The organism is Rhodococcus sp. 06-462-5, assembly GCF_002258315.1.
Lineage (GTDB): Bacteria > Actinomycetota > Actinomycetes > Mycobacteriales > Mycobacteriaceae > Rhodococcoides.
The window spans coordinates 126,981-183,584 of record NZ_NOYD01000046.1 but is presented as its reverse complement, the minus strand read 5'-3'; the positions used below and the strand labels follow the sequence as shown (position 1 = coordinate 183,584).

General features: G+C 64.1%; 58 protein-coding genes and 3 tRNA genes (2 of these 61 running past the window's edge). 31 read left to right on the top strand and 30 right to left on the bottom strand.

Annotated elements, in window-relative coordinates; all coding sequences use genetic code 11:
- The 4 genes from CH251_RS20800 to CH251_RS20785 all read left to right on the top strand — a co-directional run.
- Nucleotides 1-836 carry the 3' portion of an MFS transporter gene (locus tag CH251_RS20800; protein ID WP_094614828.1) on the top strand. It extends 523 nt beyond the left edge of the window, so only the last 836 of its 1,359 coding nucleotides appear in the window; its start codon lies off the left edge, out of view; its stop codon occupies nt 834-836.
- Nucleotides 827-1,738, top strand: coding sequence for a transketolase (locus CH251_RS20795; protein WP_094614940.1), 912 nt, complete (start codon nt 827-829; stop codon nt 1,736-1,738). The genes CH251_RS20800 and CH251_RS20795 overlap by 10 nt, the downstream gene beginning before the upstream one ends.
- Nucleotides 1,735-2,724, top strand: coding sequence for a transketolase family protein (locus tag CH251_RS20790; RefSeq protein WP_094614827.1), 990 nt, complete (start codon nt 1,735-1,737; stop codon nt 2,722-2,724). Before CH251_RS20795 ends, CH251_RS20790 begins: the two co-directional genes overlap by 4 nt.
- A 112-nt stretch (nt 2,725-2,836) precedes the next feature.
- Entirely contained in the window at nt 2,837-3,496 is a 660-nt protein-coding gene (locus CH251_RS20785) for a GntR family transcriptional regulator (RefSeq protein WP_094614826.1), read from the top strand.
- 12 nt (nt 3,497-3,508) lie between these two features.
- Here the strand turns inward: CH251_RS20785 and CH251_RS20780 are convergent, their stop codons facing one another.
- On the bottom strand, nt 3,509-4,432 hold the full coding sequence (locus tag CH251_RS20780) for an alpha/beta hydrolase (protein WP_094614825.1): 924 nt from the start codon (nt 4,430-4,432) through the stop codon (nt 3,509-3,511).
- Between the two features lie 104 nt (nt 4,433-4,536).
- On the opposite strand from CH251_RS20780, the gene CH251_RS20775 reads away from it, so the two are divergent.
- Nucleotides 4,537-4,989, top strand: a complete 453-nt coding sequence (locus CH251_RS20775) for a MarR family winged helix-turn-helix transcriptional regulator (RefSeq protein WP_094614824.1) — start codon at nt 4,537-4,539, stop codon at nt 4,987-4,989.
- Nucleotides 4,990-4,992: 3 nt separating this feature from the next.
- Here CH251_RS20775 and bla read toward each other — a convergent pair whose 3' ends face one another.
- Nucleotides 4,993-5,922, bottom strand: coding sequence for a class A beta-lactamase (gene bla / locus CH251_RS20770; protein ID WP_094614823.1), 930 nt, complete (start codon nt 5,920-5,922; stop codon nt 4,993-4,995).
- A 103-nt stretch (nt 5,923-6,025) separates the two neighbouring features.
- Between bla and CH251_RS20765 the strand changes: the two genes are divergently transcribed.
- Nucleotides 6,026-6,880, top strand: coding sequence for a LysR family transcriptional regulator (locus tag CH251_RS20765; protein WP_094614822.1), 855 nt, complete (start codon nt 6,026-6,028; stop codon nt 6,878-6,880).
- Nucleotides 6,877-7,755 (top strand): serine hydrolase, encoded by an 879-nt coding sequence (locus CH251_RS20760; protein WP_094614821.1) that lies wholly within the window; start codon nt 6,877-6,879, stop codon nt 7,753-7,755. Before CH251_RS20765 ends, CH251_RS20760 begins: the two co-directional genes overlap by 4 nt.
- Before the next feature lie 189 nt (nt 7,756-7,944).
- Here CH251_RS20760 and CH251_RS20755 read toward each other — a convergent pair whose 3' ends face one another.
- The 4 genes from CH251_RS20755 to CH251_RS20740 are packed head-to-tail and all read right to left on the bottom strand — an operon-like array spanning nt 7,945 to nt 13,099.
- On the bottom strand, nt 7,945-9,051 hold the full coding sequence (locus CH251_RS20755; RefSeq protein ID WP_094614820.1) for an ABC transporter substrate-binding protein: 1,107 nt from the start codon (nt 9,049-9,051) through the stop codon (nt 7,945-7,947).
- On the bottom strand, nt 9,051-10,811 hold the full coding sequence (locus CH251_RS20750) for an iron ABC transporter permease (RefSeq protein WP_094614819.1): 1,761 nt from the start codon (nt 10,809-10,811) through the stop codon (nt 9,051-9,053). The genes CH251_RS20755 and CH251_RS20750 overlap by 1 nt, the downstream gene beginning before the upstream one ends.
- A complete protein-coding gene (locus tag CH251_RS20745; protein WP_094614818.1) occupies nt 10,808-11,923 on the bottom strand; it encodes an ABC transporter ATP-binding protein in 1,116 nt (371 codons plus the stop codon). Before CH251_RS20745 ends, CH251_RS20750 begins: the two co-directional genes overlap by 4 nt.
- Before the next feature lie 45 nt (nt 11,924-11,968).
- On the bottom strand, nt 11,969-13,099 hold the full coding sequence (locus CH251_RS20740) for a PrpF domain-containing protein (protein ID WP_094614817.1): 1,131 nt from the start codon (nt 13,097-13,099) through the stop codon (nt 11,969-11,971).
- Nucleotides 13,100-13,281: 182 nt separating this feature from the next.
- Between CH251_RS20740 and CH251_RS20735 the strand changes: the two genes are divergently transcribed.
- Nucleotides 13,282-14,178 carry a LysR family transcriptional regulator gene (locus tag CH251_RS20735; protein ID WP_094614816.1) on the top strand — a complete coding sequence of 299 codons (897 nt, stop codon included), beginning with the start codon at nt 13,282-13,284 and terminating at the stop codon, nt 14,176-14,178.
- 18 nt (nt 14,179-14,196) lie between these two features.
- On the opposite strand, the gene CH251_RS20730 is transcribed toward CH251_RS20735, so the two are convergent.
- Together CH251_RS20730 and CH251_RS20725 are read right to left on the bottom strand one after the other, a co-directional pair.
- Nucleotides 14,197-15,327, bottom strand: coding sequence for a PrpF domain-containing protein (locus tag CH251_RS20730; protein ID WP_094614939.1), 1,131 nt, complete (start codon nt 15,325-15,327; stop codon nt 14,197-14,199).
- A gap of 114 nt (nt 15,328-15,441) precedes the next feature.
- Nucleotides 15,442-16,836: an SLC13 family permease gene (locus CH251_RS20725; protein ID WP_094614815.1), complete on the bottom strand. Its 1,395-nt coding sequence runs from the start codon at nt 16,834-16,836 to the stop codon at nt 15,442-15,444.
- Nucleotides 16,837-16,974: 138 nt separating this feature from the next.
- Here CH251_RS20725 and CH251_RS20720 point away from each other — a divergent pair, with 138 nt between their 5' ends.
- Nucleotides 16,975-17,967: a LysR family transcriptional regulator gene (locus CH251_RS20720; RefSeq protein WP_094614938.1), complete on the top strand. Its 993-nt coding sequence runs from the start codon at nt 16,975-16,977 to the stop codon at nt 17,965-17,967.
- Here the strand turns inward: CH251_RS20720 and CH251_RS20715 are convergent.
- The gene (locus CH251_RS20715) at nt 17,937-18,734 is read right to left on the bottom strand and encodes an endonuclease/exonuclease/phosphatase family protein (protein WP_094614814.1); all 798 of its coding nucleotides are present in this window, start codon (nt 18,732-18,734) and stop codon (nt 17,937-17,939) included. The genes CH251_RS20720 and CH251_RS20715 overlap by 31 nt on opposite strands.
- 144 nt (nt 18,735-18,878) lie before the next feature.
- On the opposite strand from CH251_RS20715, the gene CH251_RS20710 reads away from it, so the two are divergent.
- Complete coding sequence (locus CH251_RS20710; protein WP_230596775.1) at nt 18,879-19,637, top strand: GAF and ANTAR domain-containing protein; 759 nt, start codon at nt 18,879-18,881, stop codon at nt 19,635-19,637.
- Nucleotides 19,637-20,395: a GAF and ANTAR domain-containing protein gene (locus CH251_RS20705; RefSeq protein WP_032395499.1), complete on the top strand. Its 759-nt coding sequence runs from the start codon at nt 19,637-19,639 to the stop codon at nt 20,393-20,395. Before CH251_RS20710 ends, CH251_RS20705 begins: the two co-directional genes overlap by 1 nt.
- A gap of 12 nt (nt 20,396-20,407) precedes the next feature.
- Here the strand turns inward: CH251_RS20705 and CH251_RS27595 are convergent, their stop codons facing one another.
- Entirely contained in the window at nt 20,408-20,974 is a 567-nt protein-coding gene (locus tag CH251_RS27595; RefSeq protein WP_179273480.1) for a hypothetical protein, read from the bottom strand.
- 390 nt (nt 20,975-21,364) lie between these two features.
- Between CH251_RS27595 and CH251_RS27590 the strand changes: the two genes are divergently transcribed.
- A complete protein-coding gene (locus tag CH251_RS27590; RefSeq protein WP_179273481.1) occupies nt 21,365-22,018 on the top strand; it encodes an ANTAR domain-containing protein in 654 nt (217 codons plus the stop codon).
- A gap of 14 nt (nt 22,019-22,032) precedes the next feature.
- The gene (locus CH251_RS20690) at nt 22,033-24,135 is read left to right on the top strand and encodes an EAL domain-containing protein (RefSeq protein WP_094614811.1); all 2,103 of its coding nucleotides are present in this window, start codon (nt 22,033-22,035) and stop codon (nt 24,133-24,135) included.
- Between the two features lie 20 nt (nt 24,136-24,155).
- Here the strand turns inward: CH251_RS20690 and CH251_RS20685 are convergent, their stop codons facing one another.
- On the bottom strand, nt 24,156-24,923 hold the full coding sequence (locus CH251_RS20685; RefSeq protein WP_094614810.1) for a GAF and ANTAR domain-containing protein: 768 nt from the start codon (nt 24,921-24,923) through the stop codon (nt 24,156-24,158).
- Nucleotides 24,924-25,268: 345 nt separating this feature from the next.
- On the opposite strand from CH251_RS20685, the gene CH251_RS20680 reads away from it, so the two are divergent.
- Nucleotides 25,269-25,508: a hypothetical protein gene (locus tag CH251_RS20680; RefSeq protein WP_094614809.1), complete on the top strand. Its 240-nt coding sequence runs from the start codon at nt 25,269-25,271 to the stop codon at nt 25,506-25,508.
- A 152-nt stretch (nt 25,509-25,660) separates the two neighbouring features.
- Entirely contained in the window at nt 25,661-26,224 is a 564-nt protein-coding gene (locus tag CH251_RS20675; RefSeq protein WP_094614808.1) for a hypothetical protein, read from the top strand.
- A 40-nt stretch (nt 26,225-26,264) separates the two neighbouring features.
- Here CH251_RS20675 and CH251_RS20670 read toward each other — a convergent pair whose 3' ends face one another.
- Entirely contained in the window at nt 26,265-27,164 is a 900-nt protein-coding gene (locus CH251_RS20670) for an alpha/beta fold hydrolase (RefSeq protein ID WP_256979204.1), read from the bottom strand.
- A 290-nt stretch (nt 27,165-27,454) separates the two neighbouring features.
- Here CH251_RS20670 and CH251_RS20665 point away from each other — a divergent pair, with 290 nt between their 5' ends.
- Entirely contained in the window at nt 27,455-28,105 is a 651-nt protein-coding gene (locus tag CH251_RS20665; protein WP_179273483.1) for a LysE family translocator, read from the top strand.
- Nucleotides 28,106-28,374: 269 nt separating this feature from the next.
- On the opposite strand, the gene CH251_RS20655 is transcribed toward CH251_RS20665, so the two are convergent.
- The 5 genes from CH251_RS20655 to CH251_RS20640 form a co-directional block, all read right to left on the bottom strand.
- Entirely contained in the window at nt 28,375-28,728 is a 354-nt protein-coding gene (locus CH251_RS20655; RefSeq protein WP_143537858.1) for a hypothetical protein, read from the bottom strand.
- A gap of 40 nt (nt 28,729-28,768) precedes the next feature.
- Complete coding sequence (locus CH251_RS27265) at nt 28,769-29,044, bottom strand: hypothetical protein (RefSeq protein WP_143537859.1); 276 nt, start codon at nt 29,042-29,044, stop codon at nt 28,769-28,771.
- 139 nt (nt 29,045-29,183) lie between these two features.
- Nucleotides 29,184-29,256: transfer RNA gene (locus tag CH251_RS20650), tRNA-Arg, on the bottom strand.
- 50 nt (nt 29,257-29,306) lie between these two features.
- A tRNA-Ser gene (locus tag CH251_RS20645) sits at nt 29,307-29,396 on the bottom strand.
- A 123-nt stretch (nt 29,397-29,519) separates the two neighbouring features.
- Entirely contained in the window at nt 29,520-30,284 is a 765-nt protein-coding gene (locus tag CH251_RS20640) for a dienelactone hydrolase family protein (protein WP_094614803.1), read from the bottom strand.
- 93 nt (nt 30,285-30,377) lie between these two features.
- On the opposite strand from CH251_RS20640, the gene hisC reads away from it, so the two are divergent.
- The gene (gene hisC / locus CH251_RS20635) at nt 30,378-31,430 is read left to right on the top strand and encodes a histidinol-phosphate transaminase (RefSeq protein ID WP_094614936.1); all 1,053 of its coding nucleotides are present in this window, start codon (nt 30,378-30,380) and stop codon (nt 31,428-31,430) included.
- On the opposite strand, the gene CH251_RS20630 is transcribed toward hisC, so the two are convergent.
- Nucleotides 31,419-32,465: an alpha/beta hydrolase family protein gene (locus CH251_RS20630; protein ID WP_094614937.1), complete on the bottom strand. Its 1,047-nt coding sequence runs from the start codon at nt 32,463-32,465 to the stop codon at nt 31,419-31,421. The two genes, hisC and CH251_RS20630, sit on opposite strands and share 12 nt — an antisense overlap.
- A gap of 292 nt (nt 32,466-32,757) precedes the next feature.
- Entirely contained in the window at nt 32,758-32,961 is a 204-nt protein-coding gene (locus tag CH251_RS20625) for a DUF3072 domain-containing protein (RefSeq protein ID WP_032395510.1), read from the bottom strand.
- A 142-nt stretch (nt 32,962-33,103) separates the two neighbouring features.
- On the opposite strand from CH251_RS20625, the gene CH251_RS20620 reads away from it, so the two are divergent.
- Both CH251_RS20620 and CH251_RS20615 read left to right on the top strand, forming a co-directional pair.
- Nucleotides 33,104-33,463: an excalibur calcium-binding domain-containing protein gene (locus tag CH251_RS20620; protein WP_094614802.1), complete on the top strand. Its 360-nt coding sequence runs from the start codon at nt 33,104-33,106 to the stop codon at nt 33,461-33,463.
- A gap of 78 nt (nt 33,464-33,541) precedes the next feature.
- Entirely contained in the window at nt 33,542-34,465 is a 924-nt protein-coding gene (locus CH251_RS20615) for a pseudouridine synthase (protein WP_179273484.1), read from the top strand.
- Between the two features lie 8 nt (nt 34,466-34,473).
- Here the strand turns inward: CH251_RS20615 and CH251_RS20610 are convergent, their stop codons facing one another.
- The 3 genes from CH251_RS20610 to CH251_RS20600 form a co-directional block, all read right to left on the bottom strand.
- Nucleotides 34,474-35,286, bottom strand: coding sequence for a formate/nitrite transporter family protein (locus CH251_RS20610; RefSeq protein WP_094614800.1), 813 nt, complete (start codon nt 35,284-35,286; stop codon nt 34,474-34,476).
- A gap of 122 nt (nt 35,287-35,408) precedes the next feature.
- A tRNA-Ser gene (locus CH251_RS20605) sits at nt 35,409-35,498 on the bottom strand.
- Between the two features lie 59 nt (nt 35,499-35,557).
- Nucleotides 35,558-36,070, bottom strand: a complete 513-nt coding sequence (locus tag CH251_RS20600) for a MarR family winged helix-turn-helix transcriptional regulator (protein ID WP_373454974.1) — start codon at nt 36,068-36,070, stop codon at nt 35,558-35,560.
- A 77-nt stretch (nt 36,071-36,147) separates the two neighbouring features.
- On the opposite strand from CH251_RS20600, the gene mgrA reads away from it, so the two are divergent.
- On the top strand, nt 36,148-37,182 hold the full coding sequence (gene mgrA, locus CH251_RS20595; protein WP_094614798.1) for an L-glyceraldehyde 3-phosphate reductase: 1,035 nt from the start codon (nt 36,148-36,150) through the stop codon (nt 37,180-37,182).
- Between the two features lie 113 nt (nt 37,183-37,295).
- Complete coding sequence (locus CH251_RS20590) at nt 37,296-38,285, top strand: NAD(P)H-quinone oxidoreductase (RefSeq protein WP_094614797.1); 990 nt, start codon at nt 37,296-37,298, stop codon at nt 38,283-38,285.
- Nucleotides 38,286-38,360: 75 nt separating this feature from the next.
- Here the strand turns inward: CH251_RS20590 and CH251_RS20585 are convergent, their stop codons facing one another.
- Nucleotides 38,361-39,566, bottom strand: coding sequence for a cysteine desulfurase-like protein (locus CH251_RS20585; protein WP_094614935.1), 1,206 nt, complete (start codon nt 39,564-39,566; stop codon nt 38,361-38,363).
- A gap of 176 nt (nt 39,567-39,742) precedes the next feature.
- Here CH251_RS20585 and CH251_RS20580 point away from each other — a divergent pair, with 176 nt between their 5' ends.
- The 5 genes from CH251_RS20580 to CH251_RS20560 all read left to right on the top strand — a co-directional run bounded on the left by CH251_RS20580 (nt 39,743) and on the right by CH251_RS20560 (nt 43,873).
- Nucleotides 39,743-40,327, top strand: a complete 585-nt coding sequence (locus CH251_RS20580) for a bacterial proteasome activator family protein (RefSeq protein ID WP_094614796.1) — start codon at nt 39,743-39,745, stop codon at nt 40,325-40,327.
- An 81-nt stretch (nt 40,328-40,408) separates the two neighbouring features.
- Nucleotides 40,409-41,245 (top strand): ABC transporter permease, encoded by an 837-nt coding sequence (locus CH251_RS20575; RefSeq protein WP_179273498.1) that lies wholly within the window; start codon nt 40,409-40,411, stop codon nt 41,243-41,245.
- Between the two features lie 11 nt (nt 41,246-41,256).
- Complete coding sequence (locus CH251_RS20570; RefSeq protein ID WP_094614795.1) at nt 41,257-42,063, top strand: ABC transporter ATP-binding protein; 807 nt, start codon at nt 41,257-41,259, stop codon at nt 42,061-42,063.
- Complete coding sequence (locus CH251_RS20565) at nt 42,056-42,958, top strand: glycosyltransferase (RefSeq protein ID WP_094614794.1); 903 nt, start codon at nt 42,056-42,058, stop codon at nt 42,956-42,958. Before CH251_RS20570 ends, CH251_RS20565 begins: the two co-directional genes overlap by 8 nt.
- Before the next feature lie 51 nt (nt 42,959-43,009).
- Nucleotides 43,010-43,873 (top strand): TylF/MycF/NovP-related O-methyltransferase, encoded by an 864-nt coding sequence (locus CH251_RS20560; RefSeq protein WP_094614793.1) that lies wholly within the window; start codon nt 43,010-43,012, stop codon nt 43,871-43,873.
- On the opposite strand, the gene CH251_RS20555 is transcribed toward CH251_RS20560, so the two are convergent.
- The 4 genes from CH251_RS20555 to CH251_RS20540 all read right to left on the bottom strand — a co-directional run bounded on the left by CH251_RS20555 (nt 43,874) and on the right by CH251_RS20540 (nt 49,112).
- On the bottom strand, nt 43,874-45,766 hold the full coding sequence (locus CH251_RS20555; protein ID WP_094614792.1) for a glycosyltransferase: 1,893 nt from the start codon (nt 45,764-45,766) through the stop codon (nt 43,874-43,876).
- A 111-nt stretch (nt 45,767-45,877) separates the two neighbouring features.
- Nucleotides 45,878-46,711, bottom strand: coding sequence for an alpha/beta fold hydrolase (locus CH251_RS20550; RefSeq protein ID WP_094614791.1), 834 nt, complete (start codon nt 46,709-46,711; stop codon nt 45,878-45,880).
- Entirely contained in the window at nt 46,708-47,313 is a 606-nt protein-coding gene (locus CH251_RS20545) for a TetR/AcrR family transcriptional regulator (protein ID WP_094614790.1), read from the bottom strand. Before CH251_RS20545 ends, CH251_RS20550 begins: the two co-directional genes overlap by 4 nt.
- Entirely contained in the window at nt 47,310-49,112 is a 1,803-nt protein-coding gene (locus CH251_RS20540; protein WP_094614789.1) for an amidohydrolase family protein, read from the bottom strand. Before CH251_RS20540 ends, CH251_RS20545 begins: the two co-directional genes overlap by 4 nt.
- A gap of 149 nt (nt 49,113-49,261) precedes the next feature.
- Here CH251_RS20540 and CH251_RS20535 point away from each other — a divergent pair, with 149 nt between their 5' ends.
- From CH251_RS20535 to CH251_RS20515, 5 genes are read left to right on the top strand one after another with little or no spacing between them, the layout of a single operon-like run.
- Nucleotides 49,262-51,514, top strand: coding sequence for a hypothetical protein (locus CH251_RS20535; RefSeq protein WP_094614788.1), 2,253 nt, complete (start codon nt 49,262-49,264; stop codon nt 51,512-51,514).
- Nucleotides 51,515-51,528: 14 nt separating this feature from the next.
- Nucleotides 51,529-52,557 (top strand): glycosyltransferase, encoded by a 1,029-nt coding sequence (locus CH251_RS20530; RefSeq protein WP_179273499.1) that lies wholly within the window; start codon nt 51,529-51,531, stop codon nt 52,555-52,557.
- Complete coding sequence (locus CH251_RS20525; protein WP_094614787.1) at nt 52,554-53,495, top strand: NAD(P)-dependent oxidoreductase; 942 nt, start codon at nt 52,554-52,556, stop codon at nt 53,493-53,495. Before CH251_RS20530 ends, CH251_RS20525 begins: the two co-directional genes overlap by 4 nt.
- On the top strand, nt 53,492-53,959 hold the full coding sequence (locus tag CH251_RS20520; protein WP_037187241.1) for a GtrA family protein: 468 nt from the start codon (nt 53,492-53,494) through the stop codon (nt 53,957-53,959). The genes CH251_RS20525 and CH251_RS20520 overlap by 4 nt, the downstream gene beginning before the upstream one ends.
- The gene (locus CH251_RS20515) at nt 53,956-54,792 is read left to right on the top strand and encodes a glycosyltransferase family A protein (RefSeq protein ID WP_094614786.1); all 837 of its coding nucleotides are present in this window, start codon (nt 53,956-53,958) and stop codon (nt 54,790-54,792) included. Before CH251_RS20520 ends, CH251_RS20515 begins: the two co-directional genes overlap by 4 nt.
- Here the strand turns inward: CH251_RS20515 and CH251_RS20510 are convergent.
- The 3 genes in view from CH251_RS20510 to CH251_RS20500 are tightly spaced (each overlapping or abutting the next) and all read right to left on the bottom strand, a layout consistent with a single transcriptional unit that may run on beyond the window.
- Nucleotides 54,789-55,481 (bottom strand): hypothetical protein, encoded by a 693-nt coding sequence (locus tag CH251_RS20510; protein WP_094614785.1) that lies wholly within the window; start codon nt 55,479-55,481, stop codon nt 54,789-54,791. The genes CH251_RS20515 and CH251_RS20510 overlap by 4 nt on opposite strands.
- Nucleotides 55,478-56,248: an ABC transporter ATP-binding protein gene (locus CH251_RS20505; protein ID WP_256979214.1), complete on the bottom strand. Its 771-nt coding sequence runs from the start codon at nt 56,246-56,248 to the stop codon at nt 55,478-55,480. The genes CH251_RS20510 and CH251_RS20505 overlap by 4 nt, the downstream gene beginning before the upstream one ends.
- Nucleotides 56,245-56,604: the 3' portion of an iron ABC transporter permease gene (locus CH251_RS20500; RefSeq protein ID WP_094614783.1), read on the bottom strand. The gene runs 723 nt beyond the window's last position; 360 of the gene's 1,083 nt are visible here — the last part of the coding sequence; the start codon falls outside the window, past its right edge — the gene reads right to left on this strand; its stop codon occupies nt 56,245-56,247. Before CH251_RS20500 ends, CH251_RS20505 begins: the two co-directional genes overlap by 4 nt.

Below are 56,604 nucleotides of genomic sequence, written 5' to 3'. Positions count from 1 at the left end.
CCAACCTCGTCTTCCTCGGAAGCGTGCACCTCGGCGGCGACTGGGCCTGGCGAGTGCCCTTCTTGTTCAGCATCGTCCTGGTCGCAGTCGGCCTGATCATCCGCTCGAAGGTTCCCGAGTCGCCGGTGTTCGACGACGTCAAAGAAGCAGGCGTCTCCAAGTCTCCGATCAAAGAGGCCATCAAGCACGACTGGCGAAACATTCTGCGCGGCATCGGTCTTCGTATCGCCGAGACTGCGGGATACGCAGTGTCCGTCACCTACATGATCTCCTACCTGCACACGCAGGAGCTGGCGACCACGTCCGAGACCATCACCGCACTGTGTATTGCTTCGTTCATCGGTATCTTCGCCACAACCGGTTGGGCCGCCCTCACCGACCGGATCGGACGACGCCCCCTGTACATCGCGGTGTGCAGCTTCGCCGCACTGTTCGGAATACCGATGTTCCTTCTGGTGAACACGGGCCTGTTCATGTTCGTCATCGCGACCATCGTTCTCGCCTACGCCGTCTGCCAGAACGCCCTCGCCGGCTCTCAGGGTGCCTGGTTCCCCGAGCTGTTCGATGCCTCTCGCCGTGCATCGGGAGCTTCACTGGCGTACCAGATCTCGGCCATGGTCTCCGGCTTCACTCCGTTCATCACGACGCTGCTGTTCGTCTGGCTCGGGTGGCTCGGACCGGCCTTGCTGTTCATTGCATACGCCCTGATCGGCCTCGGCTCCGCCATCGTCACCAAAGAAACCTGGGGCCCGACCGAGAGACGCCTCGCGGCACAGGCAGAACTCGACACCCCAGCGAATTTTCCGGCCACCACACGCGCAAAGGAATTACTGTGAGCACGATAACCGAAGCAGCACAGCATGACTCGAAGACCAGGATCGAACACGCAGCCGAGTTCGCGTACGCCATGCGCCACCACGTCATCGATATGGGCGAAGCTCAGGGACAGGGCTACGTAGGGCAGGCCCTCGGCGCTGCGGACATCTTCGCTGCCGTGTACGCCGACAGGTTGAACTACCGGCCCGAGGATCCCGAATGGGCCGAACGCGACCGCTTTCTGCTCTCCACCGGCCACTACGCCATCGGCCTCTACGCCGCCCTGGCCGCGGCGGGCATCGTCCCCGTCGCCGAACTCGAGACCTACGGCTCGGATGAGTCCCGCCTCCCGATGTCCGGAATGGCAACCTACACACCGGGTATGGAAATCTCTGGCGGTTCGCTGGGCCACGGACTGACCGTCGCAGTGGGGATGGCACTCGGACTCCGCCATCAGAGTTCCGCGTCGCGGGTATTCAACTTTCTCTCCGACGGCGAACTGGACGAAGGTTCCACCTGGGAGGCCGCGATGGGTGCCCATCACCACCGACTCGGCAACCTCATCGCCATGGTCGACATGAACGCGCTCCAGGCGGACGGCCCCACAGCAGGTGTGCTCGGAATCGAGCCCGTTCACGAGAAATGGGCTGCAATGGGGTGGAACGTCTACCGCGTGAACGGGAACGATCCCGCGGCCCTGTCTGCCGCATTCGACTCTGCCTGCGCCGCAGCCGAGCCCGTCGGAACACCCTCGATCGTCATCTGCGACACCAAGATCGGCTACGGAGTCCCCTTGCTCGAAAACCGGGAGAAGGCGCACTTCATGCGCATCGACGAGAGCGAGTGGAGCATCTGCCGCGACCAGTTGACCGAGCGTTTCACCGACCCGACCTACCTGCAGGAAAACGAGGTTCAGGCATGACCACCACCACTCCCCCCAAACTCAAGACATCGGCGATGATTGCATCGTTCGTCGATCCAGGCCAGCGCACCGCCGACGCACCGTTCGGTCACGCTCTCGTCGAAGCCGCGCAGAACAACGACAAGATCGTCGGCCTCAGCGCCGACCTCGCCAAGTACACCGACATGCATATCTTCGCCCAGGCGTTTCCCGATCGCTTCTTCCAGATGGGCATGGCCGAGCAGCTACTCCTCGGAGCCTCCGCCGGCATGGCCGAGACCGGACTGATCCCGTTCGCGTCGACGTACTCGGTGTTCGCGGCCCGTCGGGCATACGACTTCCTGTGCCTCGATATCGCCGAACCCAATCTGAACGTCAACATCATCGGCGGCCTTCCCGGCCTCACCACGGGATACGGACCGAGCCACCAGGCCACCGAGGACATCGCCATCTTTCGCGGGATGCCGAACCTGACGATCGTCGATCCGTGCGATTCGGTCGACATCAGCCAGGCAGTCCCCCAACTCGCCGCCTCCGACGGGCCGACCTACCTGCGCTTGCTTCGCGGCAAGGTGGCAACCGTGCTCGACGAGTACGACTACACCTTCGAGCTCGGAAAAGCCAAGGTCATCCGACCCGGCAACGATGTGGTGCTGGTATCGAGCGGCCTGATGACGATGCGCGCGTTGCAGGCAGCGAAGAATCTCGAGAAACACAACATCGACGTCGCGGTGGTGCACACTCCGACGATCAAGCCGTTCGACGCCGATACTGTTCTGGCTGAGCTGGATACACCTCGGTTGGCCTTCACCTGCGAGAACCACACCAAGATCGGCGGTCTGTTCGAGACCGTCGCCTCGGCGATCGTCGAGCGCGGACTCGGCAAGAAGGTCGGTGCGATCTCTTTGCCCGACGAGTTCCTTGCCGCGGGTGCCCTACCCACATTGCACGATCGCTACGGCCTCTCGACGTCCAGTATGGAAGCCCGCATCATGGCAGGACTCTGACACGATGCGGCTTTGCAGTCCGAGGGTCGTCGACGCCGGACGTACACTTACTGTCAACAGCTGTCAGTCGACTGTTTGCAGTGAGACGTCATCGACGAAAGGAGCCCCCGCCATGGGGCAACCCGGCGCACTTCTCGGACTGCAGAAGACCAACCTGCGTCAGCAGGCGGTCACCGCTCTGCGATCTGCCATCACCAGCGGTGAGCTTCGTCCCCGCAGCGCCCTGGTCGAGACCGAACTGTCCGAGCGCTTGCAGATCAGTCGAGGCACTCTGCGCGAGGCCCTACGGCAATTGCAGCAGGAAGGCCTTGTCGTCACCGGTGCGCGCGGGCGTCTGCACGTACGCCACCTCGACACCAAGGAGATTCACGACATCTTCTCGGTGCGGGGCGCATTGGAGGGCTTGGCTGCAGCCGAAATCGCTCGACATCCTGAGCGTCCCCGCATAGTCGCGGAATTGCGGGCAGCACTGCAGCTGCTCAAACAGGCCCCGAAGGACGAGACACTCGACGACCGCATCGAGGCAGATCTCGACTTCCATCGATTGCTGTGTCGATCGGCCGACAACGAGACACTGCTGCACTCGTGGACGAGTCTCGAAGGTTCGATCCACATGTCGATCATGTACGCCGGACGTGATCGCGCCCTGGGCAACATGGATGCCGACCGCCACCACGAGATGGTCGACGCCATCGAGGCCGGGGTGCCCGACGATGCGACAGCTGCGGTGCGTGACCACATGATGTGGGCCGTCGGCAATCTCGTTGCGTAATTGCGGAGGGACTCAGCTGCTGACGGAACCGTTCATCAGACGATCCATCGCGGCGACATCGCTTGCCCGGGTGCGACGAGACAGCGCCGTGTCGAACATGGTGAATCCATGGAATGCGCCAGGCCAGCAATGGAATTCGGTTCTGTTACCTGCGGCCAGAAGTCGGCGGGCATAGTCGATACCCTGATCGCGCAGGGGGTCGAGTTCGTTGACGGTGAGATAGGTCGGCGGTAGGCCCTCGAGATCTCGTCGTCGAGCCGGGGATGTGCGTTCGTCCGGAACCCGACCTCCGAGATAGTGCTGCCAACTCAGAACCGCATTGCCGGTGTTCCAGAACACGGCGTCGACGCCCTGTTTCATCGACGGCGAGTCGGCTCTGTCGTCGAGTGCCGGTTCGATCAGTGCCTGCATTGCCAGTCTCGGACCCCCGCTGTCACGAAGTTCCAATGCGGTGCACGCAGCCAGACACGCTCCGGCACTGGTTCCCAACAGACCGATCCGCCCCGGGTCACCACCGATGCTATCGGCAGTATCGACCGCCCACCGAACTGCTGTGACACAGTCGTGAACGGCTGCGGGATAGGGGAACTCGGGGGCCAACCGATAGTCGACGGCAACGACGACACACTGCAGCGCAGCCGCGAGGCCTGCGTTGCCAGCATCGTTCGAGGCCGCCGAACCCAATGCGAAACCGCCGCCGTGCATTTCGACAACAATCGGCATCGGACGATCCGAGACCCGGCTGTGACCGGTGATACGAACACCGACAGAGTGCCCGTCGGCCTCGGCAACCGAGTCCGTGACAACAACATCCGCGGACAAACGGACCGGACCACTCGTCGCCGCAGCCCGAGCAGCCGTGATGTCGCGAAAGTCCACGACCGGAACGTCGGACACCACAGCGTGCAGTTCGGGATCGAGGTCGTCGATGCGCATACATTCCACAGTAGGCGCTGTCGGAGCTATTGATTGCAGACGCCGTTAATTGTCGGCGCGGTATGGTGGGTGGTCACGCGTACAGGCATCGAGAGGCACGACACATGAGCGCACACGACCCCGCCCTGACTGCCCTTGCGCAGAATTGGCTTGCGCTTGCGGTTCTGCACGGACGTATCGAGAGCCGCATCGAGCGGGCGCTGCAGACCAACCACAATCTCAGTGCGCGCGAGTATTGGCTGCTCGACGTCCTGGGCAGGCAGCACGACGGGGTCGGCGGCCACCTCCAGATGAAGCAGGTAGCCGACGCCGTCGTATTGAGCCAGAGCGCGACGACCCGCCTGGTCACCCGGCTCGAGGATCGCGGCCTGCTCACGCGCTACCTGTGCCCGACCGATCGACGCGGCATCTACACCGACGTCAGCGAAGAAGGACTTGCACTGCTCGAAGCGGCGCGGCCGACCAACGACGCGGCGCTGAGAGAAGCCCTCGACGAGGCGTCGGCAGAGCCGGATCTCGTCCCACTGGTCGACGCCGTCCGCCGCGCCGAGAGCTGAGAATCACTGCAGTTCGTCGACTACCGCCCGGGTCGTGTCGGCAACGAGCGCATTCATGGCCGGTGAATTTTCGACACCAGAGGCCGTCGTACTGAGAACGACCAGCAGGATTTTCTGTCCGTCCGGTCCGAGCAGCAGCCCTGCGTCGTTGGAGACGCCGTAGCTACCGGTGCCGGTCTTGTCGGCCGAGGTCCACTGTTCGGGGATTCCGGCGCGGAACCGGGCGTCGGAGGTCTGGGTGTCGGCCATCCACGCCAGCAACTGATCACGCGAGGGCGGAGTCAGTACGTCGCCGTGGAGCAGGGTTCGGTAGCCGGCGGCCATCGAGTTCGGCGTCGTGGTGTCGCGCGGGTCGCCCGGAATCGCCGTGTTCAGGTCCGGTTCGGTGCGATCGAGCCGGAATTCGGTGTCGCCGAGCGATCTCGCGAACTCGGTGAGGGCGTCGGTTCCGCCTGCCTCGCGGATCAGAAGATTGCCGGATGTGTTGTCACTCTTGGTCAGCGCGGCTGCCGCCAAGTCCGCGATCGTGACGACGGACCCCGGTGCCCAATCGACTGCGGACTCGGGCACCTTGTCTTTTTCGGTGATCGTTCTGGTGTCGGTCAGCTGCAGTTCTCCGGCATCCGCGGCTGCGAGAACTGCGCCGACGGCGTAGACCTTGAACGTCGAGCAGAATGCGAAACGTTCGTCGCCGCGATGGCTGTCGGTGGAACCGGTGGCGAGGTCGACGGCACTGACGCCGAGCCGAGCGGCGTCCCTGGCCTCGAGATCGAGATAATTCTGTTCGGCCGAGGCCTGTTCGGTGGTGGACTGGGACGTGCTGGTGTCGGATCTCAGTGGTTCGGAGGTGGTCGTCGACGAGCAGGCAACGCCTGAGGTCAGCGTCGCCGCCGCGAGCACGGTGATCAGCCGGGTGGATGTCGAGGTACGCATGGGGTCAGCCGATCACATCCGAGCGCGATCGAGCCAAGTCCCGAGGCACTGCCGGTTCATTCCACTTCGGTATAGCAGCAGGTGAGCGTGCTTCAATAGATCGGTGGATCTTGTTCGCCATCTCGAGTATTTCGTCGCCGTCGCCGAGGAACGCCACTTCGGCCGCGCCGCGGCCACTCTCGGCGTGACACAGCCGCCGGTGTCTCGGGCCATCAAGGCCCTGGAGAAGCATCTCGGGCTCACACTCGTCGAGCGAACCCCCGACGGAGCTGCTATCACCGAGCACGGGGCCGCACTGTTACCCAGGGCCCGATTGATCGTCGACGACGCACGCCGATTGACCACTACCGCGGAATCACTCACAGCGTCCGGGTCGGTCCGCATCGGCCTCATCCCTGACCTGGACGACGGGATCGCCGCACGCATCGCCACCTCCGTCGGCGTCGAGGCGCGCGTGGAGACCGGTGGTGCGGTGTCGTTGCTCGACCGTGTACGCGCACACGAACTCGACGTCGCGGTGGTCGATCACCCGGTGGTAGTCGACCGACTGGTGGCAGGCCCGGTCATCGCACTCCCCCGACGTGTCATGGTTCCCGTCGGTCATCGTTCGGCGCGCGCTCAGCGTCCACGCCTGACGATGTTGTCCGACCTCATGTTCGCCACCGCGCCACGCAGCGCCAATCCACCCGCTCACGACCTGATGCTCGACGCGTTTCGACGCCATGCCCTCGATCCAGAGGTGTTCGTCGCGAACACCTCGCGTGAGATCGTCATCGGCGTCGCGTCGGGGCGCTGTTTCGGGCTGGTTCACGCCGCAAGCAAGGCTTTACCCGGCACCGAGCATCTGGACCTTGCGTCCGACGACGTCGCGCTGCGGGTTCGGATCGTACGCCGCGACGGTGAAGCAGAGTCGTTGGCGGATCTCGTGGATCGAATCCTGCTGCGAGCGAACAGGTGAGTGCGACCGAGCACCTGCGCGCTGTGTTCGCCGACGCGGGTTGCCGGGGTTGGGTTCGTGCCGAGCGGACAGATGGCACAGGGACATTCGTCGACTTCGAGGGCGACGACCCAGTCGTTGCTGCATCGGTATGGAAGATCGTGCTGCTGGTTGCTACGACACGCGCATTCGACGACGGCACCTTGATTCCCACCGACACGGTGCGGCTCGTTCCGGCTCAGTGCAGTCCAGGGCCGACGGGTATTGCCAGCTACGCCGATCCGGTGACGATGAGTTGGCGTGACGTCGCGCGCTCGATGATCACCGTCTCCGACAATGCGGCCGCCGACGCACTTCTCGGTGCACTGGGCATGGATACCCTGACCCGGGTGATCGACGATCTCGGGCTCGAGCACACACGCATCGTCGGTGGCACGAAAGCACTGGGCGATCAAATCGTTCGGGATACCGGCCGGTTGAGTGCGGACGAGGCACTGGGGTTGCTGGCCAGCAATTACACGGTGATCGACAGTGCTGGTTTCGATCCCGCCTACACCTCCTGCACCACGCCCCGAGACAGCAACGCAGTTCTGCGAGCAATCTGGTCGGGTACCGCGGCCTCTCCGGAGCAATGTGAGTACATGAAGCACGTTCTGTCTCAGCAGGTGTGGCCACACCGGATCCGCAGTGGAATTCCGTACCCCGATGTACAGGTTGCGGGCAAGACCGGCACCATCGGGCCCATTCGCAACGAGGTTGCGGTGGTGTCGTTTCCGGGCGAAAAGCCTGTCGCGGTATCGGTGTACACCCGTGCCGCGCGCATGGATCTGTATCTGCCGCTGGTCGACCAGGCCATCGGTGCCGCAGCAAGAATTGCAGTGACGGCGGTTCGCTGAAGATCGTCCGAACTTGCTCACGACGCCACCGCCGTACCTGTCGTCGCTGATCGCTGTCCGTGGGTAATCCTTACTTGCTCAGCAGACAGCATGGCCCTGTGGTCCAACAGCTTTGCTCGAGTGAGAGCTCAGCGATCACAGCCTCGCGACCGCGCGCCCAGAGGACGTCGCGGCCACGAAGCGTCGACCCTATTCGTTGTAACCGAAGATCGCGTTCCAGGCCTCCTGATCGTCGGCGGAATTCTCGATCGACTCCGACTGCGTGATTCGGTTGACCTTGGGGTCGGTGAACTTCGGCAGTTCGATTCCGCGGATCACCGGCGGGTCGATGTCGTTGCGCACCGAGTACTCACCGAGATCGCTGAAGACCTGTTGTCCCCTCTTGGAGAGGTTCCAGTTCATGAAGACCTGGGCGGCCGCAATGTTTTTCGCTGTGGATGCAACACCGGTGTAGTAGTCGTAGGCGGTGAGTCCCTCCTCCGGTACCACGAAGTTGACCGGCGCATTCTCGTTGTTGGCGATGTTGACGCTGCTCACCACGACGGTCCCTGCTTCGATCTCACCGCGGGCGAGCGCGTCGAGCTGAGCTCCGATGGAGTCGAACACCCTTGCTTCCGAGGAGTATTCGCGGAGATAGTCGTCGCCGAGTACCTCACGCTGGAACCGAGTCAGTGCCAGTGCGCTACCGCCGGCTCCGGCCTGGGCGATACCCAGATTGCCCTTCCACCGATCGTCGAGAAGATCTGCCCAGGACGCCGGCCTGTCGTCGCCCTCGATGAGCGCACTGTTGTAGCCCATCGTGTAGATCGGGTCGAAGGTGCGGTAGTAGTTGCCGCCGTCGAACACCACGTCGTCCTGTAGCTCGCCGGCCGTGGGCGGTGTGTACGGCTGGAACACACCCCGCTCGCTGAGTCCGTTGACGAATCCGGCATCGGAGATTCGCACGACGTCCGCGTCGAGACGACCCGCGCCGTACTCGGCCACCAGTCGCTCGTAGAGCCGGTTCGGGGTGAGCCGCACGAGCTTGACGTCGAGTCCGGTGTCCTTCTCGAAGTTCTTCAGCACCGTGGCCTCGGTGACCGCGGTGTAGCCGCTGTAAAGGGTGATGCCACCTTCGGCCTGGGCCTGCGTCCACAGATCCGGATCGGCGATCTGTTCGCCGTCGATGACGAGGCCGTTGTCGGTGACGATCTCCTCCGCCGCCCGAGCCAGAGCGGGGCGTTCGGGTGGCGGTGAGCAGGCCGTGGCCGTAGCCACTGCGATACCCAGCGCGATTGCTGTGACCAATTTTCTCATCAGACAGTTTCCTTGGATCCGAAGCGACGCGAGAGGATTGCGAGCACACCGATCACGACGCAGTACAGCAGGCTCAACTCGGCAGCCGACTGGAACGAGCCGTTGTCGTATGCGTCGAAGATCGCGATCGACAGCAGCCGCGTGTCGGAGGTGAACAGGAACAGCGCGGCGGTGAGCTCACGCATGGACAGCATGAGCAGCAGCAGGAAGGTCGAGGACAGACCGACCTTGAGCAGCGGAGCGGTGACGAAGGAGATCGCCCGGTGCCGCCGTGCACCCAACATGACAGCGCTGTCTTCCAAGTCCTTGTCCAACTGGATGATCGACGCAGAGACACCGCGGTAGCCCTGCGGAATGGTGACAGCGACGAAGGCGATCACCAGCACCGCGAGTGTTCCGTAGATCGGCAGCGGAAGCGCCAACCACGTCCACAGCAAACCCAGGCCGAGCACGATGGCAGGAACAGCCAGCGGCAACATCGCCAGATACTCCAACAGCTTTCGGCCCGGAGCGTTCGTACGGTACCTCGTGTACGCCAAGGCGAAGCAGAACGCGGTACCGATAGCGGCGGTCGCAACACCGACGATGACGCTGTTGGTCATCACGCTGTGGAAGTCAGCGCTGCGCAACGTTTCTCCCAGTCCCCAGAACGACAGGGCACCGGAGTCGAAGAGCTGACCGATGTTCGCGACGTACGGGCTGGTCTGCAGAGCCGCCAACACCAGGGCGACGAGCGGCAGGAGAACGGCCAGGGTGAAGTACACCCACGCGAACACTGCAGCCGGGATACGCCATGCCCGCAGCGGAACCTGTCGTGCCCGAACACCTTTGCCGCTGACGGTGGTGTATTCCTTGCTACTCATCGCGCGCTGCTGGAAGGCGACGACGGCGACCAACAGGACTGTGAGAACCACTGCGACAGCGGCGGCGTCGTTACCGCGGGCAGGCGATGCGTTCATCAATCGGTAGATCAGGGTCGGCAGTGTGTCGACTCCGCCGGGCACACCGATCACCTGTGCCACCGGGAAGTTCTCCACGGTGAGCGCGAAAACCAGGATCCCCGAGCCGATCACGGCAGGCATGACGAGCGGGAACGTGATCTTGCTCAGCATCTTCGTCAACTTCGCACCGTGCAGACTGGCGGCGTCTTCGAGGTCCGGATTCATCAACGAGAGCGCCGAGTGGACCATCAGGAACGGATACGGCGCGTAGTAGATGCCGAGGATGAAGATCATCCCGCCGAAGCTGTAGATGTCGATGAAGCCGGGCAGTCCGATCGCGGTCAGCACCAGGTTGATGTAACCGGTGGCCGGCCCGGCCAGCAATGCCCAGGCCAGTGCACCGACGAGCGCCGGGAGGAAGAGCGGCGCAATACCGATGCCGTAAATCATCTTTCGACCCGGAACGTTGGTGCGTGCTGCCAGGAAGGCGAGCGTGCACCCGATCGCCAGCGCGACGATCGAGGACCCGATACCGACCAGCGCCGAATTCCACAGAGCGCTCTGCGCGGTCGAGGATCCGAGCAAGGCGAAGTTGTCGAGGGTGAAGTTACCGAAGTCGAACAGCGACGTGCGCTCGGCGTTGTCGGTGAAGGCACCCATCACGATGAAGAACATCGGGAACAGCACGATCACGGTGAGCAGAGCCAACTGCAGAAGCGTCGGAACCCACTTCTTCAGACCCGGCCTGCGTTGGGGTGCCGGAGTGTCGACCGGCGGCTTCGTCGTGATGACAGGCCGATCGTCGGTGGGGGCGCTCATACCGGCACCGCCTCGGAGGCGACTCGATCGTCGACGAGAACCTGAGCTCCGCCCGCTACTGCTGTGACCCGCGCGCGTTCTCCCATTCCCAGGATTCGGCTCGCGTGTCCCGTGGCGACGGCTTCGATCTCGGGGCCGTCGTCCAGTGTGACGCGGTATCGAATGGACGCACCCTGGTAGCTGGCGACATCGACTGTGCCCATCCAGGACTGGCCCTCGGGCTCGGCATCGTCCAGCGGGGTGACCAACAGATCCTCGGGTCGCAGGCACACCACGACGGGCCCGTCGGCCGCCGACGCTGCACCGACCGACACTGCAATCTGCCCGAAGTCCGTCAGCTCCATCGTCGAGCGCGGTCCCGAGGCAGGCGTGGCGCGGAAGATGTTGCCGACACCGAGGAACTCGGCCACCGAGGCGGACATCGGTGAGGTGTAGATGTCCTCGGGGGTACCGATCTGCACGATTCGGCCGTTCTGCATCAACGCGATTCGGTCGGCGAGAGCGAACGCCTCGACCTGATCGTGCGTGACGTAGACGGTGGTCAGTCCGAGTCGGAGCTGAAGCTCTCGCAATTCCATCCGAAGTCGTTCGCGCAGTCGGGCATCGAGGTTCGACAGCGGCTCGTCGAGGAGCAGCACGCTGGGGCGCATCACCAACGACCGAGCCAGCGCCACCCGCTGCATCTGACCACCACTGAGCAAGCTCGCTCCACGATGCGCCATTTCACCCAACCCGACGAGGTCGAGGGCCTCGAGGACGCGCTGGTTCATCTCGGTCTTGTTGATCTTCTGCATCTTCAACGAGAACGACACGTTGTCGAACACGGTCCGGTGCGGCCACACCGCGTAGGACTGAAAGACCATGCCGACGTTGCGTTTGTGTGGCGGGATCGTCTTGTTCGTGTTCGAGTCGTGGACGACCCGATCACCGATGGTGATACGGCCGGCGCTGGGGGTCTCCAGCCCTGCCACACAGCGCATCGTGCTGGTCTTACCGCAGCCGGACTGCCCCAGCAACACCAGGGATTCTCCGTCGGCGATCTCCAGGTCGAGGTCGCGGACAACAGTGTTCCCCGAGTAAGCGAGGCTCAGATTCTCGATGCTAACCTTCATGATCTTCCTTTTCTTCAGTCGTCGAAGCCGTGTTCACAGGTCGAGCTATCCGATCGAAAGTGCCGTTGCCGCAGCGGAAACGAACAATTCCGCTGTCGCGATACGTCGTGCAGCGCGGTGCAGGGTCACGCTGGTGAGGTTGCCGTCCGCAGCGATATCGACATCGACGGCCAACACACCTGCAGGCGTCCCCAGTCGCAGCGTCGAGGTGGTGGCACCGTGGACGACCCGATCCACCACACCGCCGCGTACGGTTGCGGCAGCGGCCACAGCGACCGCCGACGTCAGGCCGATGGACGGGTGCGGTGCCATCATCGAGAGCATGCGCACGCACACGTCGTACTCGCCGGCCGAGACGAGCGTTCCGTCTTCGAGGTGGTAATCCACCGGAGGCGCGATGATGCCGACCTTCGGCACTGCGTGCGTGATCGGATCCTGCGGGCGCGACAGCCCCATGAGCAGTGCAGCACTGCGGCGCAATTCGACCAGTAGCGGAACACGTTCGGTCATTTCGGCAGCGGTCTCGGCCCCGGTCATACCCAGGTCTGATGCATCGAACAACGCAGCGGGAGCGCCTGCGACCACCATCGTGCCGCGGTACTGCGACCCATGTAGCTCCACGGCGTCCTCCACCGCCCCGGTGGGGAGCAACCGAGTGCGGTCGGCACCCAGGTCGATGAACGTCAGTCCGACCGGAACGCCGAGAGCCGACGTTCCGGCAACCTGGGCCGACCCCTCGGACGGAACGACGCCGCCCGGTGTGTCGATCTCGGTGAGCAGCACGGCACCGGTATTGCGGTTACGCATCCGTACGACGGTGGTGACCGGATCGATCGCCACCAGTCCTTGCTGGAGTGCGTACAGGCCGATCGCGGTAGCGCAATTGCCACAATTGCTTCCCCACTCCACCTTTCGGTCACCGATGGCGACCTGAGCAAAGAGGTAGTCCACGTCGATTCCGTCCTCGGAGGACCTGCTGACGATGGCCGCTTTCGAGGTTGTCGAGCTGCCACCGCCGACGCCGTCGAGCTGGCGGGGGTCGCCGGATCCGAAGGCGGAAACCAGAATTTCGTCCAGGGAACCTGCTTGTTCGATCAGTGGCTCGACGTCGACGGAGCCGAAGAGCCAGCACTTGCTGGTCCCGCCCCTCATCCACGTGCCACGCAGTGAATACATCCTCGGATACCTTCCGATCGTTACTCTCGAACATGTTCTTGGAGTTGACCATTCGAGGGAGCAGTGCGGTCATGTGACGCAGCTCTCGTGTGGGTGCTGTACATAGCCTGCATCACACAGCCGTCGAGTACAATTACGAAAAAGTCGAGATCCCTTAACTTTCACTTAAAGGTGGTTCGATCATGTTCGACACCCGACGCCTGCTGCTTCTCGTGGAGGTCGTACGAACCGGATCCATCACGGCGGCCGCAACTCGGTTGAGCTTCACCACATCTGCGGTCTCGCAACAATTGAGCAAGCTCGAGATCGAAGCGGGGCAACCGCTGCTCGAGCGTCACGCCAGGGGAGTTCGCCTGACCGAGGCGGGTGAAGTTCTGGTACGTCACGCCGAACGAATCGAGACCCAATTGCTCGCTGCACGAAACGAACTCGAAGACCTATCCGGCCTGCGCGCCGGGACGCTGCGAATAGGAACCTTCCCCACCGCGGGGGCCAGTCTGTTACCGCCCGTGGTGAAGCTGTTCAAGTCTCGTCATCCCGCAGTGGCACTGACGGTGCGCAGTTCGCGATTCGCCGGGCTGCGGGGAATGCTCGACACCCGTGAGGTGGAGCTGTCCCTGCTCTGGGATTACGAATGGGCTCGGATCACCGACGTGGAACTGACCGTGCATCAACTCATGATCGACCCGCCGATGCTCGTCGTATCCGTCAATCATCATCTTGCCGAACGTAGTTCGATCCACATGAACGAGCTGGAACACGAGCAGTGGATAACCAGGGAGGACACTCATCCGGTGGGTGCAGCGCTCGAACGGGCATGCCATGCTGCCGGGTTCTCGCCGTCGGTGTCGTTCGCAGCAAACGACTATCAGGAGGCTCAGGCCATGGTGGCGGTGGACCTCGGCGTCTCGTTCGCACCCCGAATGGCACTGTCCAACATTCGAGACGATGTACGCCTGGTTCCTTTGACCGGTGCACCGTCACGGCGAATCCTGCTGGCCCACTTGGCGGAACAGAAGCTCTCGCCCAGCGCGACCGTGCTACTGAAGATGTTCGAGGACGTTGCCGCCCGATTCTGAGAAGCGATGCCGCTCAGCCTAGTGCGCACCGACGAGAGTGGGCACCGGCACCACGAACAGATCGGCGGTGGCGATACGACGCACCGCTCGATGAAGTGTGACCGAGTGCAGAAATCCGTCCCGATCCGTGACGTAGTCGACGTCGAGCACACCTGCCGCTGTGCCGATGCGGAGTGATCCGGGCCAGCCGATGCGGGCGTTGGCAATGACCACACCACCCGTGACCGTGGCAGCCGCTGCAACAGCAACCGCCGACGTCAGTCCTATTGCCGGGTGCGGTGCCATCATGGAGAGCATGCGCACCGAGATGTCGTAGTCCGCGGCGGCGACGCGCTCACCGGTGGTCGTGGTGTAGCCCACCGGAGGTCCGATGATTCCGACCTTCGGAACGGCATGCGAGACGGGCTCTTCGGGCTTGCTCAGTCCCATTCTCAGCGCTGCCAGCCTACGCAGCGCAATGAGTGTGGGGACGTGCGCGGCGACGACATCGTTGCTTTCCGAACCGTCCAGCCCGAAATCGGCAGCATCGAAGAACGCGGCGGGTGCACCGGCACGAACGAATGTTCCTCGGAACTCACAGTCGCCGAGCGTAACTCGATCGATCTCTGCGCCGGTGGGAAGCATCGTCGGTCGGTCGGGGGCAGGGTCGGTGAAGGTGAGCCCCACCGGCACACCGAGGGCAGTGGTTCCGGGGACAGCCGCGCCGCCCTCGGCAGGAATGCGTCCGCCCGGGGTCGAGATCTCCGCGGTGAGAATTGCACCGGTGTTCTCGTTGCGCATGCGCACCACGGTGACGCGATCGTCGACGGCGACGAGACCGGTCTGCACGGCGTACAGCCCGATCGCCGTCGCACAGTTTCCGCAGTTGCTGCCCCACTCGACCGTGCGGTTCTCGATGGCGACCTGAGCGAAGAGGTAATCGACGTCGATACCCGGCGCGCTGGAGCGACGAACGATCGCGGCCTTGGAGGTCGTCGAACTGCCCCCACCCACTCCGTCTAGTTGCCGTGGATCGCCGGAGCCGAACGCGGCAGTGAGGATGTTGTCGAGGCCGCCGGCCTCGGCGACGTACGGGTCGATATCGACCGCGTTGAACAACCAGCACTTGCTGGTTCCCCCACGCATCCAGGTTCCACGAAGAGTGAACATCTGCTGTGCCTTCCGATCAGGATCCGATGCTTCCACCCTGGGCCAGAGGATGATCAAGCACAATTACGAAATATGTCCATGCCGTGCAGCAACGCTTAACGCACTGGTACCGGTTCAGAACAGGGCGGGGACGACGACCAGGATCAGCCAGCACAGAGCCGGCGCGATGGCCACGACAACTCCGGCATTGAGCAGCAACTGGCGATAGAAGCGTGGGCGTTCGATGTTCTGCGCGTTGGCCAGCACGAGCGCACCGTTGGTCGAGAAGGGCGAGACGTCGACGACGGTGGCCGAGATGGCCAGAGCAGCGACGACACCGACGACCGGCAGTGCACCGGTTCCGAGCAAGGGCATGGCCAGCGGAATAACGGCGGCCAGCAGGGCGGTGGAGGACGCGAACGCCGAGGTGATTCCGATGACGTAGCAGAGCACCACAGCCACGATGATCGGAGCGCCGATAGTGATGGCCATCTCGGCGAGATGGTCGATGGTGCCTACCTCCTGAAGGATCGAGATGTAGGTGACCATGCCCGCGACCAGCAGTACCGTCGACCAACTGATGTCTGCGATGGCTTCGTTCTGCTTCTTCAGATCCGTGAATGCAAGCACCGCTCCGGCGGCGATGGCGATGAAGCTGATCGGCAGGTGCAACACCAGAACGAGCACCAGAAGCGCGCCGATGAGGAAAAGAGTGAGCTTCTGTACGAACGTGACCGGGGCGGGAGCGTCGACCAGGTTGGTTGTCGTCGGACGGGTGAGCACCGCAGTGCTGCCGCCGAAAGTGCTGCCACCCGAAGTGCCACCGCCGGTGGTGGGGGCGGGAGTCTTGACCGGCGATCCACCCGCCGGGCCGCTGCCGGGTGCGGGATCGGTGGATCCTGTTGCGGTGTACTCGAAGCCCTTCATCCGGGCCAGGGCCGCGTAGCCCGTCACTGTGAGAACCGAGAGCAGCAGGTTGATGCCGTAACTGGCGAAGAACAGCGTCCACGGGTCGAGCGCAAGGCCGTTGTTCTCGACGATGTCGCGGACCAGAACGCCGGATACGGAAATCGGGGAGAACGCTCCAGCATGGGCACCGTTGATCACCATGATGCCCATGACCAGCGGACTCATACCGGTTCGCGCTGCGAACGCCATGGCAGCGGGCACGATGAGCGCGACTGCAGCAGGGCTGAACGTGCCGAGCGCCGTCAGCACCGAGGCGACGAAGAAGAACACCCAGGGCACCACCGTCACCCGACCGTGTACCGCTCTGATGCAACTGATGACCAGCAGATCGATGGTGCCGTTGCGTTTGGCCATACCGAAGAAGTACGTGACTCCGACGATGGTCAACACGATCGAGCTGGGGAACTCCTCGAGAATTTCCTTGTCGTCGAACCCCAGCGCGAAATATCCGACCACGAAGGCACCGATGAATCCGAGGATGCCGATATTGATCGGAAAGAAGGTTGCGATCACGAACATCGCAACCAACGCGATGAGCGGGAGGATCTCGATGGAAGTCATGGGCGTCTTTCGGGTGGCTGGGTAAGTGCTCGGTTACATCCGCACTCGAACGTTGTCCCTGTCACATTATTGACGCATGGCTTTTAGGACAATATCGTTTTGCTACCCGGTTGTTTAGCTGAGCTGAAGGATGTGCGTATGAACCACACGTTCGACGTCGTGACGTTGTTTCTTCTGCTCGACATCGCCGAGGCCGGTTCCCTGACCGCAGGTGCCGAGCGAGCGAACATGACTCCCTCGGCAGCGTCCCAACGCATTGGCAAACTCGAACACGGCATCAAACAGCCGGTCCTCACTCGCCTGCCGCGCGGCGTACAGCTCACCGAGGCCGGCGAGATCCTGACCAGCCGGGCCCGCCTGTTTCGCCGCGAGATGCGTGCCGCGAGCGGCGACCTGGAAGCGATCAGGGGCCTCGAACGCGGTTCGGTCCGGCTCGGCTCGTTTCCCACGGTCAGTGCGTCGCTGCTCTCCGACGCGTTGAAGGACTATCACTCGCGATGGCCGGGGGTGGACGTTCGTGTTCGGTCGGCCGTTCGACCGCAATTGCTGGACATGCTTCATTCGAGCGAGATCGACCTGGCACTGCTGTGGAGCTACGCCTGGACGGAGGAGGCAGAACGATCGCTGTCACTCGAGCCACTGATGGAAGACCAGACCGTGCTGCTGCTTCCGATAGACGACGATCGCCGGGGACGGGATGTGTCCTTGCACGACCTCCGAGGCGCGCGGTGGATCATTCGGAGCAACGACCACCCGGCAGCGGAGGTTCTCTATCGCAGTTGCCGCGTAGCAGGATTCGAGCCCGACGTCGTGTACGAAGCCCACGACTACCAGGAAATCGAGGCCATGGTGGCCGCAGGCGTCGGCATCGCCATGGTCCCCCGACTGTCGGTGGTTCACCACCGACCGGACGTCACCACCATCGCTTTCCTCGACACGGATCGTGTTCCGACCCGGGTCATCTACATCGCCTCACTCGCGCGGCGCCAGTACACCCCGGCTATGTACGCGATCTCGAACGCTTTACGCGGTGCAGCCGAACGCAGTACGTATATGCCTGCGGGGTCGGATCGAACAGCTGGCGGCACAACAGACAAGGATCAAAGAAGTTCCAGCACCAAAGCCCGGTGATCGGACACTTCCGGCTCGGTGACGATCTCGAAGCTTCGCACCACGGATGTGGAAGAGACCATCAAGTAACTCGCACTCCGAATTTCTTTCGTATAGCTCGACGTTCGCGTATCGGCATCTTCGACGAGGTCGGTCATCCCGTGTTCGGCCAGCAGAGTGAAAGTCTCACTCGACGGCAGCAGATTGAGGTCACCGCACAGGACGATGACATCGCTCGACGAACGAACATGCTCGATGATTTGCACCAGCTTCTGGGCCTGATCGAAACGAATCGGACTGTCGCCCTTACCTGCTGGGTCGCGCAGACCGTGCAGTTGGATGACGGAGACGAACCTTTCGGCGATGCGATCGCGGACGGTGACAGTCAGAGCAGCTCGTGGACGGTCATCCACATCCCAGACCGTGTGATCGACGAACCGTGAATGGACGAACCGCGCGTCGAGCCCGACCACCGGAAACTCGTCACGCACCCAGGTCGCGATCCCGAAGTCCTGACGCAATTCGACGCCGTCACCGTCGGTGACGGGGCCGGCATCGTTGGCGACGAAACACGGCGTGTATCCGGGGAGCAGCGCCGACACGTCGTCGAACAGATTGAGCCGCTGCGGCAATGTGCGCTCGCCGTCGGCGAACGTCGACCATCCCGACCGATCTGCGGTGCGCGTGACTTCTTGGAGGCAAATGACATCCGCGGCAACGGTTTCGAGCCAGGCCGCGAGATCGTCGTACATCGCGCCACCCCAGGCATTGATCGACACGATCTTCACGACGTCATGATGGCAGACGACGTCGAGATGGGCACTTCGATTTCGTTGCAACCGTCACGATCCCCGAGCCGAGGGCACGGGACCTGGCAGAGGACTAGGGTTGGTCTTCATGAGAGCGTTGTGCATTCCCCCAACAGTCAGGTTGTGACGGCGCAATCGCGTCTTCGCGAGCAATTGGCGTCGGCGATGGCGGGAGTCGGTGGCGGACTGTCGGCCGCTGATCGCCTGTGTGTGGCGTGTGTCGAGCTTCTCCCTGTCGACGGTGCAGCGATCTCGGTGATTCACGACGGTGTGAGCCGCGGGACCTTCGGGTCCAGTGGCGCATTCAGTAGACGGCTCGACGAGTTTCAGTTCACGTTCGGTGAGGGACCGTGTTTGGACGCAGTGGCCACCGGGGCACCCATTCTGGTGCCCGATCTGGCCGATCCCACCGAACGACGTTGGCCTGCATTCACTCCTGCCGTTCTCGACGCCGGAATTCAAGCCGTCTTCGCTCTGCCCACGGCAATTGCCGCAGTGCACATCGGGGTTCTCGACCTCTTCTCCTCGACTCCAGGACCACTGTCGAACACCGACTTGAGTGCGGGCATGTGGGCGGCCGAACTCGCCGCGCTACCTCTGCTGGATCTGATGAACTCGGATCTCGATTGGGAAGCGGCAGGCGAGGGCGGTGACGGCTGGGACCAACTCGCATCTCTCGAACGCGTCGAGGTGTACCAGGCCACCGGCATTCTGATGGGTCAACTCGATCTCGACTCCGTCGAAGCCCTCGCCCGGCTGCGTGCGCATGCCTACACCAGCGGCCAGACGGCAAGCGAAGTCGCCTGGGACATCATCGAACGTCGGCTCGTACTCGACTCCGACGACACACCCACCTCTGGGTCCGACTCGGGAAGTATCTGATGAACATCGACCGCGAGCACGGCGTCACCGAAGCCTTCGTGCGATTGGCCAACGGCCTGGTGGGTGACTTCGATGTGATCGAGCTGCTCAGTGGACTGACCACCGAGTGCGCCGAGCTCCTCGACATCGCCTCGGCAGGACTACTCCTGGCCGACGAACGGGGTGTGTTGCACGTGGTGGCAGCATCCTCGGAAGCGACTCGACTGTTGGAGGTGTTCCAACTTCAACGCGAGCAGGGCCCGTGCCTGGACTGCTTCCACAGCGGACAACCCGTCAGCGTCGCCGATCTCGAGGAACGGCGGACGACATGGCCGCAGTTCGTCGAGGTCGCCACCTCGGCCGGTTTCGCCGCGGTTCACGCCGTTCCCATGCGATTGCGGACGAACGTACTGGGCACCCTGGGCCTGTTCGGATCACGTTCGGGCGCACTCGATCACGACGACCTCGAGTTGGCTCAGGCTCTCGCCCACGTGGCCAGCATCGCGCTCGTGCACGGATCGGTGCCGCCCGACCCGGCCGCGATCGGAGCACGACTGTCGAACACCTTGCGAAGTAGGGCCAGGCTCGAGCAGGCGAAGGGACTTCTGTCGCACGTGGGTGCACTCGACATGGATCAAGCATTCGGTGTGCTGCGGCGCTACGCCCGCGATCACGCCGTACCGCTGTCGCAGGTGGCCGACGGCCTGGTCCAACGAACGTTGGATCCTCGGACGGTTTTGTCGAACGTCGCCGGAACCCGAAGCGACACATCGGACTGAGAACCCCGACAGCTACCCTCCGGGACCGGTGGGTCTGCACGCCTCCGCCATTACCTGCTGCGCCGACTCCGTCAGACTGCAGCGGTCACGTGTGGATCGGCGTCGCAACTCGATGTCGGCGTCGACCGCACCCCTGGCAAGCAACACTCCCCGGGCCCGGTCGATGAACCACAGCGGTTCCGTGGCTCCGATATCGAGCGCGCCCGACAGATGGGCATCCAGTTCGACGGCGGCCGGATCGAGGTGCAGAAGAACGCCGACGTCGGCGGCCAAGCCCTCGAACGATCCTTGGGTTCCGGCGAGCATGACGAGCTCGGAACTCGCCGCTCGTTCCATGTCCATCCCGAGAGGTATCGACACCGATGTCTGCACCCGTGCGGTGTTGTCCGCCACGGCGGACATCAGGGTGAACGGGTACTCCTCGATGGTGACGGTCAAGGTGGCCGATATCAGGGATTCGATCGAAACCACCGCCACGCCGACCAGATCGGCCAGAAGCCGACTCAAGTCGACTCCGGGGTCGGCGATGCGGTCCGTCAAGGATTCGAGAGCGTCGATCAACGCCGATTGGGTGTCCATGGGTACGCCTGGGCGGCCCGAGCGCCGATTCGTGGTTCCCGTCTGCACATGCCTCGACAGCACTGTGCCCGTTGGTTGCCAACGATGGGTCGGGACCCACCCCAAGTTCGCCAACTGATTGGACCCTACGCCCACCCGAGACTCGGTGGGCACGGCCCTTGCGCCCGGTTGACAAACCAGTGCAGCTGTTATCAGATGAGCACTGCTGAGAAAACAGCCGACCCGGGATCGACTCCGACGCCTACGTGGCCGCGAAGCCGACAGAGATCTTCTTCGCCCGGACAGAACGATACGCGCGGCAGAGACCGCGCTTCACGACCTCGGAACCGATCGTCCGCGCGCGAGGTACCTGCGCCGGCCATCGGCAGCCCGGAGGGCGGAGCACCAACGATGACGGATCTCGTTGCAACACAAGCCCATTCCTGCCGAAATGCAGACTTCTGCCGAAACACCGAGTCGTCCGCGGGTCGCGAGTCACTGGCGTCACCCACGGACACCCAGCGCGTCCATCGCTTCACCGGAGAGCCCGATGTCCGTGCAAAGGCGAACGTCGCGCGTGAGCTCGATGCGCACCCGAGCAGCGTCGAGCACACGCTCGGTGCAATCTCCTCGGCAGCGCTGCGAATCGTTCCCGGTGCCGAAGCCGCGTCGACAACGATGCTCCTCGGACGTGGCCGGACGCGCTTCGACGCCCCGACCGACCCACTGGCGGCGGCGGTGGACGACATTCGGCGCGGCGTCGACGACGGGCGGTCCCTTCGATCGATCCTTGAGAACGAATCCGTGCTCGTCCGTGACGTACGAAGCGACAGCCGATTCCCCTCGTTCACCGCTACAGCGTTGCGCTACAGGGCAATTCGGTCGATCCTGCGCCTTAACCTCGACACCATCTGGCGGGCGAAGGGGATGATCATGGAGCGGTACGACACCGAGCCCCAGCACGCGTTCGACATGCTGTCGGCGATATCGCAGGAAACGAACACGCCGGTCGATGTTCTGGCCGGCCGACTGACTCGCCGGGAACAATCCCGGTCGAACACCTGATCGCGCGGCCCACAATGTCCGAGTCTTCGCCTGTCGTGTCACCCGCCGATATCCCTCCAGAATCCGAACAAGCCCCGGAAAGCTGGACCACCGATGCGGATCGACGCGACCGCCGAGCGGCGACGCGTGATGAAAACGCCGGTAGTGCAGACCGATTCGCCGAAGAACGCGACCGAAACGACGAGCAGATCAAGGCGGCCGAAGACCGCAGGCGTGCGGCTGAGGACCGCGCGGCAGCGCGAGCCGATCGTCTCGCCGCCGCACAGGACCGAAGACGATCGGCCATCGACGGTCTGACCGGCACCTACCGTCGGGACGCGGGCACAGTCGAACTCCAACGTGACTTCGACCGGGCGCGACGGGACGGGCGGCAAATGGTGATCGGATTTCTCGACATCGACGGGCTGAAGGCTGTCAACGACAGCCGTGGGCATGCGGCAGGTGACGACATGCTGCGCAACGTCACCGCCATCGTCCGTGGCCATCTTCATCGCGACGCAGTGCTCGTCCGCTTCGGCGGTGACGAATTCGTCTTTTCCCTTCTCGACGTCGACGAGGAGGCGGTGCGCCACGATCTCGAGGCGGTCGAGTCCGCGTTGCGCGCCAGGGGGACCGGGTCCATCAGCTGCGGAATCGCTCTCGTCGACTGCGCAGCGTCTCTGTGTGCCGCCATCCAGGCAGCCGACGCCGATCTCTACAGCCGACGCCAGGGTGCTCGATTCGACTCCGCCCGAGGCGCAAAATCGAATGGTGTCACCACCCACGACAATCGGGGCGAACGGACGAGCCACCGCGGTCGAGGAACACTGCACGTGGCGGACGACTCCGACCGACCGTCCGCCCGCAGTACGACCGACATAGCCTCGATTCTGAACGATCCGCATTCGGTTCGTCCGATGTATCAACCGATCGTGGACCTCGACTCCGGCATGGTGGTCGGGTACGAGGCCCTCGCTCGGTGGCCGCTCCATCCCGCCGTCGACCCGACCGAGGTTTTCGCGGCCGCGGCCGATTGCGGCGAACTGGTGCAGTTCGACTGGGCCTGCCGCGCCGCCGCTGTGGACGGCGCACTCGAGGCACAACTGCCGCGAGCACACACTCTGTTTCTCAATGTCGAACCCGACACCGCAGGGGTCTTGTTCGATCACGCTCATGCCCGCATTCGTGCCGCTGCCGAGCATCTCGACATCGTGCTCGAACTGACCGAGCGCTCACTGCTCTCGGACCCGGCGAGCCTGCTGCGCATGGTGGACCGAGCCCGGCGCGACGGGTGCCGCATCGCGATCGACGATGTTGGCTGCCACCCCGATTCCTTGGCTCTGCTCGAGTTCATCGCGCCCGAGATCATCAAGCTCGATCGCGTACTCGTACAGCATGATCCGAATCCGGAGCGAGCCCGTGTCATCGCCGCGATCAGCGCGCACGTGGAATCGACCGGCGCGATGATTCTGGCCGAGGGTATCGAAACGCAGGCCCACCTCGAACGTGGCCTCGCCTACGGAGCTGTTCTCGGACAGGGATGGATGTTCGGCCGCCCGGCTCCGCTGCCGCGCACCGAACCCGGCAGCACCCGACGCATGACCGGAACACGGCGTCCGCGAATCGAATCGCTGCGCTCGGTTGCCGGTCGAGTCCCAGCCCTGCCGTCGGACGTGTTCGACTATGCCCTGCCCTCGATCGGGAGAAAACCGTTGGTGGCGGCTCTGACTCGCCAGATCGAACGACATGCGCAGCTTGCCGACGAATCGCTGGTCATCCTGGCGACCTTCCAGAGCGCCGAGTTCTTCGATTCAGTCGTCGCGGCAAGGTACGCCGACCTGGCAGCCCGCAACACGTTCGTGGCCGCGTTCGGTGTCGGGATGGCACCCGAGCCGGCCCCGGGGGTGCGCGGCACACGTCTGCGAATCGGCGATCCCTTCACCGGACAATGGACGATCGCGGTGGTGGGACAACACTATTTCGCAGCCGTCGTTGCCAGGGATCTCGGTGACTCCGGAGACGACAGCGAACGGCGATTCGAGTTCCTGCACACACACGACCGAAATATCGTCGTCGCAGCTGCCCGTTCGCTCATGCAGCGCGTCACCCCGACGGGTCCGGTGGACGCAATGTCGTGAAACATCTGTGTCGGTTGCCGTTACTGTCCGGTGCGGCGTGCCTGGGCTCGGCGCTGTGCCTCGTCGAAGATCGACTGCGCCACCACGGTCAGTTTGGTGCCGTCTTTCTGACTCATCACCCGAAGACGGGTGAACGCCTCGCTACTGCTGCAACCACTTCGACTGACAATGATGCCGATCGCATGGTCGATCACCTTTCGGTTGGTCAGTGCTCTCTCGAGCTGGTGCGACAGCAGCAGTGCATTGGACAGAGTCCGCGCGTTCTCCACCGACACAGCGGCGGGCACCGCGAACAGCTCACCGAGAGCTACCGCTCGATCGTCGAATGCATCCTTGGCGCGGGCATAGACATTGATCGCGCCCAGAGTTCCTCCGCCCGACAACAGGGGCAAGGACAGAGCGCTGTGCACTCCGAGACGCCCGATCCTGGGGCCGAAACGCGGCCAATGGGCGTCACCGCCGAGCGAGCCCGATCGTACGGTGCGCCCCTCTGCAGCCGCCGTGATGCACGGACCCTCCCCGACCGCGTACTGGATCGTGTCGACTTCTACGACGAAATCATCCGTCGCCACGATCGTGTCTCGCCGGTCGCCGTGTTCGAGAGTCAAACCTGCACCATCGGCACCCGGTATCGCCTTCACAGCGAATTCGGCAATGTGAGTGAGCATCTGCGACAACGAGAGGCTGTTCATGGCCAACTGAGACAACGAGGTCAAACTGTCCCTGAGGTCGTCGAGTTCGTCGGCCTCGGCGGCGGTGCGTCCGTCGTCGGCGGAGTCCTGGGCCATGGGGAACCTCGAATCGGTCTGATGTACGCCTGAATCGCATGAACGGCTGATTCGAGTCTAGCGACCGATCGAAGACAACCGGTGAGACCGCAGATCCATCGGATGTGGCCCTCCCGGTTGACAACACCATCGGACGGGTGTCGACTGGTAATGCTGAGACCACCAGCCGATCCGGGAACGACGCTTTCGCCCTGAGTAGGGTCACGGCGTCGCAACAGCTTTCGTCGCCCGAACCCTCACATCATTGCGAAGCTTCGCACACACGCACTTCCTCGACGGCACTCTCTGTATCGACATCTGTATGACGGTGCAGGCCAGTCGCCGCTCGCAGGGGCAAGGCCCACCATGAACGAGTTTCACGCCCACGAACTGATCGACTTCGCCGTTCGCTGGATTCCCTACGGCGGCGCAGGAGACGAGGAGATCTGGATTGCTTTCGGCCTCAATGCCGCGGGCTACCGTCGACGATTGCACGCAGCACTCGAATGCACTCCGCTTTCGGTGCTCGACGAAGCAACACGGGCGCATCTCCAGCTGCACGTTCAGCTACGCAGCAGTGCGCCCCGTCCGCTCGTCGGACAGTAGAACCACACACCGACCGACCGAGGGGCCCAGGTGTGGGAACGCCCGGCACGGGTACCCGAACACCAGGGAAGCCGGTGAAAAAAGCGCCAATTCCTTTCGTATTCCGCACAAGTCGTGTGCCGACTGTGTGCAATCAACCGAAAGGGACATCGATGTCCAACAGAAATACCGTCATCCGTTCACTGCACGACCTCGGCGCGGCTGCATGGTTCGGGGGCTCGCTCATGGGTGCAGTCGGCGTCAACGTGGCATCCTCGGCAGTGCAGGATCCGAGAGACCGGGCACGAGTTGCCGCCTCGGGCTGGGCGAAATGGGCTCCGGTCAATGCCGGAGCCATCGGCGCGCATCTCATCGGCGGCGCGGGGATCCTTCTGGCCAACCGTGGTCGCGCTCGGCATCAGCAGGGCGTCACCGCCAACACCGTCATCAAGATCGCCGTGACAGGTGCTGCGCTGGCAGCAACCGCGTACAGCGGCGTGCTGAGTGCCAAAACAACAGAGGCGCAGGGACATTCGATCGAGTCGGCAACCGAGCCGATGGCAGGAACACCTCCGGAGGCCGCCGCTGCTCAGAAGCAGCTGCAGTACCTGCAGTGGGCGCTGCCGATCCTCACCGGGACGCTGGTCGTTCTGGGCGCACAGCAGGGCGAGCAGCAGCGGCCGACCGAGATTCTCTCCGGAATCGCAGGCAAGCTGGCCGCACGAGCTCAGAGCTGACCGCAATCTCGGTGCAGCAGTAGCGTATGTACCCCGCGGTTCACATCACCGCGGGGTACTCAGCGGTTCGCGGCTTGTCCATGAAGGAGCGGAACACCGAATCGAAGTGATCCGGCTCGTCCAGATGCGGGAAATGCCCGGCTCCTGGCACCACCTCGATCGCCGTTCCTGCGGGCATGTGGTCGCGGACTGCATGTGCGTGGGCGAGAGGAATGATGGCGTCGCGCTCACCCCACACCAGCAGTGCACGCGCATCGGTGAACGAGGCGAGAAGCCTTGTGGCATTCACGGTTTGCCCGCGATAGTCGATGACCGATCGTGCGGTGGACAGAAAGGCTCGGCGAGTCGCAGGGTCGGACATCGACGCGAAGTTGCGCCATGCTCGGCGATCACCGGCCCCCGGCCTGAACAGCCGCAACCGCGTCAGGACTCCCAGAACACCGCCCACGACAGCTCTGCTCGCGGCGGAAGCGGCGAAGGGAATCGCCATGCCGCTACCCGGCAACGACGCCGCCCGCAGAACGGGATTCACGTCCTGACCCAGCCCTCCGCTGGCGATCAAACAGATGCCGTCCACCATCCGAGGGAAGAGATACAGCATCTGCATGGCCACCCCTCCCCCGTACGAATGTCCGACGACGGTGACCGACTCGATGTCGAGGGCCGTCAGGAGGTCGCGGACTGTCGCGGCGTGTGCGCTCAGCGAGTAGTCACCCGGAATCTTGTCGGACTCGCCATGCCCCGGCAGGTCGACGGCGATCACGCGGAACCGATCCGACAGACCCGCGATCTGGGGATCCCAGTCGTGGAGGCTTCCCATCAAACCGTGAATCAGCACCACGGCCGGTCCCTGCCCGTGATCGACATATCGCACTCGATGGCTCGCGAGTTCTCGGATACGAGGTACTGCCTTGGTCTCCGACACGTCGTCGCCGATCACTGGGGCTTGCCCTTCACTGGTGTTGTCGAGTCGATTGCTGCTCGTGTCCGATGTGCTCCGGGCGAGGCATTTCTCGAGAACGCGAATCACGTTCGCAGAAGTGAACGTGCGCGGGAACATCTTCGCGATGTCCGCGTCGCTGGAATGGCCGTGTTTTTTGACCGTGCGAGAAGTACCCGTAGCGCGGCATTGCAAACGATGCTGTGATGCACCAGGCTGCGCGGGGCTGCGCTGCCCGCCACACTCCCGGGTGTTCCCTCACCCGACGAACGACAGGAGATCGAGCGCCCGTGAGTGTGCAGTGGGCCATCTTCTTGTCGTTGGTGTTGGCCAGCTACATCTCACCCGGACCCGACACCGTGATGATCCTGCGTTCGAGCGTCGGTGGCCGGCTCGTTGCCATGGCAGCAGCTGCCGGTGCACTGTGCAGTTTGACCGTGCACATGCTCGTCAGTGCAGTAGGGCTGTCGGCATTGGTCGTCGCGCTTCCCGGCAGCCTTACCGTTCTCGCAATCCTCGGTGCCGCGTATCTCGCCTACCTCGGCATTCGCGCGCTGGCCGAGAGCGGCCGTACGAGGCGTCGAGGCGGAAGCTCGCTCACCGTCGGCACCGGGCCGGTATCCGATCGCCATGCCCGTCGACGCGCCTTCCGAAGCACCTTCGTCACCAACCTGACGAACCCGAAAGTGATCCTGTTCTTCGTCGCCGTGTTGCCGCAGTTCGTCGACCGATCGTCCTCGTGGCCCGTTGCCGTGCAACTCGGGATTCTCGGCGCTGCCGACGTCCTCGTCGGAATTGTCTATCTGCCGATCCTGGTCCTGTTCGGCGTCACAGCATTTCGCAATCTCGGACCGCGGGGACTGGCCAATCTCGAACTCGGAGTGGGGCTTCTACTGCTGGCCTTCGCCGGCGCACTCGTCGTCGACGTCGTTGTGGGTTGAGTCCGTCCGGCATACGAACACATCGGCATGTGAGAACGTGAGGTGGTGGAACTGGAACCCATGCGCCCGGTCGACTATGTGGAACGGAAGCCCTCTACGGCCGCTCGGCGTGAGCAGTGGTGGTGGCGAGCGTTTTCCGTATGCCTGTTGATCTGTCAGTTCGTCGCGCTTGTCGTGTACGACATCGGGTTCTGGTGGGTGGTCCTGGCCAGTGTCGTCGTATGGGGGCTTTACACACTGTTCTGGGCTGTGTTCGTACGTGTCCGCTCTCAGGACTGACGCCCATCACTGCGTCGGACGGTGAGTGCGGCAGCCAGCGCGCCGGCGACGAAGACGAACGACGTCAGCATGATATTCGACCAGAGGCCGAAGCGGGTGTCGAACGCGAACTGTTGCGGCACAGAGTTCTCCACGTTGTAGAGGTTGGATACCAGATTCGCCGCCACGGCCACGACTCCCACCCCGAGCACTACGCGCGACCGCAGAGCAAGGCCCCAGATCAACACCGCCGCCGACTTCGTCAACAGCGGAAGAAGTCCACGGATCGTCAGGTTGCCCGCGAATAACAGCAGTCCGCTGCGCATCAGCACGGCTGCGGCCACACACAGTCCGACACTGGCCACGAGCCACAGACGAACGTGCAGGCCGGTGCCTGATCTACGTTCACTCCACGTGCAGTAGAGAGCGACTGTCCCGATGCACACCGGCAGTGCAATCAGCCAGTAGAGCCCCGCTGTTGGTGATGCGAGATACGCAGATCCTCCGACCCACATCGGAGTCGATACCGGATCCGAACGGCTGCCGAACGTAGAACGGCAGTGCGCCGATGAGCATCAGCGGGAGAGGCAAGCTCGCGGTGACGGCGTCCGACCGAGAATCGGACCCGACCCCGCCCGGCAGTGTGCGTTCGCTCGAAATTCTGACCGGTCGATCGCTCACATGACCTCCTCCGACAACGTCCCAAAACCTTACGCCCGGTTTGTTTCTACTGGCCAGGTAAGGGCCACTTCGACCGATGGCTCAAGCACAACGAAAAAGCCCCGAACCGCATCGCTGCAGTTCGGGGCTTTTTCTTCTGTGCGCCCGAAGGGATTCGAACCCCTAACCTCTTGATCCGTAGTCAAGTGCTCTATCCGTTGAGCTACGGGCGCATGTTCAGTTATCCAACTGGTCTAGCTGAACGGCAACGATCTACCGTTCGTGGCGGAGGCGAGAGGATTTGAACCTCCGGTCCCGGTGAAAGGACAAGTCATTAGCAGTGACTCCCATTCGGCCGCTCTGGCACGCCTCCTAGGCTGCCGGCCCTCTCGGACCGCCGAGGAAAGAGATTACACACGGCAAAGGCCAGAAGGCAAAACGGCTGGTCGACGCCTGTGGTTCGCGCGGCGTTTGCGTAAAAGATGCTTGTTGCTCTTCAGCGCATGAAGCTGTCGAACCAATCGAAGATTCGGGTCTGCGCGTCGACGAGTGCGGCCGCCGCGGGGTCGCTGTGATCGGAACTGCCAGGTTGTTCGCGGGGATGATCGGCTCGGTGCTTCAAGCCCGAATAGCTGACGACGTTCGTGGCCACTGAGGCACGCGTGGCGGCGTCGCGAAGGGCTTCGATGTGATCGGGTGGGGTGTGGGGGTCGTCCTCGCCGTAGAGACCGAGCCAGGGGGCCTGCAGCTTGGGTGCGGCCTCGACCAACGCGACCGCGTCGGAGTTGAGCGGTTCGACGATGCCGGCTGCCGCAACACTGACCGCCGCCCCCACAGGACGACTGGTGGCCACGATCAACGCTGCCGTGCCTGCGTCGTCGAACCCGATCACCCCGACACAATCGGGATAGACACCGCGCTGGACGAGCCAGTCGGAGGTGGCGTCGAAGTCCGCGAAGAGGTCGTCGCCGAATACTTCCCTGTCGTCGCCGTGGCCTCGATGGAACAGGTTCGGTGCGACAGCGAGCCAACCTTCGAGCGCGAGTGCGCGCAGAAGGTCGAGCAGAGACTCGGGCACCTCACGCGCCTCATGCAGCACGACGATTCCGCCGCGAGGTGGACCATCGGGTTCGACGGCCGTCAACGGCACTTTCTCCTGCGGGGGTGACTCGTGCGCGGTCGTATCCACCACGTAGTCCGCGCCGACCGTGGGCGCGGAGGAGGACCGAAGAACTGCGACGTCGCTCAATATTCCCGACATACTTATCGAAGATAGGACGATCGGTCCGCTCGTGCACAGCAATATCACGGACGCGTAGAAGTCAACCCCGAACCTGGGCGCATAATGGCAGCCGTGACCGCGCGCATCCGCCCCGACCTCGACGCCATCCCTGCCTACGTTCCCGGCCGCACCTTTCCGGGTGCGATCAAACTGGCGAGCAACGAAACGACGCAGGGACCACTGCCGAGCGTGCGTGACGCGATCGCGGAGGCCGTCGGCGGCATCAACCGCTACCCCGACAATCGCGCGACCGCGCTGGTCGAGTCGCTGGCGAAGAAGCTCGGCGTTGCCACGGAGAACGTTGCCGTCGGAAGTGGTTCCGTCTCGCTGTGCCAGGAGGTCGTTCAGATCACCTGCGGCCCCGGCGACGAAGTGTTGTTCGCCTGGCGCTCGTTCGAGGCGTACCCCATCGTCACCAGCGTTGCTGGCGCGACACCCGTGTTGGTTCCGTTGACCGCCGACCACGTGCACGATCTCGACGCAATGCTCGCCGCGATCACCGACCGCACCCGGCTGATCTTCGTCTGCAACCCGAACAACCCGACCGGAACCGTCGTCCAGCGCGACAAGCTCGACGCGTTTCTCGACGCGGTGCCGTCGAACATTCTCGTGGTCCTCGACGAGGCCTACTTCGAGTACACCCGACCCGACGCGGGCAACCACACCGACGGAGTGGAGTTGGCACGCGGACGACGCAACGTGATCGTGCTGCGGACGTTCTCGAAGGCCTACGGGCTCGCCGGCTTGCGGGTGGGCTACGCGGTGGCCGATCCCGAGGTGATCACGGCGCTGTCGAAGGTGCGGATCGCATTCGCTGTCAGCACCGTGGCACAGCAGGCGGCGGTGGCGTCGTTGGAGGCGTCGGCAGAGCTGCTGGCCCGCACCGATGCTCTCATCGTGGAACGGGATCGTGTGCGCGACGCTCTCGTTGCGGGCGGCTACGACGTCGGCGTATCGCAGTCGAATTTCGTCTGGCTGCCGCTGGCCGAACGCTCGGGTCAATTCGCCGCTGCTGCAGCCGAACAGGGCGTACTGCTGCGCGCCTACGGAAACGACGGAGTGCGGGTCACCATCGGCGACCCGCACGAGAACGACGCATTTCTGAAGTTTGCTCTACAGGCCTAGCGCGCGCTCGAGCGTCGGCCAGGATTCGCGGAGGTCGTCCTGCCAGTACGGCCATTGATGGATGCCGTAGGGGCGGTAAACAACGGTCGCGGGGATGTCCAGCGACCGGAGTCGAGTATCGAACACGGTCGTGCAGTACAGCGCGGCCGCCTCGAGCGGTCCGCCCATCAGTGCACTCTCGACTCCGCTACCACCGGGGCCGAGCTCATAGGGACCGGGCAGGCCGGTGCCGACGGACAGGTAGACGTCCTTGCCGCGGAGTGCTTCGGCATTGCGTGACGGATCGTGCTCGACCCACTGAGGATCGGTGTTCTCGCCCCACATGTTGGTCGCATTGCCGCCGTTGGTGGCGACGGTGGCGCGCACCGCATCCTTGAAGTTGGTCTGCGAATTGTCGTAGCAACCGCTCAGGCCGGCGACGCCCGTGTACAGGCTGGGGTGACGGGTGATCAGGTCCATCGCGGCCTGGGCACCCATCGAGACACCCGAGACCGCGTTGGTGCCGTTACCGGAAAAGCGCGCGTCGATCAGCGGCGGCAGCTCCGACGTCAGGAAGGTCTCCCACTTGTTGACGCCGAGCACCGGGTCCGGCACGTTCCAGTCCGTGTAGTAGCTGCTCGATCCACCGACCGGGAGCACGACGTTGACCTGCTTGTCCGCGAAGAAGTCGACGATGTCGGTCTTCTGCGTCCAGGTGCTTTCCTTGTAATCGGATTCCTTGCCCGCGCTCACACCGTCGAGCATGTACAGCGTCGGACGGGACACCGCCTGCGCGGCCGGAAGAAGAACCTGGACCTGGATGGTGCGGCCCATGGCCGGCGACTCCACCCACACTGCTGCGCGGCGGTCGGTCAGCATGTCCACACGATCGATACGTGCCGACGCCAGAGGCAGAGACTGAGCTGTGATTCCAGGAGCCACACCGCCGCCATCGGAACTGCCGGTATCGGGGAGCGGCTGCGCCCCGGCGAGACCCGACCCCAGCAGCGACACTGCCAGAGCAGTTCCCGCTACTGCCAACACACGACGGTGCATCTGATTGCCCATCCTCCCCCGGCGCACCCTCACGGGGCGCAACACAAACAACATCCGTAACTCAACGTACCCACCGATATGCGCGCACGCTAAAGCTGTGGGTTCGCTCACAATAGCCGCGCACATGCGGGTACAAAAGTCCGCGTGATCCTTTGTTACATGTACTCAAGACAGAACGGTCTACCTGGTCGGATGTACTCGTGGACACACTTCCCGCGAGGGCACTCGATGTGACATTCGGTGGACTTTTCGGGGGTCGATGTCACATCGAGTGGACCTCTGGGGCGTCGAATCAGCCGCGGCCGGTTTCGCCCTGCAGCTTGTCGATCATTTCCGAGGCCTGCGCCTTGTTGAGACCCTCGGGAACTTCCTCGCCCGCTTCCTGCGCAAGAGTGCTCAGGTAGCTCTTCTGCGGGCCGGTCATCGGCTCGTCGCCGGTGACCCAATCGTCGGGATCCTTCTCGGGATTCTGGTTGACCTGCTCGTTTTCGCTCATACGTTCGTAGATACGCCGAATCGGCGGATTCCAAACACGTTCGGGTCTTGCTGGTCGCGACGTAGATCACCCGAATGACTTGATTGACAGTTCAATAAATGGTCGAGGATGCTCCAGATCACACCCCCTCGATTGGAGTTCCATGAAGACGAAGAATCTGCTGGTCAAGCTCGGCATCAGCGGCGCTATCGCTGCAGCCGCCCTGGTCACCGCCCCGGCCGTCGCTTCGGCCGATCCGATCACCGATTTCCTCTGCAGCAGCGGTTCGGCGCAGTTCTGCCCGGTACTCCTTCCTCCGCCTCCGGCCCCACTGGCGGCGCCTGGTCCTGCTCCTGCTCCGCAGCCTCAGGGCGCTCCCGCCCCCGCACCCCGTCAGGGCGGCGCGTTCCAGTACGAGAACTGCGATGCGGCGCGTGACGCCGGTGCCGCTCCGGTCTATCGAGACGAGTACGGCTACGGGCCTCATCTCGACCGCGACGACGACGGCATCGGCTGCGAGTAGCGAATTCGCACTTGTGCAGGCGGATGAGACTGATTCGTCTGCTCGAGTGCGATCTCGGCGGACGGATACGCTCATCCGGTGAGACGACGCCAGCAACCACCTCTGGCGAAGCGGCACGGTCTCGATCCCGCTCGAATTCGGATGCCCGAGGACGGAGCCTGGCGCACTGTTCGTGACTTTCTCACCGCCACCGAGTCACGGATTTCTCCGCACCGGATCGACGCCATGTTCGCGGCCGGTGACATCGTCGACATGACAGGCCCGATCGCACCGGACGCACCGTACGTTCCCGGCGAGGCAGTCTGGTTCCACCGCGATCTGCCGTCGGAAACCGTTGTGCCGTTCGATATCTCGATCGTGTACCGCGACGACGCGTTGCTGGTGATCGACAAGCCACACTTTCTGCCGACCATCCCCCGCGGCGGACATATTCTGCAGACCGCGCTGGTGCGACTACGTACGGAACTCGATCTGCCGCAACTGGTGCCCGCGCACCGCCTCGATCGCGTGACCGCAGGCCTGGTCCTGTTCGTCGTCGATCCGACGCTGCGCGGTGCGTACCAAACGCTCTTCCAGGATCGCAAGGTCCACAAGGAGTACGAGGCAATCGCGCGCTACGACCCGTCGCTCACCCTGCCGACCGTCGTTCGCAGTCGAATCGTCTCGGAGAAGGGCGACTTCACCGCCCGTGAGGTGCCCGGAGAACCCAACGCGCACACCACCGTCGAACTATTGGAGCATCGAGACGGACTCGGTCGCTATCGACTGACGCCGTTGACCGGTCGCACCCATCAACTGCGATTGCACATGAACTCGTTGGGCGTGGCCATCCTCGGCGACGACCTGTACCCGACGGCAACCGGCCGAGCCGTCGACGACTTCACCGATCCACTCCAATTGCTCGCCAGCTCAATCGAATTCACGGACGCGATCTCCAAATCGATGCGACGCTTCGAGACGGGACTGGGCTTGCAGCGTTGGGTATCGGATGGCAGGGCGTAACTGCTCGACTACTCGGGATTGCGGTGACGTTCGGACTTCACAAGCTCCTTGGTGCGCACCAAGCGCAGCGCGGTGACCAACACGACGCCCCCGATGATGTTGAAAAGCACCGTGTAGCCGAACCATTCGATCCAGTCGCGGTAGTTCACGTCCGCGCCGGCGTGGATGGCACCGAAGATCAGCAGCGAATCGAGAACCGAGTGGAACAACTGCAGTCCTGCCAGCAGAAACCCTGCCGCCATGGCGGCGATGATCCGCGCGACGTCGGAGGTTGTTCCCTGCTGCATGCGAGTCAGCAATGTCATCGTGCTGCCGCCGAGAACAGCCAGGCAGATCGACTGAAGATTCAGCGGAGCGTCGACGAAATGATGCGCCGACTCGGACAACACTTCGAGCCACTTCGGAAACGCCTGCGCGATCAACCACATCACGAACCAGCCGCCCAGCAGGTTCGCCAGCAGCGTCCCGACCCACAGCTTCGCCAGCTGCAAGGGCGTGCCGTCGCGGGCCACCACAGCTGCGATCGGCATCAGAAAATCTTCGGTGAACAGCTCTCCGTGTGCGAGATAGATGGCCACCAGGCCGATGCCGAACGCCAGGCCTGCCAGCAGGTGACTGCCGGTTTCGTCCAGCACCGCGAGGTACGCCATCACACCCAACGCAACCTCGAGCCCGCCGAAGAGTCCGGTGATCAGAACCGTCCGCACGGTGCGGTGCAATCGCTCGGCACCCTCCGATACGACAGCGTCGAAACTCTCCTCGAGTTCCTCTTCCAGAGGTCCCTCGTTGTCGCCGTCGTTGCGCCGCGCTTCTTCACTCATCCGCAGGTAGTACCCACTGAGCCGGTTTCGATACCAACCAGGTCGCGACGGAGCTCAGCTTCGACCGGGACAAACGAAACCGGTCCACCCGCGCGGGTGGACCGGAATCCGAAACGAACATGTGGCGGAAGCGGAGGGATTTGAACCCCCGGACGCTTTTACACGTCTCTCGCTTTCAAGGCGAGTGCATTGGGCCGCTCTGCCACGCTTCCGTGTGCGATCTTAAACGGCCGGGCGCGCCCAGGCCCAATCGCCCCTCATCGTCCGCCCCTCATCGTCGCGGTGTCGATCCGGACGCGTCCATTGCGGCGTCGACCTTCTCGAAGATGTCGCCGAGCACCTCGAGTTCGTGGGGCGAGAGGATGTCGATGAGGTGCTGGCGGACGCTGCGGACGTGAGTGGGTGCCGCCTCCGCCAATCGCCGGCGACCTTCCTCGGTGATCACCGCGAGCACGCCCCTACCGTCGTTGACGCAGGTACTGCGAGTCACCATGTCCTGGAGTTCCATTCGCCTGATCTGATGCGTCAGGCGACTCCTCGAGGACAGAACGCCGTCGGCCAGCTCACTCATTCTGATGGAGCCGTCGATCGATTCCGACAACATCACCAAGATTCGGTATTCCGCCATCGACAGGTCGTGGCGATCCTGCAGATCCTTGTTCAATACCCCCATCAATCGTTGCCCGCCGTCCATATAGGCGCGCCATGCTTTCATTTCCGCAGTGTCGAGCCACTGCGGGTCCCCCCCGGGACCTATGGCTATTTCGGCCGTCACGCGTGTCATCTTAGGCAAGAAATCTACCGGCGAGTAGGTTGACGCGGTTCGAGGCCCTGTTCGGTGCAGCGCCCTATGGTCGACGTATGACCGATCCCAACATCGACCCGCCGTACGTTGCCGCCGCCGATCGCTACGAGTCCATGCTCTTCCGGCAAGTGGGGTCCCGCGGGCCGAAGCTACCGGCGATCTCGCTGGGGCTGTGGCACAACTTCGGTGACGACGTACCACTGATGAACCAGCGCGCGATCCTGCGTCGCGCATTCGATCTCGGTATCACGCACTTCGATCTGGCCAACAATTACGGCCCGCCGTACGGCAGCGCGGAGAAGAACTTCGGCCGCATCTACTCCGAGGATTTCGCCGGATACCGCGACGAGCTGATCATTTCCAGCAAGGCCGGCTGGGACATGTGGCCCGGCCCCTACGGCTTCGGTGGCTCTCGCAAATACCTGCTGTCCTCGCTCGAGCAGTCGTTGACGCGGATGCGACTCGACCACGTCGACATCTTCTACAGCCACCGGCCCGACCACGACACCCCGATCGAAGAGACTGCAGGCGCACTGATCAGCGCTGTCCAGCAGGGCAAAGCGCTGTATGCGGGCATCAGCTCGTACAAGCCCGAGGGCACGCAGAAGATGGCAGACCTTCTCGCCGACGCGGGCGTTCCCCTGCTGATCCATCAGCCGAGCTACTCGATGGTCAATCGGTGGATCGAACCCGAACTGCTCGACACCCTCGACGCGGTGGGCGCGGGCGTCATCGCGTTCTCACCTCTGGCCCAGGGCATGCTCACCGACAAGTACCTCGACGGCGTCCCGTCGAATTCGCGAGCAGCGCAGGGCAAATCCCTGAATCCGGACTGGCTCACCGACGACCACATCGGGCACCTCCGGGCGTTGAACGACATCGCCTCGACTCGCGGCCAATCCCTCGCACAACTCGCCCTGAGCTGGGCCCTGCGCGACCCGCGCGTGACCTCGGTACTGATCGGCGCATCGAGCGTCGAACAGCTCGAGAACAACGTGGCGGCGCTGAAGAACCTGGACTTCAGCGACGCAGAACTCGCCGAGATCGACACGCATGCGGAGGACTTCGGAATCAATCTCTGGGACCTGTAAGTGCCTGCGGCAGTGGCGCGGCTAAGTGCTCCAGAGGGCACCTAACCGCGCCACTGCTCATCTGGGTCGTTCCGCAGGCTCCACTCCTGCCGCCGGAGGCGCACTATGGAGACATGCGTGCCATCACACTGAAAGAATTCGGCGACCCCGACGTCATGGAATGGACCGAGGTTCCCGACCCACGTCCGAGCCGCGGGCAGGTGATCGTCGACGTCTCGGCCACCGCCGTCAACCGTGCCGACCTCATGCAGCGTCAAGGCAACTATCCGCCGCCCCCGGGGGCCAGCGACATTCTCGGTCTCGAGTGCTCGGGCATCATCTCAGAACTCGGTGAGGGCGTCAGCGGCTGGAACGTCGGCGACAGGGTGTGCGCCCTGCTGGCCGGCGGTGGCTACGCCGAGCAGGTCGCCGTGCCCGCCACCCAGCTCTTCCCCATTCCGCAGGGCCTCGATCTGCATGTGGCAGCAGCACTTCCGGAGGTGGCCTCGACCGTGTGGTCCAACCTGGTGATGGATGCCCACATGCGTTCGGGCCAGGTGCTGCTCGTTCACGGCGGCGGCAGCGGAATCGGAACGCACGCAATCCAATTGGCCAAGCAGATGGGCGTCACCGTCGCCGTCACCGCCGGATCGAAGTACAAGCTGGACATGTGCGCAGACCTCGGAGCCGACATCCTGATCGACTACAAGAACCAGGACTTCGTCACCGAGATACGTTCGCAGACAAAGGATCACGGAGCCGACCTGATCCTGGACAACATGGGAGCGAAGTACCTCGACCGCAACATCGACGCGTTGGCCATGGACGGCACAGTCGTCACCATCGGCATGCAGGGCGGCGTGAAGGGCGAGCTGAACTTCGGCAAACTCCTCGCCAAGCGGGGCTCGGTGCATGCAGCCGGGTTGCGCGGCCGACCCGAAACCGGGCCGTCGAGCAAAGCGAACATCGTCGCAGACATGACCGCACACCTGTGGCCGATGATCTCCGAGGGCCGCGTCACCGCCGTCGTACACGCCGAAATCCCGATAACCGAAGCCCCGCAAGGACATCGAATGCTCGACGAGGCCGAGACCATCGGCAAGGTGATCCTGCGCGTGCAGTGATGTGCGCCTCAGGTCGTGCATAGAAGTTCGTAGCCCACTACGAACTTCTATGCACGTGCGGCGGAGCCGCTCCCGCTAGAGGGCGAGGGCGGACAGCGCTGTGACGAGCTGATCGATCTCGTAGCGGGTGGTGTACGGAGCCAGACCGATGGTGACGGCACCACCCTCGTCGTTGACGCCCAATGCGTCGAGCAACCGACTGCCACCGTGGACTCCGCTGACACTGCCGATTCTGGCCTGCGCGAGTTGCTCGGACACCTTCACCGCGGGCATGCCCTCGACGGTGAAGCTCAGGGTGGGAATGCGCGTCGGTGCATTGCCCAGCACCATGACGTGGTCCAGGGAGTCGAGCGCCTTCATCAAGTAATCGAAAAGGCCGTCGTGGTAATGCTGCAGCGATCCGATCGACAGCTCGAGGCGCTCGCGACGCGTCCCGGTTGCTGCGTCGTCGAGATTGGCCAGGTAGTCGATGGACGACACCACGCCGGCCAACAGCGCGTACTGATGCGCGCTGACCTCGAGCCTTTGCGGCCCCTTGGCCGACGGGTTCAGCGACATCGAGGGCAACTGTTCCAACAGCGTCGGATCGCGGAAGATCAGCGCACCGACCGACGGCCCACCCCACGCGGCGGTGTCGATCGCGACGACGTCGGCCCCGAGTTCTTTGATGTCGACGTGGGCGTAGGGGGCAGCTCCGGCCGCGTCGACCACGATCAGCCCACCGACCTCGTGCACCAGATCCGCTGCGACCCGAACATCGGGCGCGCTACCGACGATCGGCGACGCCGCCGTGACCGCGACGAGCCGAGTGGTGGAGGTGATGAGGTCGTCGAACTGCCAAGTGGGCAACTCGCACGTATCGATCTCGACCTCGGCCCATCGCACGTGCGCGCCGGACCGGCTGGCGACCCGCAGCCACGGCGCGACGTTCGCTTCCTCGTCCAACCGCGAAAGCACCAGACCGGTTCCCAGCCCCAGCCGCGAGCTCATCGAATCCGCGAGCCAGGACAGCAGCGTCGCGCGGTCAGGACCGATCACCACACCGGACGGATAGGCACCGACCAGATCGGCGATCGCCACACGAGCGGACTCCAGCAGAGCTGCACTGCGCTTTGCCGCGGTGTTGCCGGCCGAATGATTGGAGGCACTGTGTCGGAACGCGGTGGACACAGCGGTGGACACGCGGTCCGGGATCAGCATGCCCAGCTGAGGGTCGAGATGAATCCACCCGTCACCGAGCGAGGGGATGGACCCTCTCACTCGCGCGACGTCGTAACCCATGCCGGACACTCTAAGCGCCGACCGGTGCAGCATGTGTTCCACGTCCTGTTTCGCCAGGGAACGGTTGCCCACCTCGCACGCTCGATCCTCCCGGCCTCCACTTGTTCCCGACGACCGGACCAGGATAATCGCCCCAGACGATCGCGCAACGGCGAGCGAGGCGTAAAGATGGATATATGACTCAATCCGAGCCGAACAGCGCACCCGACGACCATGTTGTTGTGATCGGCCCCAATGGAGAACCGCTTGCCCTGAGCCGCGAGGAAGCGACGGCCGCTGCGGCCCGCGCCGCCGGATCCTCCGCGAACGAGGGATCGGACGACGGCTCGGGCCTGTCGGAGATGGTCGAGCAGCCCGCGAAGGTGATGCGTATCGGCACGATGATCAAGCAGCTTCTCGAGGAGGTGCGCGCCGCACCGCTCGACGACGCGAGCCGGACGCGGCTGAAGGAAATCCACAAGTCGTCCATTCACGAACTCGAACAGGGCCTTGCACCGGAGCTGCGCGACGAGCTCGAGCGCCTGGTACTGCCCTTCGGCGACGACGTGGTCCCCACCGACGCGGAACTGCGCATCGCGCAGGCTCAGCTCGTCGGGTGGCTCGAGGGCCTGTTCCACGGCATCCAGACAGCCCTGTTCGCTCAGCAGATGGCCGCCCGTGCCCAACTCGAGCAGATGCGGCAGGGCGCGTTGCCTCCCGGTGTGATGGGCGCTCCTGGTGGCGCGGGTCACGGTGGTAGTGGTACCGGCCAGTACTTGTAAAGAGTCGACACCTGTGAAGAGGTAGTGTCAACCGTCGTGTCGGCACCAGCGAAGGATCCCGAGAGCGAGGCAGGAGAACAGATGCCTGCTCCGATTTCGGACTCACAGACTTATCGGCGGGCTTTCGGCGATCTCAGAACCGGTTTCAATCAGCGCGAGCTGTGGCTGCATCTCGGCTGGCAGGACATCAAGCAGCGTTATCGCCGGTCGGTGATCGGTCCGTTCTGGATCACCATCGCCACCGGTGTGCAGGCGATTGCCATGGGTTTGCTGTATTCGGTTCTGCTCAACATCGATCTGCGCGAGTTCCTGCCGCACGTCACGGTCGGTCTGATCATCTGGAACCTCATCAGTGCCGCAATTCTCGAAGGCGGAGACGTCTTCGTGGCCAACGAGGGTCTGATCAAACAGCTCCCCAGTGCGCTGAGCGTGCACGTCTATCGCCTGGTGTGGCGTCAGTTGCTGCTGCTCGGCCACAACATGCTGATCTACGTGATCATCATCGCGATCTTCTGGCCCGAGGGCGGGCTGCACTGGACCGTGGTCTTCGCGATCCCGGCGCTGGTGCTGATTCTGCTGAACGCGGTGTGGGTGTCGATCCTGTTCGGCATCGTCGCCACCCGCTACCGCGACATCGCCCCGATCCTCGGAAGCTTCGTCACGCTGATGTTCTTCATGACGCCGATCGTGTGGACCACCTCGGGACTCGAGTCGATGGGCGGTGAGGCCGCGAACCGCGCCAAGCTCGTCGAGATCAACCCGCTCTTCCACTACCTCGACATCATCCGGGCCCCCCTGATCGGCGAGGATCAGCAGGCGTACCACTGGTACATCGTGCTCGGCTTCACCGTGGTCGGATGGGCGCTGGCCATCGTCGCACTCAAGAAGTACCGGGCCCGCGTGCCCTACTGGGTTTAGGGGTATTCGAGTTGTCCATCAGCATCAGCACCCACGACGCGTGCGTCGACTTCCCCATCTTCGACGCCAAGACACGGTCGCTGAAGAAGGCGTTCCTCGGCAAGGCCGGTGGCGCGATCGACCGCAACTCCTCCGACGTCGTCGTCGTGGAAGCTCTCAAGAACATCACGATGAACCTGAAGGACGGCGACCGCGTCGGACTGGTGGGCCACAACGGTGCGGGCAAGTCGACGCTGCTGCGTCTGCTCTCGGGCATCTACGAGCCGACGCGGGGCAGCGCGACCATCCGCGGCCGCGTCGCGCCGGTGTTCGATCTGGGCGTCGGTATGGATCCGGAGATCTCCGGCTACGAGAACATCATCATCCGCGGCCTGTTCCTGGGGCAGACCCGCAAGCAGATGCTCGCGAAGATGGACGAGATCGCCGACTTCACCGAACTGGGCGATTACCTCGACATGCCGCTTCGTACATATTCGACGGGCATGCGCGTGCGCGTCGCGATGGGCGTGGTCACCAGCATCGACCCGGAGATCCTGCTGCTCGACGAGGGCATCGGGGCCGTCGACGCGGAATTCATGAAGAAGGCTCGGCTGCGACTGCAGGAGTTGGTGAAGCGCTCGGGAATCCTGGTGTTCGCCAGCCACTCCAACGAATTCCTGGCTCAGCTGTGCGATACCGCGATGTGGATCGATCACGGTCAGGTGCGGCAGCAGGGCGGCATCGAGGACGTGGTGCGGGCATACGAGGGCAACGACGCGGGCGATCACGTCGCGCAGATCCTGAAGGAAATCGAGCGCGAGGACAACGCCGGTGGCTGACAAGATTGTCGGCGTCATCGTCACGCACAAGCGGCGTGAGTTGCTGGCTCTGTCGTTGGAGGTCATCGGCGCGCAGACGCGTCCGCTCGATCATCTGGTCGTCGTCGACAACGCCGATGAGCCCGCTGTACGCGAACTGGTGGAATCGATCGACCTGCCGACGACGTATCTCGGCTCGCAGCACAATCTCGGCGGCGCAGGCGGGTTCGCGCTCGGGATTCTGTACGCACTCTCCCTCGGTGCCGATTGGGTGTTCCTCGCCGACGACGACGGCCGCCCCGAGGGCCCGAAGGTACTCGAGACCCTCTACGACTGCGCCCTCACCCACGGACTCGACGAGGTCTCCCCCGTCGTCTGCGACATCGACGATCCGGACCGATTGGCCTTCCCGCTGCGACGCGGTGTCGAATGGCGTCGGCTGCGATCCGAATTGATCGACCCGGCGAACCCGGACGACGATCTCCTCGAAGGCATCGCCTCGCTGTTCAACGGCGCTCTGTTCAAGGCGTCGACGATCGACGCGGTGGGCGTGCCGGATCTGCGTCTGTTCGTCCGCGGCGACGAGGTGGAAGTGCACCGTCGGTTGCAACGCTCGGGCCTGAAGTTCGGCACCTGCCTCACCGCCGCCTACGTCCACCCCAACGGGGCCGAGGAATTCAAGCCGATCCTCGGTGGCCGGATGCACACGCAGTACCCGGAGGACGCGACCAAGCGCTACTTCACCTACCGCAATCGCGGCTACCTGATGTCGCAGCCCGGCATGCGAAAGCTGCTGCCGCAGGAGTGGATTCGCTTCACCTGGTTCTTCCTGATCACCACCCGCAACCCGAAGGGTCTTGCCGAGTGGTTCCGGTTGCGCGGGCTGGGCCGTCGGGAACACTTTCGTAGGCCCTGACGCTGCCGCCATGGGGTGCGCGCACCCACGTGATACCGCTACCGTGTGCCCATGACGGAACCTCGGAAGCTCGCTGATCGCATCAAGTCGTCGGCACGGGAAAAGCTTCAACGAGCGATCGGCGAGGTTCTGGCTCAGCAGACCGCACAGCTGGCCGAGCAGACCAGCGATCAGCAGGCGAAATTGCTCGAGGTGGTCGAGCGGCAACGTCGCGAGATCGCGGACCTGCACACGTTCGTGCGCGGGCTCGAACATCGCACGCGCCGCGATCTCTTCTACGCCTCCGAGGTGGAGGCGGCCGCGCAGAGCGCCGAATTCGCCGAAGAGATGATGCCGCTGACACCGACGTTTCTGGGGCCGCACGCGACACTGCGATTCGCCCTCGGCGAGGTCTCGGTTCGCGGCATGGCCCTCGAGTTCGGCGTCGCCAGCGGGACGACGCTCGAGATCATCGCCGAGGAATTGAGCTCGCGTAAGGACATCACCGTCGTCGCCGGATTCGACGTCTTCTCCGGCCTACCCGAGACCTGGCGCACCGGATTCCCGAAGGGGCTGTTCGAGCAGGAGAACATTCCCGAGGTGCCGGGCGCGCAGATCGTCCCCGGATTGTTCGAGGATTCTCTGCCGGGCTTTCTGAAGGGTCACCACGAGAAGTTGGCGTTCCTGCACCTGGATGCAGACCTGTACTCATCGACGGTGACCGTGCTGGATCTGGTCGCCGATCGACTCGCCGTCGGCACGGTCATCGTGTTCGACGAGTACTTCAACTTCCCCGGCTGGCGCAACCACGAGTACCGGGCGTGGACGGAATTCGTCGCACGCACCGGCACCGAGTTCGATTACCTGGGCTACACCGCCGACAACGAACAGGTCGTCGTACGCATTCGCACGGCCCCGAAGGTCCGCGCGAAATAGCTACTGCCCGTACAGGCGAGCCCAGTTCTCTCGGCTCGTCAGCTGCGGCACGGCGGCGCGGTACGACGCGGCGACGGTGGGCGTCTCGGTGCGCAGACGCTTGAGTGCGGTCACGCCGCGCTTGAGCAGTTCGGTCGCATGCGCCTTGTTGCGCTTGCGAACTCGGACGCCTTCCTGCGAGCGATCGGTGACGATCGCGTGGGAGAAGAGCGATACATGCCACCAGTGTGCGTCGTCGGCCGAGATGGCGACCGGGCCAGGATTCACGGTGCCACGCCACTGATTGAGCACGCGCTTGGCCAGGACCGCGAATTCCATGCTCTTCTTCGGATGTGGACCGGCGGGGGTGATGAACATGTCGGCCGGACGCACCCCGGGAACGTCGTTTGCGTTGTGGCGCTTGGTTTCTCCGTAAGCAGCGCGCTCACGTCTGATGGAACCGGCTGCGTCCATTCCGCCGTCGAGCAAATATTCCGGCCCGGCCAGAAAGTCCTCGACGGCCTTGATCAGCGTGTACGCCATGCCGTACTGCATCGACACCAGGTACCGCAGCAGATCGGTGAACAGCTGCTTGGCGAGCGCGCGCCCGTCGAGTTCGATGTGCAGAGCTGCGGTGATCATGCCGTTGCGCAGGTTGAAGTAGCGGTGCCACTCGTCCCAGTCCTTCCACGCGAAGTCGGCATGCCACACCGCTGCGCCCGGAAGCGTCACGGTGGCGAATCCGTTTGCGCGTGAACGGTATCCGTACTCGATGTCGTCCCACTGGAAGAACAGCGGCAGCGGATAGCCGACCTGCCCGACGATCTCGGACGGGATGAGGCACGACCACCAACCGTTGTAGCCGGCGTCGACGCGGACGTCCTGCTGCCGCTTGCGCTTGAACGCACTCTTGTCCGAGATCGCGTTCTTGACGTGCACTCCGGCTTCGAGCTTCTGCAGGTTCGCCACCTCGGCACCGACGTGCACGCGATCGGGGTGCAACAGGTACAGCATCTGGGCGCCGATGATCGCCGGCTCGACGGTCATGTTGGCGAACGAGTTCATCCGGACGATCGCCTCGGGCTCGCACAGCACGTCGTCGTCCATGAAGATCACGTTGGCCGGATCGCCGCCCTTGCCCTGCACCTCGTAGAGCCCGCGCGTGAATCCACCTGCGCCGCCGAGGTTGGGCTGAGTGATGTAGACGAGCTTGCTGCCGAGCTCGGCCGCGACGCGCTGGAACTTCTCGCGTGTCTGCACCTGGTCGGTGCCCTGATCGACGACGTAGACGTTGTCGACACCGAGCAGAGCGATGGGATCGTCGGCCATGGCGGCAACGGTGTTGGCGCAGTCGTCGGCGCGGTTGAACGTGCAGATCACCACCGAGGTGGGACGCAGCTTCTCCGGCGCGGCAACGGTCCATTCCGCGTCCTGCACCGACAATTCACTCGAGGTCGTGGTGAAGCGGACGTACAGCGCACCGCCGTCGAGGAACTGCGTCGTGGCGACGGGAACAGCCACCTGAGTCGACGCGTTCGCGGAATCGACCGTTGTACTGGCCATCGTGCGCTCGTGGCCCTTGTAATCGGTGGCCACCAGATCGATCCGGCCGGCACCGGCGACGCTCGCCCGGAACACCACCTCGGTGACGGTGGTCCACCGCTGCCAGTAGCTGGCCGGGAACCGTCCGAAGTAACTGTTGGTGTGCACCACGCTTCGCTTGGCGATCCGAACGCCCGTACGGGTGCGCTCGGCATTGCCCTTGCCGACCGAGCTGTACATATCGGCACTGACCAGGGGCGACGGACCGTCGAACAGCAGTCTCTGGACTGTCAGTTCGGGCTCACCGTCACCGCCGGCAACAGCCGACGAATTCGACGCGGAGCCGAGACGATCGAGAGCAGTGCCGTCCATACCGAGAAGTACCCCATCCAGTTCGAGTAGTGGCTCTGTGCGGCCGTGGAGAGAAGAAGACCACTGACCATGGTTGCACAGCCCCCGACCGATCCGTCCGACGCTCGCCGTCTACTCCGCTTCCCGCACCCTCGCCATCAGCACGCGAGCGGCGTCGATCGGGTGCGTGTACGGCCACCAGTGGCCCGTATCGACCCGAACGACGCGCAGGTCGGGGATCCATCGATCCAGACCGTCGGTGAGATTCGGCGAGAGCATGCGGTCGCGAGTCGGGACGACCACGGTGGTCGGGACGGCGCACTGCGGGGCAGGTCCGCCGAGCAGACGCCTCAGCACGTTGGCGCGGTACAGGGCGATGCCGCGCTGCTGGTCGGCCACCGTCGGGGTCGGCTCGCCCTCGGCATTCAGGCGCGCCAGCAATCCCGGAACCCGGGTGCCCAGCACGGGCACGTGGAACCCGAAGACGTACCAGGACCGCGCCAACTGGCCGAGCAGCGACGGCCAACGCTGCGGTCGCACCAACCGCGCCCGCGCCACCTGCCGCAGGTGGTCCAGGCTCGGGCCGGACACCGACGTGTACGACGCGAACCCGGTGGATGCGCGAGGCGAGGCCATCGCCTCCCACATCTGGACCGACCCCCAATCGTGAGCGAAGACGTGCACCTTCCCGGTGAGCCCAGGAATCGACTCCACCACCGCAAAGGCGTCGCGCGCCAGTTGTTCGATGGACACGTCCGCTGCGGGCTCGAGCACGGACGCTCCGCTGCCTCGCGTGTCGTACGTGATCACTCGAACCTGATCGCCGAGTTCGGCGATCAGCGGATCGAACACGTGACGGTTGTCGGGATAGCCGTGCACCAGCAGCACCGTCGAGCGCGCCTCCGGATTCCCGTACTCGACGACGGGAAGTTCTGCGCCGGGCGTGCAGACAGTCCAGTTGCTCATCCTGCGTCGCTCAGGGCGTGCAGAGTGCCACCGCGCAACAGGTGCGCAATCATTTTCAGCCGCATGGCCTCCTGCTCGGGTTGCGGATGCACCACGGCGGCCAACGCCTCGCCGTCGAGTAGATGCACCACGCTGAAGATCACCGTCTCCAGATGCCGTGGATCCAGCACACCTGCGACCGGTAGCGTACGAGCGAGTTCGGCGATCTGCTCGTGATAGCGAACGGTGAAGGGCTGCAGCCTTTCTCGCAGCTCATCGTGACTGCGGGCGGCGGTCAGTAGCTCGTACCACGCACCGTTGATCGGGGCGCGGCAGGCAGCCCTGAGCAATTCGAGGCAGTGTTCGATCGACGCGCTACCGAAACCGGACAGTCCATGACGGAACTCGACGAACTGGCGGCGGCGAACCTCGTCGGCCGCGGCGACGATCAGGTCGAGCCTGGTGTCGAAATGCCGGAACATGGCACCGGACGACACCCCTGCGCGGCTGACGATCTCGCTGACACTGGTTGCGGCATAGCCCTTCTCGCACAACGACGCGATCGTCGCGTCGAGCAGTTTTCCGATCGTCTCGGTTCGACGCTGTTGTTGACTCGGGCTCACACACGCTCCCGGCGACGCGGAGCGGTTGGAGTGCCTGCCCGCAGGAAGCTACCGGCCCGCTCCGACACCCCGAACCACGGAGCGAAGACGCCGCCGGAGAACACCACTCGGCCCGCGACCAGGGTGGCGGCGACAGCGCGATCGTTGCGGTTGACCATCCGGCTCAGACCACCGAACTCCGGCATGGTCTCCTCCCGGTAGGCCAGAACCTCCTCGTCCAGCCCTTCCGGATCGATTACCACGATGTCGGCACGATCACCCACCCGCACGTGTCCGGCGTCGACGCCGTAGAAATCGGCCGGCTCGCCGCTGAGCTTGTGCACTGCCTTCTCCACCGTCATGAACGGTCGGCGATCGTGACGCGCGTCGTGCACGCGGTGCAGCAACCGGATGCCGAAGTTGTAGAACGCCATGTTGCGCAGATGCGCGCCGGCGTCGGAGAAACCCACGGTGACCCCGGGCTGGTTGATCAGCTTGTCCATCTGACGCTTGCGATGATTCGCGACCGTCGTGTGCCAGCGCAGCTTCCGGCCGTGTTCGACCACCAGATCGAGGAACGCGTCCACCACGTGCACACCTCGTTCGGCGGCGACCTCGGCGACGTTCTTGCCGACGACCGACGCGTCGGGGCACTCGGTGATCTGGGCGTCGGCGAAGTCTCGATGCCAGACGCGTGAGCTGAACTTCTTCTCGAAATCGGCGCGGAACCAACGGCGGTACGCCTCGTCCGAGAGCAACTCGTTGCGTCCCAATTCTTCTCGTAGATGAAGAGCGGCTCGGCCCGAGCCGAACTCCTCGAACACCACCAGGTCGATGCCGTCGGAGTAGACGTCGAACGTGGTGGGCAGGTGCTGCCAACGGAACTGGCCCTTGCCCGGCCCGTTGACCATGCGAGCGAGCGGGCCGAAGACGCGATGAATCCAGGGCGACGCCTTCGCATCCGCCGCGGCGAGCAGCGAGATCTTGAGTGGAATGCGGCCGATGCCGGTGGCCGAGGCGAGGAAGAACAGCATGTCGTACTTGGTGTTCAGGTTCGGAATGCTCTGCAGCAGACGGCCGCGTCGACGCAAGATCTTGTGCAGCGCACGGAATTCGCTCCACCGTGCGTACGAAGACGGCAACGACCGAGACCGGTACCGATCGCCGTCCAGCTTGTCCCACGGATTGGTCATGGTCGACATTCCGAGCAGTCCGGCGTCCAGTGCCTGCTCAAGCGCGTCCGACATGGCGCGCCACTCCTCGCGGGTGGGCCTCTGACTGCGATCGGTCGATCGATCCAATCCCATCACGTGCGCCCGAAGATCCGAATGTCCAACCAGAGCAGCGATATTGGGACCGAGAGGCAGGCGCTCGAGCGCAGCGATGTATTCGTCGGGCGTGGTCCACGTCTTGTGCGTATCGACGGCTTTGAGCACATGATCTCGCGGCAACGCCTCGACCCGACTGAAAAGATCCGCGATGTCGACCGGAGTGGAGTAGAGCGTCGACAACGAACAGTTCCCCAGCAGAACCGTCGTGACCCCGTGCCGGACGGACTCTTCGAGGCCCGGACCGACGAGCACCTCTGCGTCGTAATGGGTATGGACGTCCACGAAGCCCGGCGTGACCCACTTGCCGGTGGCGTCGACCACCTCGGTCGCCGGGCCCGCCTCGAGCGGCGCGGAGGACACGGCCCGCACCACACCGTCGACGATGCCCACATCGGCTCGAACTCCGGGACCGCCGGACCCGTCGTAGACGGTGCCGCCGGTGATGACGACGTCGAAAGAAATGTTCGAGTTCAATGTGACCTCCGTCATAGTGTCAGGCCAATCTAACTTAGAGAGTGGTCACTCGCAATAGTTTGTTTCCCACCAACACCTGCGGGTCACACGCGTCGACGTTTCGGTTCCCGGACACCTCGAGAGATACAGTCGAGTGTCTTTGCCCGAACTCACGGAGTTGACCCTTGACCCCCACGGATACACAGATCGCGCGCGCCGCCCTGCCCGACAGCAGGAGAGAGCGCCTCGCGTGGGGAGCAGCGGTCGCTGCAGTCGTCGTCCTCGGTTATCTCCTGGTGCTCAGCGTCGATCCCCGCTTCTTCTACATCGACGACACCGAATCGGGGGCCGTACCCAACTGGCTCCAGCTCGGACGCATCATGCGCGACGGGCATTTCCCCTCGCTGGTGCTCGATCAGTGGATGGCAGGCAATTACCCGGTCGAGGGCCAGGGCGGCCTGTGGAATCCCGTGCAGATGGCGATCAACTACATCTCGCCGTCGATCGACAACCTGGTGCTGCTGGCCACGGTCGTCAAACTCGGCTTCTCGATTCTGTTGGCCTGGGGTGTTTTTCGTGTCGCTCTCGCCTACGGGGCGCGGGCGAACTGGGCTGCGGTGGCGGGTGCGAGCGCACCGTTCGTCGGCTTCACGCTGTTCTTCGAGAACACCTCGTGGGTGACCGCGCTGATGGGCACCGCGTGGATCATGAACGCGTGGGCGAGCTCGGTGTCCTACGCCCGCGGCCGCAGCGGCCCGATCGTGCCGTTCGTCTTCCTCTACCTCGCCATCAGCGTGGGATACGTCCACGCCGCGGTGATGGCCGGAGTGATGATCGGATCCGTCGCGATCGGCGAACGACTGTTCCAGCGACTGTGGCGTCCGGCGCTGAAGGTGTGCGCGGTGGGCATCGCTGCCGCGGCCTGCGGGGCCGTCACGTTCCTGCCCGGTGTCCTCACCTCCGCAGTCACCTGGCGTAGCGGCGACGAAGGCACGTTCAACGACAACTTCCTGACGGCACCGTGGTCGGAATCGCTGACCGCGAGCATCCCGACCGCCGTGACGAGCATCGAATCCTGGGCGGGCGAGACCACCGAATCGCCGGTCACCTACATCGCCTGGTTCGTGGTGCCCGCGCTGGCCTTCATCGCCTGGCGTCGGGTACCCGCGGCTCTGCGCGAGCTGGCAGCCCCGCTGATCATGCTGGCGTTCGCCCTGATCTTCACCGCAGGCCCCAGCGACATCGGACCGATCCGCTGGCCCGCCCGCATTCTGCCGTTCGTCGCCCTCGTCGCGCTGATTCTCGTGGTCACCCTGATCAGCCGGTACGGAACTCTCGACCGACTGCGGCCACGGCTGCTCGCGGCCGGCCTGTTGACCCTGGTGCTGCTGCTGCGCGCCGGCTCGTCGGGACCGGAGTTCTTCGGCCGCCACGCCCTCGCTGCGCTGGTGATCCTGCTGGTCGGAGCACTGGCTCTGCTGCTGGCCCACCGCTTCTCCACCCGAGCGACGGCGGCGCTGCTACTCGTGACCATCGCACCGGTCGCGATGTACCAGGTGGCCACCTACGACCCGCCGTTCGCCAAGTGGTGGCTGCCGGCGTCACAGTCCGAGGCCAAGGCCGAATTTCCGCAGTGGCAGGGCGCAACCCTGCAACTCGGCAGTCGCGCACTCACCGAGACCGAAGCCGACGGACCCGACGACCCGCAGCTGCCCTGGCACTCCCAGGTGTACGGCAACTCCGCCAAGATCATGGGCCTGGACTACGCCAACGCCTACACCCCCGTCGGCTACCTCGACTTCGCCAATCTCCTGTGCTTCGAGCACGAGGGATCGACCTGCAAGGACGCCTTCCGGCGCGTGTTCGAGATCGAGCCGTACACCGGCAAGACCTACGCCGACCTGATGCAACTCGATCGAATCGTGCTGCAGAAGAACCAGTATCCACTCGCCGACTCCCGGCCCGCGCCCGCAGGCTGGAGGTGGGTGACCGCTCCCACGCCCGAGTCCGCTCGCCAGATCTACGTCCTCGAACGCGTCGACGGGTTGATTCCCGCGTCGACGGGACGCGTCGTCGCGACCGTGAACGCCACAGCAGAACCTCGATCGTCCGATGCGGACTCGGAACACGTCGACGTCAGCGCTCCGAACGGCGGCAGCGTCGTGTTCTCGCGTCTGGCCTGGCCCGGCTACACCGCGACCCTGAACGGTGAAGAGCTGCAGACGAAGGGGTTGGCCGACATCTTCCTCTACGTCGACCTGCCGCCCGGCACCGAGAACGCGGACCTGCACATCACCTTCAGGCCGCCCGGCGAACGTCTCGGACTGGCCGCGATGGCAGGCGGGGTGCTGCTGCTGGTCGGTCTGGTGGTACTCGATGTGCGGCGACGCAGAAGCCCTGCCGCGCCGGAGTTCGATGGTGACAGCGGGAACGGATAGGGTAGGCCCTCGTGATGTCCGACGATTCTGCTGCTGATCCGCACCGCATTTCCATCGTGGTGCCGGTCTACCAGGGTGAACGGACGCTCAGTGCGCTGATGGACGAGATCCTTCCGTTGACGCAGGTGACTCACACCCCCGTCGGGCGTCCGATGATCGTCGAGGAAGTTCTGCTCGTCTTCGATCACGGACCCGACGACTCCGCCGCGGTGATCAGGCGGCTGACCGCTGCGCACACGTTCGTTCGTGGGGTGTGGCTGAGTCGCAATTTCGGTCAGCACCCCGCCACCCTCGCCGGCATGGCGTCGAGCGGCGGCGAATGGATCGTCACGATGGACGAGGACGGCCAGCACGACCCGGCGGCCATCGGCGGAATGCTCGACACCGCCCTCGACCAGCAGTCCACCGTCGTCTACGCCAAACCGACCAACGTCGCACCGCACGGACTGTGGCGCAACACCGCCTCTCGCGGCGCGAAATGGTTGATCGCCAAAGCCCTTGCCGGGGACAACACCGTCGACTATCAGAGCTACCGCCTGGTGCTCGGTGAGGTCGGCCGCTCCGTCGCCGCCTACGCCGGCTCCGAGGCGTACCTGGACATCGCACTCGGATGGATAGCAGGCGACGTCACGACCAGCCCGGTGGCGCTGCGCGAAGAGGTGGACCGCCGATCGGGCTACCGACTGCGTACCTTGCTCTCGCACTTCTGGCGGATGGTGCTCTCGAGCGGCACCAAGGGTCTGCGGCTGGTCAGCTTCATCGGCATCGCCTTCGCGGTACTCGGCCTGATTCTGGTGGCCTACGTACTGGTGTCGTACTTCGTCTTCGATTCCGGTGCCGAGGTGCGAGGCTGGGCATCGACGATGGTCATTCTGTTGTTCGGCTTCGGAGCAACTCTGTTCTCCCTCGGTGTGGTGGCCGAGTACGTGGGCGTCAACGTCAAGACCGCCATGGGCAAGCCGCCGTACCTGATCGTCACCGATCCGGGAAACGGGCCGCTCGGACGCACTGCGCCATCGACCGAACCTTCGCCGCCGGCGTGACCGCGACGCACACGTGGATCGTCGGTAGCGGCGGACTACTCGGCGCAGCGGTGACCCGCGAGGCCGAGCGTCGCGGCCATCGGGTGCACACCAGCACCATCCCGTGGTCGGACAGAGAGTCCGCTGAACAGGCACTGCTGCAGCGCTGCTCGGAGTTCTTCGATTCCTTCGCCATCGGTACGTGGAACGTGATCTGGGCCGCGGGCGCGGGCGTGAACGGAACCAGCGCAGCACAATTCGCCGAAGAGAACGGTCTGATCCGCACCGTCCTGGCGCGCATCGAAGCTGTCGCCGCCGACCGCGCGGGCACCGGAACCGTGTTCCTCGCCTCGTCCGCCGGTGGCGTCTATGCCGGCGCGACCGGAGCCCCGCATCACGAAGGAACGACCCCGGTTCCGTTGGGCGACTACGGCTTCGCGAAGCTGCAGTCCGAGGCCATCGCGACCGAGTTCGGTGAACACACCGGCATCAACGTGGTCATCGGTCGGTTCGCGAACCTCTACGGGCCGGGGCAGAACCTCGCGAAACCGCAGGGCCTCATCTCGCACCTGTGCCGCGGATACCTCATGGCCTCCCCCGTCTCCATCTACGTGCCGATGGACACGTTGCGCGACTACCTCTACGTGTCCGACGCGGCCGAGATGGTCGCCGACACCCTCGCCATGTCGGCCACGCAACGACTCTCGCCGACGATCAAGATCTTCGCCTCCGGTGAGGCCGTCACCATCGGCTCGATACTCGGAGCATGCCGGACGGTGTTCCGCCGCCGACCGAACGTGGTGCTGGCGGCGTCCCCGCTCGCGGTGTTCCAAGGTCGCGATCTGCGGCTGCGTTCGACGGTCTGGCCGCAGATCGATCGCCGAACGCACCGAACGTTGCCCGCAGGCATCGCCTCCACCCTGTTCGCGACGCGTCAGGCATTGGGGGTCGGTCGATGACCGAACCACAGACCCCTGCTCCCCCGGCCGGTATGAACGGCGCACCGGGGCCGCTGATGCGCATCGTCAAGAATCAGAAGATCGCGTTCCTGCTCGTCGGTGGCGTCAACACCGCATTGGGTACCGCGTGGTTCATCCTGTGGCAGTTGCTGATCGGTGAGCAGTACGGATACCACGCCGCGATCGTGCTCGGCTACCTCTGCAATGTGCTGTGCGCGTTCGCGATGTACCGCTACCTGGTGTTCCGCGTGCGGGGTCACTTCCTACGCGATCTGCTCCGGTTCTTCGTCGTGAACTTCGGCGCGTTCGTCGCCAACATCTCCCTGATGACGATCGCAGTGTCCGTCTTCCACTTCCCGCCCATCCCTTCACAATTGGTCGTCACAGCAGTGATGGCAGTCGTCAGCTTCTTCGGCTACCGCGACTTCTCGTTCCGCAGAAAGAGCCAGGCTCCCACACCATGACACCCCGTGTATCCGTCGTCGTCCCGGCATACAACAACGCCGAATACCTCGCAGAGACCATCGATTCGATCCTCGCCCAGACGTTCACCGACTTCGAACTGGTCATCGCCGATCATTCGTCGACCGACGACACCCTCGCCGTCGCGCAGAAGTTCGACGACCCACGGATTCGCCTCATGACCACCCCGACCGGTGGCGGCGCGCAGGCCAACTGGAATCGCGTGACCGAAGAGGCCACGGGAGAATTGATCAAACTCGTCTGCGGCGACGACACCATCGCGCCCACCGCGTTGGCCATCCAGGTACAGGCATTCGACGACAACCCGTCCGCCGTTCTGGTCGCCTCGCAGCGGACGCTGATCGACGCCTACGGCAAGACCGTCATCGCCGCCCGCGGGCTCGGCGGACTGCACGGAACGGTCTCGGGCCGAGTTGCCGCCCGAACCGCAGTTCGAGCCGGCGCCAACATCTTCGGCGAACCCGGCGGCGTCATGATGAAGCTCGCGGAGCTCCGCGACATCGGACTGTGGGACAACAGCCATCCCTACCTGATCGACCAGGCCACCTTCATCGCTGTCGCACTTCGCGGCGATATCGTGGCCATCCCAGAGCCATTGGCGTCGTTCCGCATCAACTCCGGGCAGTGGAGCGTGGAACTGGCAACACAGCAGGCACGTCAGGCCGCTGACTTCCACCGCTCACTGCAGGCCAGCGACCCGACCCTGTTGTCCGACAGCGACGTTCGCATCGGCAACGCCAAGGCGCTGATGACCTCGTTCATGCGTCGCGCGGTGTATCTGCTGCTGCGCCACCGAATGTCGCGCAGCAGCTAGTATCGCGCGGCGGCCTCCAGACCCCGCAACCTGTCCGACGGCGATCGACGTGGACAGCTGGTGCACTTGTCCGCTCCACCCGTCTCGTAGAGCAGGCAGCAGGAGCAGCGCTGCGTGAAACGTCGTCCACCGACGTCGACGAAGCGCGGCTTCGGAAGCGTCGCGGCCATCTCCCCGATCAGCCACGCTGCGAAGTCGCTGCCGAGTGTCTGATCACCGAGGGCCACAGCCACATCCAAGCTTCGATTGGCGATCGAATCCGACGCGATTGCCCACAGCGCTTGCCTGCGCGCCCCCGACGCCGCCGCCAACGCGTCGACGATGCCGGTGAACGTCTCGGTCAGTGCCTCAGGCAGAGCCGAGACCTCGAGAACTCTGTCCGATACCGTTCCGCCCAGATATCCGTCCGGCCGCAGGAAGCAACGCGCACCGTCCAGCCGTGGATCTGCTGCCTCACCCGTCACCATCGCCGCGGCGACGGCAACGAACGCGATCGTCGAGCTGGCCGAATACCACCACAGTGTTCCGTCGACTCGCGCATCGGTGCACTGCCACCGGCGGCCGGTGTCGTCGACCCGCGCCCGCAACCACTCGCCGTCGAGCATGACCGTCGCACAGAGATCGAACGGCCCGTCGATGTACTGCTGCAGACTCGGAACTCGCTGCGCTGCAAGCGCGTAGACGTTCATGCCAACCCGTGAATGTCGATGGTGGGCTGCGGTCCCGTCCGGACGGTCGCGCGAATACCGAACACGTCGGCGAGCAACCGATCGTCGAGAACATCGGTGGTCGGTCCCGACGCCACCACGGCCCCGCCGTCGAGCACGGCGAGACTGTGGCAGTACTCCACAGCCAGCCGCAGATCGTGCACGGTCACGACGATGGCCAGCCCGTCTGCGGCCAGGTCGCGAACCGCATTCATCACGATCAACTGCTGCCGCAGATCGAGATGGTTGGTCGGCTCGTCCAGCAGCAGGATCTGCGGCTGTTGCGCCAGGGCGCGCGCGATGGACACCCGCTGCCGCTCGCCGCCGGAGAGCGACCCGACGTCGCGATTCTCCAACGCGAGAAGATCGACGCGGTCCATACACGCGGTGACGATGTCGTCGTCGGACGAGGTGGGGCGGTCGAACCAACCGCGATGTGGCACGCGGCCGAGCGCTACGGATTCCCGGACGGTCAGACCCACCGATGCCTGCGGCTCCTGGGTTCCGACGCCGATCGTCCGCGACAGCTCCGATCGCTTCATGGTGTGCACATCGGCACCGTCGACGAGAACCGTTCCGGCAGAGGGAGTCAGAGCTCGATAGCAACACCGCAGTGCTGTCGTCTTCCCGGACCCGTTCGGCCCGACGAGACCGAGCACCTCACCGGCAGCAACGTCGAAGTCAACGCTGCGCAGCACCTCTCGCGACCCGAGTCGCGTGGACAACTCACGCACGGACAGCCGCATCAGATCTCCCGTGCGTAGCGGCGATACAGCATGAACACGAAGATCGGTGCGCCGACGAGCGCGGTGATCACTCCCACCGGGACCTCGGTGCTCTGCGTGATCGAGCGCGCGAGCGTGTCGGCACCGACGAGGGCTATCGCACCGAACAACGCCGCCACGGGCAGCAGCCTGACAGCACGGGAGCCGACGACGTATCCGGCGAGATGCGGCACCAGTAGCCCGACGAATCCGATTCCACCACTGACCGATACCGCTGCACCCGCCAACAAGGAGATGGCCAGCAGTTGCATCATTCGGAACCGGCGTACGTTCATCCCCAGCGCGGCCGCACCGTCGTCACCTGTTTTGAGCAGGTCCAT

Bases quoted from the DNA above. Each gene is read 5' to 3' on its own strand.
- CH251_RS20790 (WP_094614827.1), top strand. From the start codon at position 1,735: ATGACCACCACCACTCCCCCCAAACTCAAGACATCGGCGATGATTGCA.
- CH251_RS20785 (WP_094614826.1), top strand. From the start codon at position 2,837: ATGGGGCAACCCGGCGCACTTCTCGGACTGCAGAAGACCAACCTGCGT.
- CH251_RS20780 (WP_094614825.1), bottom strand. From the start codon at position 4,432: ATGCGCATCGACGACCTCGATCCCGAACTGCACGCTGTGGTGTCCGAC.
- CH251_RS20775 (WP_094614824.1), top strand. From the start codon at position 4,537: ATGAGCGCACACGACCCCGCCCTGACTGCCCTTGCGCAGAATTGGCTT.
- bla (WP_094614823.1), bottom strand. From the start codon at position 5,922: ATGCGTACCTCGACATCCACCCGGCTGATCACCGTGCTCGCGGCGGCG.
- CH251_RS20755 (WP_094614820.1), bottom strand. From the start codon at position 9,051: ATGAGAAAATTGGTCACAGCAATCGCGCTGGGTATCGCAGTGGCTACG.
- CH251_RS20750 (WP_094614819.1), bottom strand. From the start codon at position 10,811: ATGAGCGCCCCCACCGACGATCGGCCTGTCATCACGACGAAGCCGCCG.
- CH251_RS20745 (WP_094614818.1), bottom strand. From the start codon at position 11,923: ATGAAGGTTAGCATCGAGAATCTGAGCCTCGCTTACTCGGGGAACACT.
- CH251_RS20740 (WP_094614817.1), bottom strand. From the start codon at position 13,099: ATGTATTCACTGCGTGGCACGTGGATGAGGGGCGGGACCAGCAAGTGC.
- CH251_RS20735 (WP_094614816.1), top strand. From the start codon at position 13,282: ATGTTCGACACCCGACGCCTGCTGCTTCTCGTGGAGGTCGTACGAACC.
- CH251_RS20730 (WP_094614939.1), bottom strand. From the start codon at position 15,327: ATGTTCACTCTTCGTGGAACCTGGATGCGTGGGGGAACCAGCAAGTGC.
- CH251_RS20725 (WP_094614815.1), bottom strand. From the start codon at position 16,836: ATGACTTCCATCGAGATCCTCCCGCTCATCGCGTTGGTTGCGATGTTC.
- CH251_RS20720 (WP_094614938.1), top strand. From the start codon at position 16,975: ATGAACCACACGTTCGACGTCGTGACGTTGTTTCTTCTGCTCGACATC.
- CH251_RS20705 (WP_032395499.1), top strand. From the start codon at position 19,637: ATGAACATCGACCGCGAGCACGGCGTCACCGAAGCCTTCGTGCGATTG.
- CH251_RS27595 (WP_179273480.1), bottom strand. From the start codon at position 20,974: ATGGACACCCAATCGGCGTTGATCGACGCTCTCGAATCCTTGACGGAC.
- CH251_RS27590 (WP_179273481.1), top strand. From the start codon at position 21,365: ATGACGGATCTCGTTGCAACACAAGCCCATTCCTGCCGAAATGCAGAC.
- CH251_RS20690 (WP_094614811.1), top strand. From the start codon at position 22,033: ATGTCCGAGTCTTCGCCTGTCGTGTCACCCGCCGATATCCCTCCAGAA.
- CH251_RS20685 (WP_094614810.1), bottom strand. From the start codon at position 24,923: ATGGCCCAGGACTCCGCCGACGACGGACGCACCGCCGCCGAGGCCGAC.
- CH251_RS20680 (WP_094614809.1), top strand. From the start codon at position 25,269: ATGAACGAGTTTCACGCCCACGAACTGATCGACTTCGCCGTTCGCTGG.
- CH251_RS20675 (WP_094614808.1), top strand. From the start codon at position 25,661: ATGTCCAACAGAAATACCGTCATCCGTTCACTGCACGACCTCGGCGCG.
- CH251_RS20640 (WP_094614803.1), bottom strand. From the start codon at position 30,284: ATGTCGGGAATATTGAGCGACGTCGCAGTTCTTCGGTCCTCCTCCGCG.
- CH251_RS20630 (WP_094614937.1), bottom strand. From the start codon at position 32,465: ATGCACCGTCGTGTGTTGGCAGTAGCGGGAACTGCTCTGGCAGTGTCG.
- CH251_RS20625 (WP_032395510.1), bottom strand. From the start codon at position 32,961: ATGAGCGAAAACGAGCAGGTCAACCAGAATCCCGAGAAGGATCCCGAC.
- CH251_RS20620 (WP_094614802.1), top strand. From the start codon at position 33,104: ATGAAGACGAAGAATCTGCTGGTCAAGCTCGGCATCAGCGGCGCTATC.
- CH251_RS20610 (WP_094614800.1), bottom strand. From the start codon at position 35,286: ATGAGTGAAGAAGCGCGGCGCAACGACGGCGACAACGAGGGACCTCTG.
- CH251_RS20600 (WP_373454974.1), bottom strand. From the start codon at position 36,070: ATGACACGCGTGACGGCCGAAATAGCCATAGGTCCCGGGGGGGACCCG.
- mgrA (WP_094614798.1), top strand. From the start codon at position 36,148: ATGACCGATCCCAACATCGACCCGCCGTACGTTGCCGCCGCCGATCGC.
- CH251_RS20590 (WP_094614797.1), top strand. From the start codon at position 37,296: ATGCGTGCCATCACACTGAAAGAATTCGGCGACCCCGACGTCATGGAA.
- CH251_RS20585 (WP_094614935.1), bottom strand. From the start codon at position 39,566: ATGGGTTACGACGTCGCGCGAGTGAGAGGGTCCATCCCCTCGCTCGGT.
- CH251_RS20580 (WP_094614796.1), top strand. From the start codon at position 39,743: ATGACTCAATCCGAGCCGAACAGCGCACCCGACGACCATGTTGTTGTG.
- CH251_RS20575 (WP_179273498.1), top strand. From the start codon at position 40,409: ATGCCTGCTCCGATTTCGGACTCACAGACTTATCGGCGGGCTTTCGGC.
- CH251_RS20560 (WP_094614793.1), top strand. From the start codon at position 43,010: ATGACGGAACCTCGGAAGCTCGCTGATCGCATCAAGTCGTCGGCACGG.
- CH251_RS20555 (WP_094614792.1), bottom strand. From the start codon at position 45,766: ATGGACGGCACTGCTCTCGATCGTCTCGGCTCCGCGTCGAATTCGTCG.
- CH251_RS20550 (WP_094614791.1), bottom strand. From the start codon at position 46,711: ATGAGCAACTGGACTGTCTGCACGCCCGGCGCAGAACTTCCCGTCGTC.
- CH251_RS20540 (WP_094614789.1), bottom strand. From the start codon at position 49,112: ATGACGGAGGTCACATTGAACTCGAACATTTCTTTCGACGTCGTCATC.
- CH251_RS20530 (WP_179273499.1), top strand. From the start codon at position 51,529: ATGTCCGACGATTCTGCTGCTGATCCGCACCGCATTTCCATCGTGGTG.
- CH251_RS20520 (WP_037187241.1), top strand. From the start codon at position 53,492: ATGACCGAACCACAGACCCCTGCTCCCCCGGCCGGTATGAACGGCGCA.
- CH251_RS20515 (WP_094614786.1), top strand. From the start codon at position 53,956: ATGACACCCCGTGTATCCGTCGTCGTCCCGGCATACAACAACGCCGAA.
- CH251_RS20510 (WP_094614785.1), bottom strand. From the start codon at position 55,481: ATGAACGTCTACGCGCTTGCAGCGCAGCGAGTTCCGAGTCTGCAGCAG.